Source organism: Streptomyces sp. NPDC060232 (assembly GCF_042726555.1).
Classification (GTDB): Bacteria; Actinomycetota; Actinomycetes; order Streptomycetales; family Streptomycetaceae; genus Streptomyces.
The window spans coordinates 231505-289175 of sequence record NZ_JBHXAG010000004.1; the positions used below are offsets into that span (position 1 = coordinate 231505).

The following is a 57671-nucleotide window of genomic DNA, read 5'->3' on the forward strand; positions in this document are numbered from 1 at the left end:
GTGAAGGTGTCGGCGTGCTGGAGCCGCGTGCCGTGGAAGCAGTGCAGGCACTCGAAGTTGCAGCGGTACAGCAGCTGCAGGTACAGCATCCGGATCCTGCGGATCCCGGTGACTTCCCCGATCACGTGTGGGCCCCCTTCGGCCAGTCGCCTCGTTGGAGACCTGATCGTGGCCGAGGGGGCTGGGACCGCATCACCGCGTATACGGACGCTCCCGAGGACGTCCCGGGACGTTTTCAGTGCCCCGCGAAGCCCTCCAGGAGCGCGATGACCCGTTCCGTGTCCGACAGGTCTGGCAGTACAACGAACGCACCGGCAGCAGCCAGCTCGTCGGCGCTGTGGATACCGGAGGCGACGGCGATGATCTCCGAGCCGGTGGCGAGGGCGGCCTCGACGTCCCGGGGGGTATCCCCGATCAGCACGACCGGGACGTCTTCACCTACGCCCCGTAGGCGCTGGGCCCGCTCCCGCGCGACCGCGACGAGGTCGGGCCGCTGCTCGGCATCGGCCCCGTAGGCCCCAACAGGCAGATCCAGCAGCGGATCGAGATCGAAGGCGGACAGCTTCACCCGGGCATTGGCCGCGATGTTCCCGGTCAGCACCGACGACACCCAGCCGGGATGCGCCGCTGCCACCAGAAGTACGTCGCGCACTCCTGGCAGCGCCATCCCCCGACGGCGCAGATCCTCCCGGCGCCTCTGGCCAGCCTCGGTGAGAGCTGTCTCGACCAGGTGCCACTCAGGCTCGTCCAGCCCGTGCTCCTGGAACATCCCGCGCATGATGAGCCGATCCGTCCTGCCCTCCGTCCGGGCCGACCCCACAGGGGCGTGACCGACGAGGGCTGAGAAGGCGGCGGCATAGATCTCCTTGCTGACGCCTGCGTTCTCGATGAGGGTGTGGTCGATGTCCCATAGGACGATGAGCTGCATGGCGTCAGCGTAAGGACAGTCGTCTTTCCCCATGCCGCAGGAACGTCCCGAAACGTCCTTGCCCGATCACTCCCGGCTCCGCTTGCATGACACCTGTGAACGAGCGACTGCACTCCGTACTCGCCCAGCGTGGCGTCTCCCCCGAGTCGCTCGCCGAGCTCTGCGAGGTGGACCCCAAGACCGTTGGCCGCTGGCTCGGCGGTCGCGTGCCGCACCCACGTCACCGGTTCCGGGCCGCCCAACACCTGCGGGTGGAGGAGTCCTTCCTGTGGCCCGCCCCACAGCCACGGGCGACCAAGCCCACCGCCGCGTTAGGCAGCGAGCTGATCGGCACCTACGAGAACCGCGCCAGCGTCCCCCGGGACATGTGGTTGACCCTCCTCCAGGAGGCACGGGAGCAGATCGGAGTGCTGGTGTTCTCCGGCACGTTCTTTGCCCAGTCCAACCCCCAGGTCGCCGAGATGCTCGCCGAGCGGGCCGCCGACGGCGTCCGCGTACGCCTGTGCTTCGGATACCCGGGCGGACAGGCCGTCGCCATCCGAGGACGCGAGGAAGGCATCGGCGACACCCTCGCCGCCAAGATCCGCGCCTCCCTCACCTACTACCGCCCACTGCTGCCCGAGACCGGCTGCGAAGTGCGGCTCCACGACACCACGCTCTACACGTCCTTGTTCCGCTACGACGACCACCTGCTGGTCAACCCACATGTGTGGGGCCGACCCGCCAGCGCCAACCCCCTCCTGCACCTCAAGAGGGCTGACGGCGCAGGGTGGTTCGACAACTACGCTCAAAGCTTCGAAGCCGTCTGGGCCACCTCACGGCCCTGGACTCCCGACCAGGAGGGGACCGCCGCACATGGGCAGGACTGAGTACTACAACGACCCCGCCGCACCGAAGGCGAACACCCTCATCCCCGCGAGCAACCTGCTCGTCGTCGACGAGAGCGGCGCCATCCTGCTCCAGCGCCGCCGCGACACCGGACAGTGGGCCCTGCCCGGCGGAGCCCAGGACATCGGCGAAACCGCGGCCCAGTGCGCGGTACGCGAATGCCTGGAGGAGACCGGCATCGTCGCCGAGATCACCGGCTTCCTAGGCGTCTACACCAACCCGAAGCACATCGTCGCGTACGCCGACGGCGAGATCCGCCAGCAGTATGAGAACACCTACATCGGCCGCCCCATCGGCGGCGCGCCCACGATCAACGACGAGGCCGACGACGTCCGCTTCATCCAGCCCGCCGACCTCGACCAGTACGACATCCACGCCAGCATGCGCCAGCAGATCGGCGACTACCTCGCCGGCACGTACCCCTACCTCGGCTGAGCCACCAGCGCCGCCTCCACCCGTGCCACCGCCGCGAAGATCTCCGGTGACGCCCGACGGACGAAACGCCCAATGAGGCTGTCCGCCCCGTAGCGGCCTTCAATCTCCGCCACCCGCTGCTTGGCCGTGGTCGGTTGGCCGTCGGGCGTCGTCGTCATGTCGCAGTACACGAGCGCGTCCACCAGCAGCGGCTCGTCCAGCAACGGGAATTCGCGCTCCAGCGCCTCCCTCAGCCCGCGCTCCTCGCTCTCCAGCAGCGCAAATGAATGGTTCGCCACCAACCGCACCAGCCGCTCGTCCGCACCGTGCTCGTCACGCAGGAACCGGGCCCCGTCGAGGGGATGGAAACCCGTCTCCGCCAGCCGGGGCGCGTAGCCAACGTCGTGCAGCACCGCGGCCGCAGCCAAGAGTTCAGCATCCCCTCCCAGTACATGGCCCAGCCCGGTCGCACGAGCCGCCACCCCTTGCGAATGCGCCCACCGCTGGGGAAGCACGCCGCTGAGCTCCTTCTCGGCTACCTGCCTTGCCCAGGCCAGCATCGTTTCGTCCATGGCCCGTCGATGCCCAGCAAGGGTCAAGGTCAGTCCCATGTCGGCATTCCGGCACGCCTGCAGCAAGTCACCACGGAGGATGAGGGCGGAGGGAAGCCCAACCGAGGAGTGCCGTGAACCTGCTACCGACCACCACCAGCTCGGACATCCAGGAACAGCGGCCCTCGCTGGCTGTTCTCCCCATAGGCTCCTTCGAACAACACGGCCGCTACCTCCCACTGATCACCGACACGGCTATCGCCTGCATCATCAGCCAGGAGATAGCCAGCACTTACCCGGTGCACTTGCTGCCGCCCATCACCATGTCGTGCAGCCACGAACACGCCGGCTTCCCCGGCACCGTCAGCATCAGTGCCAAGACGCTCTACGCCGTGATCGACGACATCCGCGCTTCCCTCGCGCGCTCCGGCATCTACAAGCTGGTGATCGTCAACGGCCACGGTGGAAACTACGTCCTGTCCAACGTCGTACAGGAGGCGAACGTCGACGGGCCCGCGGTCTCCTTGTTTCCCCTCAGCTCCGACTGGGACCGAGCCCGCGACGAAGCCGGCCTCGTTTCCGACCGCCACGCCGACATGCACGCCGGCGAGATCGAGACCTCGATCCTTCTGGACGCCGCCCCCGAGCTGGTCCGAAACGGGTTCGCCGATGCCGACCACGACGGCGGCAGCCGTCCATTTCTGCTGGTCCAGGGCGTGAGCGCGTACACCGAATCTGGGGTGATCGGTTTCCCTTCTCTCGCCACACCGGAGAAGGGCAAGGCCGTAATGGACAGCTTGCGGATCAGTTTTGCGCGGCACCTGGATGCCCTGGGCGAAGCCAGCAGAGTGAGCGTTCCCTCAGTTCGCCCGTCGTAGGAAAAGACAACTGGTGCAACCGACCTGCCCGTGGAGCGGGGCGTACGGCGCAGCCTCGAAGTCGCCAGGACGCTGAGCTCCTGGAACGGCACCGACGAAGGCCTGGCGGTCCAGCTGGAACCGGAACAGGCCGCCCCGAGCAGGTGCACCACCACTACCTGAGCCCGGAACCGGTCATCGGCTGGATACGCGGCACCAGGGGCCGGCCTGCCCATCCCGTGGCAGACCTGGCCCGCAGACTGGGCATAGTCGCGGGCGGCTAGGGTCCGATCCGTGAGCGATAACGAGCACGAAGCGAAGATGGCCCGCCCCCGCATGGCGGCTGGCGCTCTCTTCTTCGACGAAGCCGATCGAGTCCTCCTCGTCGAGCCGTCCTACAAGGACTACCGCGACATCCCCGGGGGCTACGTCGAGGAGGGGGAGTCGCCCCGGCAAGCCTGTGTGCGTGAGGTCCAGGAGGAACTCGGCATCGCACCGCACGTCGGCCGCCTCCTCGTCGTCGACTGGGCGCCGAACCCCGGTGAGGGAGACAAGGTCCTCTACCTCTTCGACGGCGGCCGCCTGAGCGCCGACGACCGCCGGCAGATCGCCCTGCAAGCGGACGAGCTCCGCGGCTACGACTTTCACCGTCCCGAGCAGGTACCAGGGCTCACCATCCCCCGTCTCGCCCGCCGAATCGCGGCAGGCATCGAGGCCCGAACGAACGGCCTGACCGCCTACCTGGAACACGGCCAGTCGCCGGAAACAGGGAGCTGACCACGCGCTTGCATCGATGGGCACCTCAAGGCGGTCGGGGAAGCCGTTAGAGGATGAGTGATCTCCTGGTCCACCCGTCCGTGGACAAAGACGACCGGGAAAACCAACCCTTGTACTGTCGTAACCGTGGCCACTCTTTTCTCGCTCCCCGACGACGTGCATGACCTCCCGGATGTGCCCACGGAGGCGGTGGAGCACGGCGAGGTCTTCACGCGGCGGTGGGTGGTTGATCTCATTCTCGACCTCCTTGGCTACACGGCCGACAAGGATCTTTGCGACCTGAAGATCGTTGAGCCGGCCTGTGGCGGTGGCGCCTTCCTTGGTGCAATCGCTTCGCGGATCAGTGCCTCATGCCGTGCGCACAAGCGCCCGATCACGGACGCGCTCGATGCCGTGCACGCCTTTGACCTCCTGGACCGCAACGTGCGTGACAGCCGTGCGCTGGTCGTGAATGAGCTACTCGATGCAGGAGAGCTCCCGGAGGAGGCCCGGAAGGTAGCTGAAGCCTGGATCGGACAAGGCGACTACCTGCTGCAGCCGGACACGGACCTTCGCGCCGACTACGTCGTTGGCAATCCTCCGTACATCCGTCTCGAAGATGTACCGGACGGCCGCATGGCGGCCTATCGCAGCGCTTGCTCCACCATGGGCGGCCGCGCCGACATCTACGTCGGCTTTTACGAAGTCGCGCTCCGGAGCCTCAACCCCGGTGGACGCCTGGGCTTCATCTGTGCTGACCGTTGGATGCGAAACCAGTACGGCCGTAAGCTCCGGCAGTTGGTGACCAAGCAGTTCAGCATGGACCTGGCCCTCGTGATGCATGACGTCGACGCGTTCGATGATCAGGTTTCGGCCTATCCCGCGATCACCATCATCTCGAACAGTGCCCAGGGCGGAGCAGTCGCCGCGGACACCACACGATCCTTTGGGGCCAAGCAAGCCCAGGAGTTCGCCGCCTGGTATTCGTCCGCTGAGCCGGAGTCGATCGCTGGGGACTCGTTCCAAGCTGCCCGTATGCCCCATTGGTTCCCGGATGAGGACTCGTGGCCAGCAGCCTCCCCCGCGAGGCTGGCAATCCTCGAAGACCTCACCGAGCGCTTCCGGCTCCTGGAAGACGCGGAGACTGGCACCAAGGTAGGCATCGGCATCGCCACTGGTGCCGACAAGGTCTTCCTCACCAAGGACGCGGACCTGGTCGAGGATGATCGGCTGCTCCCCATGGCCATGGTCCGCGACACCACCAGTGGCAGGCTGAGCTGGGACGGCATGCGCTTGGTCAACCCCTGGACAGCCAGTGGTGACCTGGTCGACCTCGACGCGTACCCCCGCCTCGCCGCGTACTTCGAGGAACACAGTGAAGCCCTGCGCAAGCGGTACGTCGCGGTCAAGCAGCCCGAGCGCTGGTACAAGACCATCGACAAGGTCGATCACCGCCTCACGCGCAGGCAGAAGCTGCTGTTTCCGGACATGAAGCTGAGGATCCATCCGGTCCTCGATGAAGGCGGCCTGTACCCTCACCACAACCTGTACTTCATCGTCTCGGATGTCTGGGACATGCGCGTACTCGGTGGCCTGTTGTTGTCCAAGGTCGCGGAGGCATTCGTGGAGGCGTACGCGGTCAAGATGCGAGGGGGGACCCTTCGCTTCCAGGCGCAGTACCTCCGCAAGATCCGCGTGCCCAACCCGGAAGCGATCGACGAGAGCGATCGGGTTGCTCTGGCAGAAGCCTTCGACAAGCGCGACGTGCAGGCAGCCACCGAGGCTGCGCTGCGCGTCTACGGGCTTGCTGAGCTGCCTGACTAGGAGGAACGGATCTTGACGGTCACCCGCCAAGACTTCGAGGACGCCGTCGCGGCGTACTGGGGCGCCAAGCAGACACAGATCGATCAGTCTGCGATCAAGGCCGCAGTCGGGGCCGGTACGGCAGGCTCCGTGCGGGGCGGCAAGCACTTCGATCCCATCGCCGCGCTCCTGGCGAAGTTTTTCCTCGACGCCGGCTACCCGCCCGAGAGCATCAGGATCACGAAGCCGCAGGGCTTGGAGCTGCCCGGCTACTACAGGCCGCAGAAGCAGTGGGACGTAGTCGTGGCCTACGAGAATACCCTTGTTGCGGCCTTCGAGTTGAAGGCGCTCGGCGGACCGTCGTTCAGCAACAACTACAACAACCGAGTCGAAGAAGCGCTCGGAAGCGCCGTCGATCTACGTAGAGCGGCACTCGCCAATCTGTACCCGGGCGAGAAGCCTTGGCTCGGCTACTTCTTCATCATGCAGGACGAGGAAGGTTCACGTCGGCCGGTACGGACAGCCAAGGGCGCCCTGCCAGTTGAAGAGATCTGGCATGGCACCTCCTATCAGGACCGCTTCGGCATCTTCTGTGAACGCCTCATGGCCGAGCAGCTCTATGACTCGGTGTGCTACGTGACGTCGTCGGCCACTGACCCCAAGCCGACCGAGCCTGTCTCCAGCCTCGACTGGCGACACTTCTCGGCGGCCATAAACGCGCGTCTGACCTACCTGGAGGAGCTCGGCCTTCCGAAGCCGGAGGGGCCGCAAAGCACGCTCTTCAGCGGTCCAACGAGCTGAGTGAAGTCATGGGACGCAAAGCGAGAGAGCGTGCCACAGCTCTGGCCCTGCGCCGCAGGCTCACCGCCGAAGGTGTGGTTGTCCGCGCGGCCCGCCCAGGCGAAGGAGCGACCGTTCGGCAGCTGGTGCTTCCTGTGGATCCCGAGCATCCCGAGATGTTTGACAGCCTTGCAAGCATGATCGACTCTGGGATCCGGGTGCCCGCTGTAAAGGGCAAGTCCGTCCACCTGGTTGTCGAGAACGGTCGGGGAAAGCTCGTCGCGGCACTCTCAGCCATCTCGCCCTTCGACTGGCTGCAGGGCATAAGCGAGATCAAGCAGCCGATCAAGGACGCGCTGGCGCGGTCTGTCGTAACGGTCGAGGCATTGGCGGTAGCCCCTGCCGCCCGTGGAATGCAGTTGGGGCAGCAGCTCCTCAAGCGAGCTGAAGAGCTGCTCCGGGCAGAGGGATGCCGGCTGTTGATAGCAGACTTCGAACCGTCGCGCCCGCACCTCGCTGGCTACTATGCACGGGCGGGATTCAGCTTGCTGCCCGAGGGCCGAGCCATGCACGTTGGGCTGCCGGGCGGTGTGATCCTCCCTCGCGAGTCACACACCGACTGCCGAACGTCTTGGAAGGCCCTCGCCACTGGGATCACGGTGGAGCCTGGGCTCATGGTGCATGAGCCCAGCCAGCCGCCCGCGCCTGTGCCGGGAGGTGTCCTCGTCGGTGTACTGCCTTCCAACTGGGCGACTGTAGACGTGGAATCTTAGCCAGTTGGCGGCAGGGCCATGCTCTGGCAAATTACGAAGGGATTTGCCAGAGAGGATCACCGGTAAAGAATGCTTCGCGTGGGCGTTCCGGGCCACCAGGAAATTCGGGTCGCTGCTGCAGCGCGCCCGGTAGGGGCGTTGTTTCCGGAGGTGCCGACATCTATTTCTGGTTCAGCAGGCCCTCCATTGTCTTGAACCAGCCCACCGCTTCGTCGAGGACTCCCATATCCATCAAGTGCTTTGCGGTGATTCGGTCAGCGTGCGCGCAAAGGCGCGCTTTCACATTTGCAGGCCGGAGAGGCGTTACGCCGCTTGTGGCCTTGAGTATTTCTGAAATCTCCTTTGCGAAGTCGCTGGTAGCGCGACTTTTCGGCGTGAATGAAATGCCTGGAAAGATACCCTCAATGACGTCGGTTGGGAAATAGTTCTCGATTTCCCGAAAGTGGGTGTGGGTGGCTATTACGTTGCGTCGCTTGTTCAGTTCTTCGAGCTGCTTTTGATGGGCGATCTGGTCGGGTTCATCTGCTGTGTTGTCCCTGTCGAACAGGTAGAACTCAGGAACCCCGAGATCCTTCCAGCGGCTCACCCAATGGCCCAGATTATCCCCGCCCAGAGGGATAAACACCGCACTGCCGTCGCTGACCAGGTCATCAAGGTCGAGGTCGATGAAGCCGGCTTTGTGGAGTGAGGTGGCGACACCGGTAAGGAACTGGATGTCGTGTACGCCCTCTACGCCGATGAACAGCTTTACATCGTGATCAGGCAACACGCCGAGATCTCGGGCGAGCTCCTCTACGGCGAAAGGGTCCGGATTTAGGACGGACACTTTTCCATCCGACCTTTTGATTCGTCTCAAACTTTGGATGGGAATCATTCTCGCAAGGGTCGGCGAGTGCGTCGTCACGAATACCTGACTCCCTTCCAGTTTACTGAGGGTGAGCAGGCTGGAGAGCAGTTGCCGCTGCATGGTCGGGTGTAGTGCTGTCTCAGGCTCTTCGATCGCGTAGATAGTAGGCCCATTGCGATCGTGTTGATCGGTACTGGCTTGCGCTCGGAAGAAATTCATAAGGAGCAGTCGACGTGATCCGCTTCCCCACTTGTTGACAGGTACGGCTTCATCGTCGGTGAGGCTGATCTTGAAGACCGACTCCCACTTGGGTCGTGTGGAACGTGGCGCAAGACTGGACGCTAGCTCTGGATTGATCTCTGCCATTCCGCGAACTGTCTCGTCAAGGACAGGCTGAAGGGCGCCGTGGATCGCGGAGGCGATGTCATTTAGTGCTGTCTCGTGTTGTCTGATCGCGTTGGCTACAGCCGACTTGATCGGATCCTGGGCCTCACTATCCTGGTCGGTGCTGGCGCGATCGGCTCGAAACAGAGCGTAATGTGGCAGCTCCTTTCGGATGCTGTCCCAGATTTTTTTGTCGTCTTCCTTTGTGATGACCAGGTCTCGTTCATCTATAAGGAGATCGTCGCAGTGCGTCCAGATTGCCTGCCTGATCTCCACGTTGCTCGACTTGTTCACTCCCGATAGGTCGACGCCAAGAGAAATGGCCCGGCTCTTGAGCTCCGCATTCTTTAGAGACAGCAGATCCTCGTAGCCTTCCGCACTTGGGTGGCGGCAGAGGATGGTGGCCTTTGATTCCTTCGGAGTAGCAAGTCGGCAGTTGTAACTCTTGCGAACAACCAGATACCCGGCATCGTCGAGTAGGTATTCCTGTGCGAGAGTTGTTGTGGCCTGGGCGTCGATAACCAACTCTGAGCCGGTATCTGAAAAGGTGCATTCGATCTCGATGTCCTGATCTTCTGCCCCCTTGCAGAGGTCATCTTTATCCGGGGCTCGACCCGAAAAATAGATATCGAGGGCCTCAAGCAGAGTGGACTTGCCGGAGCTGTTCATTCCGGCCAATGCCGTGAAATCCGCTAGCGAAACGGAGACTTCATCGTTGAAGCCGCGGAAGTTGCGCACCGCCATCCCGACAAGTTTCATCAGGTCCTGCCCGTTCTCTCGCGCGCTCCTGTGTTGCTAACAGGATTCAGATGATGCCGATGAGTCGGGTGTGTCGCAACCGGTTTGGCCGCGAGAGCCCGTTTTGAGGTCTATTTTCGTAGTTTCCCGATAATTCCGGAAACGAGCAAAATGTCTCACGTGTGGCTCATTGTGACCTCGATGACCGTGGAGTATCTCGCGCTTTGACCGGCTGAGGGTGCCGCCGCATCCCGGAGGTGTCTCTTATGGCAACGATGGCGGCGGCCGGTGCCTACTTTTGTAGGGTCGGAACGTGGCTTCTTGTGGCCCCCGCACGACCTGCAGCGCCGCCCCAGCCTGGAGTTCCGTGCGGCAACGCGGACGCGTGCCGACGTGGCGCGATGTCGTAGGGCTTGTGAAGCCGGACACGTGCAACATTGAAAGGTGAGGCGAGTTGGTGCTCTGCACTTGTGGTCAGCAGATCGATGAGAATGACACTTTTTGCCGTATCTGCGGAATACGCGTGTCTATGGTCGGTTCGCTGTGCGGAACCCTCAGCCGCCGCGCCGAACTGACCTTTCAGGCACTGGCCGCTGAACACCGGAAAGGTTGGCCGTCGAGCGAAGTGACGCATACCGAGGAGAACCTGCGGGCCATCGACCAGGCCCATGGGGACCGGGTAGCGATCCGGCCGTTCACGAGTGACGAGGAGCGCTTGAACGGTGCGGACTGGGAGTGGTGGTTTCACGCTGGCGACACGGGATTCGGCATGCGCATCCAAGCGAAACGTGCCAACCGAAACGGCGGCTACGACCTGAGGTACCGGCCAGATGGCGAAAAGTACCAGAATGATCTGCTGATTGAGGATGCTGTAGCGACAGGCTGCCTTCCCGCCTATGTCTTCTATAACCACCTCAACTGGCCGCAGTTCCGATCTGGAAAGCCGTGGGTGGGTTGTGAGCATGGCCCCTTCAACGAGGGGCAGTTGGGTTGCACCATAGTGTCAGCCCTGGTTGTCAAGCGGACCTTGCGCGGCGCGCGTGCAAGTTCGCGATATGTGAAGGATCGCAGTCGCCCTTGGAACCGCATCCTGTGCGACGGGAGCGCGTCGGAGGTGCCGAGCCTGGACACCTCCTACATGCGGGCGCAGCTCCTGCACCAGGCAGCTCTTGCGGAGCTTGAGAAGGATCCGGGGCGCGCGGGCACCTCTACATCAATAGCCAGACTTCCGACCCGGTCGGCTTTGCCGACGGAGCCGGGCCCAGAGGGTCGCCGTCAGCGCATCAGTAAGGACGGCCTGAGGCGAGACGACGGTGAGATGAGCACGCCTGATGCTGCAAGGCCCAGCCCGGCGGAACGTGCTTTGAACCGACAGCTGAGAGAAATGGCGGAGCGTCCGGTGAGTAGGCTTCCGAAACGTGTGCGGGCCATGGTTCGTGGTGCCGAGGTGCCACCGCCTGACGATCGGGCCGCAGGAGCAGTTCTGGTGGATCTTGGCCCTGTCGGGGAGCGAGACCTACACATGTGAACCAAGAAGCCCGAACCCCGACTCTCCCGGCGAGAGCACAGCGAGCGGCCTGAGCCCGTCCCTGGCGGCAGTGAAGGGGCCGGCCGTGCGTGAGCGCTGCGTGAGCGGACGGGGTGGCACAGCGTGGATTGGGTGGTACGCGGGGGCCGGGCTACACCTTGCTGACCTGGGGAAACGGGATTCGGTGGTACGGCCCGGCACCAGCTGGGATGATCTTGTGGGGCCTCGTAATGCGTAGGTCTCGGGTTCGAATCCCGAAGGCGGCTCGGATCAGCCCCAGGACTCACTCGCCGTGACCTGGGGCTTTTTCATGCCCTTTACCCGAGCGGACCTGCGCCAGCGGGGGTCCGGAAGCTTGTGTCGTGAGCATGCGTGGGCGACGGGGCTGCCAACCCGGGGAACACGGGTCTCGCCCGCCGGTGGTCTCCGGTCGGCGGCCCGTCGCGACAAGGCGGAGGTAGCGGCGCAGGCCGAAGGCGCGGCGGTGCTCCGTGCTCGCGGTGGCGAGCTGGGTGACCATCAGGTCGTGGGTCGTGGGTTGTGGCGGTGTCGGCGAGTTGGGCCTGGCGCTGGAGCAGCACTGTGCGCTGACGTCGCGTGGCCGTCTGGTGCTGTTGCTTCTCTTTGTTGATCTGCTGCTGGCGCGTGGTGATGCGTTGCTGGAGCTGCTCGCGTTCCGGACAGGCGGCACCCTCGGCCTGAGCGATCTCCGCTTCGTGGCGCTTCTTCTGGGCGGCGACCTGCTGACGGATCGTGGTCCGCCCGGAGGCGGCTCAGGGAAACCCCAGGTCGCGTTGGTTCGTGACCTGGGGTTTTCTGTTGCCGGAGTGGGCGGGATGCCGTCCGGAGGCCCCAGGTCGGATGGAGCGACCTGGGGCCTCTGGGGTGCCGTGCGCCGACCGGTTCGGTCAGGCCTCGTCTGCGGCGAGGAGTGCCTTGGCGGCCAGCTGGACGCCGGGGGCGCGCAGGAAGGTGTAGTGGTCGCCGGGGACGCGGACGGTTCGGGTGTCCGTGCCGAGGAGGGCGGTCCACAGGGCCGACAGGTCCGGGGACTGTTCGGCCGAGACCACCACGACGGGGGCCGCGACGGGCTCCGGGCGGTGTCCGCCGATCAGGGTGATGTGGGCCTTGAACACCTGGAACCTGCGGTTGATGTCCTCCTGGACCTCCTCGGTGTCGCCCGAGCCGCCGGTCAGCTTCTCCCCGAACCAGCGCAGCTGCTCGGCCACGGGCGTGGTCTGCGGGTCGGGCAGTTCGCCCGCGTCGGGGCCGAGGGCCCGGGCGCCGTCCAGGACGAACTGGGCCGCGAAGGCCTGCTCGCCGACCCCGGAGACGTCCTCCGCGGAGAAGGGGGTGTCCAGCAGGCCGACCAGGGCCACCTCGGCGCCCGACGCCTCCAGGCGGCGGGCGACCTGGAGGGCGAGCAGGCCGCCCATCGACCAGCCGGCCAGGCGGTACGGGCCCGACGGCTGGGCCTCGCGGATGGCCTCGGTGTACGCGTCGGCCATCTCCTTCAGGTCCTGCCGCGGCTCGCTGCCGGCCCGCAGGCCCGCGGCCTGCACGCCGAGCACCCGGTAGCGGTCCTGGAGTTCCTGCATCAGCCCGAAGTACGGGTACACGGTGCCGCCGACGGCGTGGATCAGGAACAGCGGGTCGCCGTCGGTGCGCTCCGACAGGGGCACGATGGTGTCCGAACCGGGGGCGACGGCGCCGGTGTTCGGGGCGGCCGGGGCGGCCGCCTCGTCCAGGGCTTCGAGGTCGTCCAGCTCGTCCAGCGGGGCGTCCTCCAGGCCGTGCTTGGCGACCAGGGCCGCGGCGAGCCGGGCGGGCGTGGGCGCGAGGAAGATCGCGGTCACGTCCGTGTCGACGCCGAGGTCCTTGCGCAGACGGGTGATCACCTGCATCGCCTGGAGGGAGTTGCCGCCCATCTCGAAGAAGTTGTCCTCGATACCCACCCGCGGGAGCTTGAGCACGTCGGAGACCATGTCGGCCAGGACCGTCTCCAGGATGGTGCGCGGCGCGACGTAGTCGCCCGAGTCCCCGGGTCCGTCGGGGGCGGGCAGGGCGGTGCGGTCGACCTTGCCGTTGGCGTTGAGCGGGAAGGTGTCGAGGATGACCAGGTGGGCGGGGACCATGAACGCGGGCAGCTGCTCGCCCAGGTGCCCCCGCAGGTCGCCGACGGTGACGGCCGGCGCGTCGGGGTTGGTCCGGGCGTAGCCGATGAGGTTCTTCTGGCCGGCCTGGTCCTCGCCGACGATGATGATGGCCTGGGCGACGGAGGGGTGGGCGGCGAGCACGGCCTCGATCTCGCCGAGCTCCACCCGCAGGCCGCGGATCTTGACCTGGTGGTCGAGGCGGCCGAGGTACTGCAGGTTGCCGTCCGGCAGGCGGCGGGCCAGGTCGCCGGTCTTGTACATGCGCGCGTCGGGGGCCTCGCTGAACGGGTCCGTGACGAAGCGCTCGGCGGTCAGCTCCGGCCGGCCCAGGTAGCCGCGGGTGACGCTGGCGCCGCCGATGTGGAGTTCGCCCGCGACGCCGACCGGTACGGGGTTGAGGTGCTTGTCCAGCACGTAGGCCGTGTAGTTCGTCAGCGGCAGGCCGATCGGCGGCGGGTCGATGCCGTCGTCCTGGCACCGGGCCATGGTCGAGCCGACCGTGGTCTCGGTGGGGCCGTAGCCGTTGATGAAGCGCATGCCGGGGCGCGCCCAGTTGCGGACCAGCTCGGAGGAGAAGGCCTCGCCGCCGGCGATGACGACGCGCAGGCTCGGGAACTGCTCCTCGGCCAGCAGGTTCAGCACGGCCGGGGGCAGGCACATGAAGGTGATGCCCTCGCCGCGGATCAGGTCGGCCAGCCGCGGCGGGGAGAGCAGGGTCTGCGTGCTGCCGAGGACCAGGGTGGAGCCGGACAGCAGCGCGCCGAAGATGTCCAGGACGGACACGTCGAAGTTGAGCGAGGCGAACTGCAGGATCCGGTCGCCCGGGCCCAGCGGCCAGAACTCGATCTCGGCGTAGCAGAAGTTGACGGCGTTGCGGTGCTCGACGACCACGCCCTTGGGGCGGCCGGTGGAGCCCGAGGTGTAGATGACGTAGGCGACGTTCGACGGGCTCGCGAGGGCCTCGACGGGGCTGTCGTCCAGCGCGGTGAGTTCGTTCCAGGACCGGTCCAGGTCCAGCACCGTGACGTCGTCGGTCGGCACCGCGGAGGCGCTGGCCTCGTCGGTGAGGACCACGGTCATCTTCGCGTCCTCGACCATGAAGGCGAGGCGGTCGGCCGGGTACTCCGGGTCCAGCGGCACGTAGCCGCCGCCGGCCTTGAGGATGCCCATCAGGCCGACGATACGGCGCACCGTGCGCTGCATGCTGACGCCGACGAGGGACTCGGGGCCGACGCCGAGCTCGCGCAGGCGCCGGGCGACCTGGTTGGCGTGGGCGTCGAGCTGGGCGTAGGTCAGGCCCTCACCGTTGAGTTCGACGGCCATGACGTCGGGGTGGGCCGCGACCTTGGCCTCGAAGGCCTGGTGCAGGTTCCAGTCGGGGAAGTCGGCCGTGTCGCTGTTCCAGGCGACGAGCTCCTGGTGCAGCTCCGCCTCGGTCATGATCGGGAGCTGCGAGATGCGGGCGTCGGGGTCGGCCAGGAGGCCGTCGAGCAGCGTCTCGAAGTGGCCGAGCAGGCGCTGCGCGGTGGCCGCGTCGTACAGGGCGGTGGCGTAGCTGAGGTTCAGCCCGAGCCGGCCGCCGCTCTCGACGGCGGAGACCAGCAGGTCGAACTTGGCCGCCTCGGCCGGAAGTTCCTCGGAGGCCCAGGTCATGCCCGCCGGACGCAGGTCCCGCTTCTGGTCGTCGGAGAGCATGAAGCCGACCTGGAACACGGGGGAGCGCGAGGGGTCGCGGGGGGCCTTGGCCGCCTCCACGATCTTGGCGAAGGGCAGGTCCTGGTGCCCGAAGGCGCCCAGCGTGGCGGTCTTGGTGCGCTCCAGGACCTCGCGGAAGGTCGGGTCGCCGGACAGGTCGACCCGGACCGGCAGGGTATTGATCAGGTAGCCGATCACCGGCTGCAGCTCGGGGCGGCTGCGGTTGGCGCTGACGGTGCCGACCACGATGTCGTCCTGGCCGCTGTAGCGGTGGAGCAGGACGTGGTAGGCGGCCATCAGGGTCATGAACAGGGTGGCGCCCTCGTCGCGGCCCAGCGCGGTGAGCCGGGTCAGGACCTTGTCGCCGAGGTCCCTGGACTCCGTGGTTCCCCGGTACGTCTGGACCAGCGGGCGGGGGCGGTCGGTCGGCAGCTGGAGTACGGGCGCGCCCTTGAGGTTCTCGCTCCAGTACTCGGTCAGCTCCTGCAGCGTCTCGCCCTGCAGCCGGTCGCGCTCCCAGACGGCGAAGTCGGCGAACTGGATGGGCAGCTCGCCCAGCTGCGCGGCCGTCCCGGCGACGGCGGCGGAGTACGACTCGGACAGCTCCGCCAGCAGCACGGGGAAGGAGGAGCCGTCGAAGACGGTGTGGTGCACGGTTATCAGCAGGACGTGGTGCTCTTCGTCGAGCTGCTGCAGCAGCGCGCGGAACAGGGGTCCGCGCTCCAGCTCGAACGGGCGGGCCGTCTCCTTCCCGGCCGTCGCGCGCCAGGCCTCCTCGACCTCGTCCGCGGCGACGTGCCGCTGGTCGACGAAGGCCAGCTCGACCGGCGCGGCCGGGTCGATCACCTGGACGGGCGCGCCGTCCACGGTGACCAGGCGGGTGCGCAGGGCCTCGTGGCGGGCGACGAGGGCGTCCAGCGCCGCACCGAGGGCGGCGCGGTCGAGGGCGCCGGTCATCCGTAGGGCGCCGGCGATGGTGTAGGTGGATTCCCCGGGAGCCAGCTGGTCGATGAACCAGAGCTGCTCCTGTCCGTACGAGAGCGGCAGGTCCTGCAGCGCGGGCGAGCGGCGGGGGATCGAGGAGATCGGGGGGGCCGTGCGACGCAGCCTGGCGGTCAGCGCGGCCCGCTGGGAATCGGTCAACATGACTGGGTAGTCCTTCTTTCAGGCAGTGGATGGTGCGGCGTGCGGGGCGCGGTCACGACTCGGCCGCGCGTGACTACGCGACGCTTGTGGGCTGGTCGGTGTCGACGGGGCCCTGTGGCATCTCCCGCAGCCGGTAGACGGGCGAGAAGGTGATCCACACGGCCGGCAGCAGGATGCCGGCGACGCCGACGGCCAGGGCGGTGCGCAGCCCGAACACGGAGGCCAGCGAGCCGGCCAGCAGTGCGCCGAGCGGGATCGTGCCGTAGAGGATGAGCCGGTAGCTGGCGTTCATCCGCCCCAGCAGGCGGGCCGGTGTGACGGTCTGGCGCAGGGTGAGCGAGTTGACGTTGAAGACGGCCAGGTTGAATCCGTGCACGGCGAGCGTCGCGCCGAGGACCACCAGGGAGAACAGGCCGGTGCCGCCGGGCACGAGCAGCAGTACGGGTGACAGGCAGGCCAGCAGCGTGACCAGGCGCAGCGCCGGGCCGAAGCCGAGGCGTTTGCTGATCCGTCCGGAGAACGTCGCGCCCAGCAGCGCGCCGACCGACCCGGCGCCGACGACCAGGCCGAGCTGGAACGGGCTCAGCTCCAGTGTCCTGACCGCGTAGACCAGGAAGACCGTCGTCATGACGTTCTCGAACAGGTTGAACACGGCCGACTGGGTCGCCAGGTGCCGCAGGATGCGGCTGCCGACGACCGTGCGCAGGCCTTCGACGATGTCGGCGCGTACCGATTTCGCCTCGGCGGGCTGTTCCGGTTCGGCCTCCGGCCTGCGGATCCACCACAGGGCGACGGCCGAGGCCAGGTAGGTGGCGGCTCCGACGGTCAGCGCGACGGGCGCGGTCAGCGCGCCGACCAGGAAGCCGGCCAGCCCGGGGCCGGCGATGCCGGCCACCGAGTAGCTGGCCGTCATCTTGCTGTTCGCGTCCGCCAGGTCGTCCTTGTCGACGAGTCCCGGGATGTAGGAGAGGATCCCCACATCGAACAGGACCGTCGCCACGCCGGCCATGAACCCGACGACGTAGAGCCAGGGGAGCGAGAGCACGCCGAGCAGGTGGGCCACCGGCAGGGCGCCGATCAGCAGCACCCGGACCGCGTCCGCCGCGATCAGGGTCGGCTTCCTGCGCCGCCGGTCGAACCAGACTCCGGCCAGCAGGGTCACCAGTACGTACGGTGCGAACCTGGCGACGTTGAGCAGGCCGATCTGGAACGCGCTGGCGTTCAGGGTGATGACCGCCGCCAGCGGCAGCGCGATGTCGGTCACCTGCGAGCCGACGAGGGAGACCGTCTGCCCGCTCCAGAGTTTGACGAAGTCCCGGTTGGCGAGGACGCCGCGTCGGCCCGCGGTGTCCTCACGCCCCTGCGTGGTGGTCAATGCTCTCGCCCCCTCAGCCCGCTCGTCCCGCGCCGACGGGCTGCGGGGCCGCAGCGTCGGTGTGCAGGCCGAAGGCGCTGTGCAGGATCCGGGCGGCCTCGTCGACCGCGCCGGAGGCGACGTGGCAGGAGACCCGGCTGGGGGTGCTGGTGACCAGCACCGGCCTGATCCCCGTGCGCTCCAGGGACTCCAGGATCCGCAGGGTGACCTCGGACCGGTTGCCGCAGGCGTCCCCGGCCACGCTCACACTGCCCAGCTCCTCGTCGTGGACCGCGACGGCGGCGCCGACGTCCCCGAGGGCGGCGATGACCGCCTGCGGTTCGGCTCCCGGCGAGGTGAACCGGAGTTCGCCCGGGCTGCCGATGATGGATCCGACCGGCAGGCCGTGCCCCGCGAGGGCCGCCGACACCTGTGCGGGCGTCAGGCCGTCGACCTGGTAGAGCGGGTCGTGCCGGCGGTGGGCGACGCCGATGATCCGGGCTGTCTCGAACATGTCGTTCTCCTCCCTGACTTCTGTGATCCACGTGCCGGGTTCGCCGGTGAACGAGGACCGGACGTGGATGGCGACACCGTGCGCCGCCGCGAGCTCCACGGCTCGCGGCTGCATCACCTGGGCTCCCGCCTCGGCCAGTTGGAGCATCGCCTCGTGGCTGAGCCGGTCCAGGCGCCGCGCGTCGGGGACCACCCGGGGGTCGGCGGTGAAGACCCCAGGGACGTCGGTCCAGATGTCGCATTCGGGCAGTCCCAGTGCGGCCGCCACGGCGATGGCCGAGGCGTCCGAGCCGCCGCGGCCCAGTGTGGTGACGTCACCGTCGTCGGTGACGCCCTGGTAGCCGGTGACCAGGACGATCAGGCCCTGTTCCAGGGCCGCCACGATCCGGGCCGGGTCGATCGACTGCATACGGGCGTTGCCGTGCGCGGTGTCGGTCAGCACTCCGGCCTGGCGGCCGTTCAGGGAGACGGCGCGCTCGCCCAGCTCGTGCACGGCGATGGCGGCGAGCGCGCACGACATGGATTCCCCGACCGCCAGGAGCGCGTCCAGCTCCCGGGCGTCGGGCTGCGCCGTGAGGACGTTCGCCATCTCCAGCAGGTCGTCGGTGGTGTCCGACATCGCGGACAGGACCGCGACGACGTCCGCCCCGGCACGCCTGGCTTCCACCAGCCGCTGGGCGACCCGGCGCAGCCGGTCCATGTCGCCGACCGAGGAGCCGCCGAACTTCCACACCACCGGGCGCAGCGGGCGGCCGGACGGGCCTGCCTCGGACACGGGTGACACGGGTGACACGGGTGGTGCGGGTGGCACGGCTGACGTGGGTGACACAGGTGACACTGGCCCTCCCCGTCCTCTAGCGCGCGGCCGACTGGTCGCCGACCAGCCGGACCCAGCTCGCGAAGAACGCCAGGCTGTGGCTGCGCCACAGCCGCAGCGGCTGGTCCAGGTCGACGCCGACCGGTGCCCGTACGCCGGCCACCTGCTGGTTGACGTCCCTGTGGTACTCCTCCGCCAGCCGCGAGCCGTAGTACTCGGGGTGGCCGGTGTGCATGAGGACGGAGTGGTCGTAGGACTCGGCGATCACCGTGCCGGCGCCCTCGGCCCGGGCCAGGGCGCGGACGGTGGTGCTGGCGTCCAGCGCCTTGTCGTCGAAGCCGGCGAAGCGGCTGTGCGTCGACCAGAAGCGGTCGTCGAGGGACGAGGCGATGGGGCCGTCCTGCGCCAGCAGCTCGGTCTCGTACATGCCGGAGATCTTGGCGCTGTAGATGTCCTTGGGCAGCCCGTAGACCAGGTGGCCCACGCCCATCGCGCCCCAGCACAGGCCGAGCAGCGGCGATCCTTGCGCGTGGACGTCCTGCACCATGTCGTTCAGCTCGTCCATGAACCGCACCTCCTCGAAGGGGAGGTGCTCCACCGCGGCGCCGCTGACGATCAGGCCGTCCAGGGGCGCGTCGGCGGTGGCTTCCTTGTAGGTGCGGTACGTCGCGGCGATGCGGGCCGGGTCGTCCAGGTGGTAGCGGCGGGAGGAGATCCGGATCCACTGCAGTTCGAACGGCCCCGACAGGGACAGCTGCGGCATCAGCCAGTTCTCGTACTGTTCCGCGTTCGGCATCAGGTTGACGATGCCGATCCGCGGCAGCCGGCCGGCCCGTCCCGACACGATCGTGCTCATCGGCCGGCCTCCGCGGCGAGTTCCGCCTCCAGCGTGGAGAGGGCGTCGCGCAGGATCGCCACGGCCTCGTCGGCGACGTCGACGGTGATGTTCAGCGGCGGCAGCAGCCGGACGACGCTGTCGCCCCGGCCGCCGAGCTCGACGATCAGGCCCCGGCGCAGCGCCTCCTGCTGGAACCTGGCCGCGACCTCGGTCGCGTCGGCCGTCTGTGCGGCGGCCATCTCCATGCCGAGCATCAGGCCCATGCCGCGTACGTCGGATACCAGCGGGCTGTCGCCGAGGAGGTTCAGCTCGCCGAGCAGGTGGTCACCGATCTTGCGGACGTGGGCGAGCAGGTCCTCGCGCTCGACGATGTCGAGGAAGGCGTTGGCGCTCGCGAAGGCGAGGTTGTTGCCGCGGAAGGTGCCGATGTGGCTGCCCGGCGTCCAGGTGTCCAGGTGCCCCCGGTAGAGGATGGCGGCCACGGGCAGCCCCATCCCGGACAGGCCCTTGGAGGCGACGACGACGTCGGGGGTGATGCCGTACTGCTCGAAGGCGAACCAGGTGCCGGTGCGGCCGCAGCCGGTCTGGACCTCGTCCACGATCAGCGGGATGCCGAGCTCACGGGCGGTGTCGGCGACCCGGTGGACGAACTCGCGGCGGGCCGGGATGGCGCCGCCCTCGCCCTGGACCAGCTCCATGATGATCGCGGCCGGCAGCTGCACCCCGCCGTGGGTGTCGGTGAGCGTGTTCACCAGCACCTCGGCGCAGTTGGTGCTGCAGCTCTGGGGGGCGAGGCCGATCGGGCAGCGGTGGCAGTAGGAGTACGGGGTGAAGTGGATGCCCGGCAGCAGGTTGTGCAGGCCGGTCTTGGGCGCGTGTTCCGAGGTGAGGGACATGGCCCCCTGGGTGGAGCCGTGGTAGGCGCCCTGGAAGACGACGACCTGGCCGCGGCCGGTCGCTTTCTTGCACAGTTTGATCGCGGCCTCGACGGCGTCGGAGCCGGTGGGCCCGCAGAAGTGCATTTTGTAGTCGTCCCGGATGTGCTCCGGGAGCATCCCGATCTGGCGGCGTTTGAACTCGTCGCGCACCGGGGTCGGGAAGTCGAGGCCGTGCGTCAGTTTCGGCAGCTGCGCGGTCACGGCCGCGACCAGCTCGGGGTGGTTGTGGCCCAGGGCGAGGACGCCCGCGCCGGAGAGGAAGTCGATGTAGCGGCGGCCGTCGACGTCGGTGATGGTGGATCCGGACGCCTCGGCGATCGCGACCGGGATCCGGCGCGGGTAGGTGCGGGCGTTGGACTCGGTGGCTGCCTGGCTGTCGAGCAGCACGCGTCCGTTGGGTCCGGGCTGGGTGAGGTCGACCGCCGGTCTCGGTGAGGTCGCTTCGAGCGTCTGCATGATCGCCTCTCTCAGATGTCGGAACCGGGCGCCTGGGCGGCGACCAGATCGGCAGCGCCCTGCTCGGCGACCAGGCGCCGCTCAAGGCTTTCGACGATGGCCTGGGAGCGCAGCGCCAGCAGGCTGAACGAGCCCGCGTCGCCGAGCCCGTGCGTGGACTCGCACAGCCCGTTGACGAAGATCGGCGGCACCTCGCGCTCGAAGGCCGGGTGCGGGACCACGCCGTAGTCGTAGCCGACGGACAGCGGCCGGCCGTCCGTCACGCCGAGCACCTGCGTGAGGTCCTTCAGCAGCGGCGGCAGCTGCTCGGTCCGGCCGGTGATCCCCAGGTCCAGGTAGCCGGTGGCGAGGACGACGCGGTCGGCGTGGATGCGCTCGCGCTCACCGGTGATGTGCTCGGTGAGGTCCAGCGCCACGCCCTCGGGGGTGCGCTCCACGGCCTCGACACGGCGGTTGGTGCACAGGCGTATGCGCTCGCGGCCGTCGAGCTCGTCCTCGTACATGCGCATGTACAGGGCGCTGACCACGTCCGCGTCGGCGGCCGAGTAGTTGGTGGGGCGCAGCTGGTCGCGCAGCCGCTTCTTGCCCTCCTCCGACGCGTGGAAGTAGTACTCGACGAACGCCGGGAAGTAGACCTCCTCGGAGAAGGGGCTGGTGTCCTTGAGCCGGTAGCCGAAGCCGGTCATCACGTTGACGATCCGGGCGGCGGGGAAGCGCGCGATGAGGTCGAGGACCACCTCGACCGCGCTCTGGCTGGCGCCGACGACGGCGAGCGTGCCGTCGAAGTCCCGGTCCAGGCCCGCGATGTTGGGGAGGAACTGGGAGGTGTGGAACAGGTGCGGGGCCGGTACGCCGGAGAAGACCTCGGGGACGTTCGGCGTACGGCCGGGGGCCACCACCACGGAGCGTCCGCGGTAGGTCGTGCCGTCGGCGGTGCTGACCTCGACGAGCGGGCCGTCGTCGGTCGCGGTCACGTCGATGCCGGTGACCTCACGGCCGTAGTCCACGTCCGCCCGGACGGTCTGGGCGACCCACTGGACGTAGCGCGCGTACTCCTTGCGCAGCGGGTAGTGGGAGGGGAGGTTGAGGTGTTTGAAGAGGCGGCCCTGCTCGTGCAGGAAGTTGGTGAAGGTGTAGCGGCTGCGCGGGTTGCGCGGGGTCACCAGGTCACGCAGCGGGTTGTTCTGGATGTCGGAGCCGTCCAGGAGCATGGCGCGCTGCCAGTAGGGGCCGGGCTCCCGCTCGATGAACTTCACCCGGGCCTGCGGCCACAGCTCCTCGAACGCGACGGCGACGGCGACGTTCGCTGGTCCGTATCCGACGCAGAGAACGTCATAGGCATCGTGCACGCTGATCCTCCAAAGTTGAATGGAACGGGCATGCCGACGGCATGCCGGCTTTAGTCACGGACGGGAGACCGCCTGCACGTCCGCGCAAGCGCCGTCGGAGTACGGCCCGGCCGCGTGGCGGCCGGCGAAGAACGCGCCGTCGCTGAGGGCCCCCGCTGCGTGCGGGGCCGCCCACTCCGCGGCTTCCGGGCCGGTGAGGTCGCTTGCCGGCGCCAGGCCGGCGGTGTCCGCAGCCGCACTTTCGGTGTCCGCATTTCTGGTCATTTGAACTGCAGCTTCCGTCGGCGTCCGAGATGTAATGAGCTTTTCACTCACCGCTACCGGTTGGCTTCCGCCGGGCTTCCGACCGTGCGGTATCGTCCACAAGCGCAGGTCATCAGGTGGGGGGCGGTGCCCCGTTACCGCCCAAGGCGGACGGGGCCGGAAGGGATCTGAGTGACATTCGAGTTCCGTGTTCTCGGGCCGATCACGGCATGGCGTGACGGACTCGCAGTCAGACTCAACGGGCGCAAGACCAGATCGGTGCTCGCAGCGTTGCTGCTCCGCTCCGAACACGTCGTCCCGGTGGAACGACTCGTCGCGATCCTGTGGGGGGAATCGCCGCCGCCGACCGCCGTGGCCCAGATCCAGAAGTGCGTGTCCCAACTGCGCGGTGAGCTGGGCCCGGAGCTGATCGTCCGATCGGGCAACGGTTACCGCCTGCAGCTCGGCGAGCACCGGTTCGACCTGCGGACCTTCGACCGCGCCGTCGCCGACGCGAGGGCCGCGCTCGCCCAGGACCGTCAGCTCGACGCCCTGGAGGCGTACTGCGCCGGGCTCGCCCAGTGGCGGGGTGAGCCGCTGGCCGACGGCACGGAGGAGCTGATACGGACGGAGTCGCCGGCGCTGGAGGAGCGCCGGATCGGTGTGCTCATGGAGCGCATCGAGGCGGAGCTGGCCCTGGGCCGCCACGGCGAACTCGTCAGCGAGCTCAAGGCGCTGGTCGGGGAGCAGCCGCTGCGCGAGCGGCTGCGCGGCCAGCTGATGCTGGCGCTCCACCGCTGCGGCCGGGTGGCCGACGCACTCGCGGTCTACCAGGCCGGGCGCACCCTCCTCGCCGAGGAACTCGGCCTGGAACCGGGGGGCGAGCTGCAACGCCTCCACGAGGCGATCCTGGTCGGCGCCCCCGGTCTCGACCTGCCCCGCAAGGCCCCCGACGAGACGCCCGAGCGCGTCTGGTCGCCCATCGCCTCGGTCGTACCGGCCCAGCTCCCGCCCTCGATAGCCGACTTCACCGGACGTGCCGACCAGGTCGGCCGCATCCGCGAGACGCTGACGACGGGGGACAAGGAGTCACTGGCCCTCGTCGCCCTCTCGGGCAAGGGCGGGGTCGGCAAGTCCACCCTCGCGGTGCAGGCCGCGCGCCGCGTCGCCCCGCAATTCCCCGACGGGCAGCTGTACATACGCCTGCGGACGGCCGACACCCGGCCGCTCGACCCCCTGGTGGCGCTCAAACGCTTCCTGCGCGCGCTCGGCGTCGGCGAGGAGGGCATACCGGACGACCTGGAGGAGTGCAGCGAGCTCTTCCGCAGCCGGACCGCCTCCTCCCGCATGCTCATCCTGCTCGACGACGCCGTCAGCGAGGCGCAGGTCAGACCGCTGCTCCCCGGCTCACCCGGCTGCGTCGTCCTCATCACCAGCCGGCCGCGGCTCACGGGCCTGGAATCCGCCACCCATGTCGACCTCGACGTCTTCAACGCGGAGGAGTCCGGGGCGCTCATCGAACGGATCGCGGGACGCCACCGCGTCGCCGGCGACGAGGCGACCACGGCGGAGATCGCCCGGCTGTGCGGCTACCTGCCCCTCGCCGTACGGATCGCGGCCGCGCGGCTCGCCCAGCACTCCCAGGGCGGCATCACCCGGTTCGCCCGCCGCCTCGCCGACGAGCGGCGGCGGCTGGACGTACTGGTCTCCGGCGACCTGGAGGTGCGGGCCACGCTGGCGACCGGCTACCAGGAGCTGGGGACGCGCGAGCGCGAGGCGTTCTGCCTGCTGGGTCTGATCGACGCGCCGGACTTCGCCTCGTGGTTACTGGCGCCGCTGCTGCGCATCACCATCGACGAGGCCGAGGACCTGATCGAGGAACTCGTCAGCACGCAGCTCCTCGACGTCGTCGGATGCGATGTCGCCGGGCAGACCCGGTACCGGTACCACAACCTGGTCCGCCTGTACGCCAAGGAGCGGGCCGAGGCCGAGTACTCGCAGGCGCAGTGCCGAGCAGCGCTCGCCAGGGTGCTCGACGGGTGGCTCACCCTGTCCACGACCGCGGCGCAGCGCGTCACCGGTGAGCGCTCCCAGGAGTGGCCGGCCGCGCCGCAGGGCACGACGGAACGCTACGACGGCTTCGACCGCTCCGACGTCGACTACATCGTCGAGGACCCCTACCTCTGGTTCGAGGCCGAGCGCCCGGCGCTGGCGTCCGCGGTCGCGATGGCCTGCTCGAACGGATTCGGCCGGATCGCGTGGGAGCTGGCCGACAGCACGACCGGCTTCCTGGAGCTGCGACACCTCTACGACGACTGGGAGGCCGGCCACCGGCTCGCCCTGGCGGCGGCCGACGCCGACGGCGACACCCTCGGTGTCGGCGTCATGTCCCTGCGGCTCGCCAACCTGCGGTGCATCCGCAGGGACCCCGAGGCCGGCCTGGAACTCGTCGACCGGGCGGGCGCGATCTTCGAGGGCCTGGGCATCGGCGCCCTGCGGAGCGAGTGCCTGGTGATCCGCGCCGGGGCGCTGCGGGCGCTGGGCCGGCTGGGACCGGCCCTCACCGAGGCGACGCGGGCCGCCGGGCTGGCACAGGAATCCCCCAGCCTGCTCGCGCAGGCGCTCGCCGCCCGCGAACTGGGCACGATCCGTTACGAGCAGGGGCGCTGGGAGCTGTCGTCGGCCGCCTTCCAGGAAGCGGTCCGGCTCGGCCGCCTGGCCGGCAACCGGCGTGAGGAAGCCCTGGCGCTGCGCCACTGGGCCGTGGTGCTGCGCCACCGCGGTGAGCTCCAGGAGGCGAGGGAGAAGGCGGAGACCGCCCTCGCCGCCTTCCACGAGCTGGGGGACCGCCCCTACGAGGCGTTCAGCGGCCTCACCCTCGGCCTGAGCCTGCTGGAGCTGCGCGACCCGGCCGCCCGGCGGTTCATCGAGGAGGGGCACGCCGTCCTGCGGGACATGAACCTGGAGTTCGGGATGGGCGAGCTCTTCTACGTGCTGGCCTCACTGGAGTTCGCCGACGGCCACATCGACCGGGCCGTCGACCGGCTGGCCCAGTCCATCCGGCTGCTGGGCGCGGAGCCCGTCCACCACGTACTGCTCTCCGCCGTCGAGCTGCTCTGCCGGGCGCTGGACACCGAGGACCGGGCGGCGGGCCAGGTGCTGCGGCTGGAGCTCACCGAACTGGGCGCCTGCATCGGAACTCTCGCACCGGCCCGCCGAATCGACGCGATCCTCGCCCTGGTTGCACGCAGAGTGACCGGAAGGAATCCGGTAGTGACACTGTCTAGAGTTCCGGTTCTGCAACCGCTCCACTGACCACGGAAACGGACGGCGATCCATCGTGAAGAAGACCACCATCGTCAGCGACCCACGCGCGATGGCTGCGGGCAAGAGATCCGGCACGGACGTCATCGGCGTCCGCAGGACCCTTGCGGCGGAAGGACTCTGAGAAAGGCCGGAGGGCTGCTCCGCACATGCGTGTGACTCTGGTGAACATGCCGTGGGCTTCCTTGGACACACCGTCCCTCGCGCTGGGGATCCTGCATTCCGTCGGCCGCTCCCACCGGGCGGACGTGGAGACGGTGAACGCCAACCTGGACTTCTACGACTGGGCGGCGGAAGCGATCGGACTGAGTGTCGAGGACTACGAGTTCTTCGCCAGCCACGCGTACTTCGAAGGCTACGGGGACTGGGTGTTCTCCAGCGCCCTCCACGGCGTTCCGGCGTGGCGGGTGCGCGCATTCGAAGAGCGGATGGCACAGGGGCTCAGCCCGCACCTGCGGGCCGTGACCCTGGCCCTGCACGAGGCGTCCGCGCGGTTCGTCGAGGAACTGGCCGCGCGGATCGCCGACACCCGACCGGACGTGGTCGGCTTCACCACCACGTTCCAGCAGAACACCGCCGCCCTGGCCACGGCCGCGGCGGTCAAGAGGCTGTCGCCGGGCACCGTCACGGTGCTCGGCGGCGCCAACTGCGACGGCCCGCAGGGCGCGGCACTGCACCGCAACTTCCCCGCCGTCGACTACGTGGTCCGCGGCGAGGGCGAGCGGGCCTTCCCCGCGCTGCTCGGCGTGGTCCGCGGCGAGGTGGAGCCCGCGACGGTCCCCGGGCTGTGCTGGCGCCGGGCCGACGGTGCGCACCGGGCGAACGCGATGTCCCGGCTCCCGCTCCCGCCGGGCGAGTTGAAGCAGCCGGACTACGGGCCCTACTTCACCCGGGTGCAGTCGTCGGCGGCCCGCTCCAGGATCGAGCCGAAGCTGGTGCTGGAGGGCTCGCGCGGATGCTGGTGGGGCGAGAAGCACCACTGCACCTTCTGCGGGCTCAACGGATCGTCGATGGCCTTCCGCAGCAAGGCCCCCGAGACGTTCCTGGGCGAGATCCTGGAACAGACCCGGCGCCACCAGGTGCTCGACGTCCTCGTCGTGGACAACATCCTCGACATGGGATACCTGCGCAGTGTGATGCCCGCGCTGATCGAGCGGGGCCACGACCTGCGGTTCCACTACGAGATCAAGTCCAACCTGCGCTACCGCCATCTGCAGACGCTCGCCGACGCCGGGCTCGTCCAGGTGCAGCCGGGCATCGAGAGCCTGAGCAGCCGGGTCCTGCGCCTGATGGACAAGGGCGTCACCGGCTGCCAGAACGTGCGCCACCTGCGGGACGCCCAGTCCGCCGGGCTCTGGGCCACATGGAACTACCTCTACGGCTTCCCCGGCGAGCGGGAGCGCGACTACACGCAGGTGATCCGGCAGTTGCCCGCCCTCGCCCACCTCACCCCGCCGGACGGCGTCACCCGTATCGAGATCGAGAGGTTCAGCCCCTACTTCGACCGGCCGGAGCTGGGCTTCGCCCCGCTGCGGCCGGCGCCCCACTACGCGGTCGTGTACGACCTGCCGGAGGCGGAGCTGTACGACCTGGCCTACCTCTTCGAGGCCCCGCACGCCGGTATCGGAGAAACCGTCGCCAAGCAGCTCGCCGGCGCCGTCGAGCGGTGGCGCGACCTGCACCTCCACAGCAGCCTCACCCGTTACGACATCGGATCGAGAATCGTGCTGACCAACCGGCGGGAGGACTTCGACTGGACGACGCGGAGCATCACCGACCCCGTCGAGGTGGCCGCGTTCCGTCTCCTGGAGGACCCGCGGAGTTCCCAGTCGCTGACCCACCGGCTCAGCGCCAGGTTCAACGCCAGCGTCTCCCCGGCCCGGGTCGCCGAACTGCTCGCGGAGTGGGGCGAGGCCGGGCTGCTCTACGAGGACGCCGACCGGTACGTCCACGTCGTGCCCCTGGGCACCAACGCGGAGCTGACCCGCCTCGGCGGCTCCGCCCCGGACCTGACCCGGGACTTCACCCGGGCCCCCGGCCCCGCGTACGAGGAGGCCTCGTGATTGCCGTCCGCAAGCCGGTGATCGACCTGTGGCGGGACTACCGGGACCACGCGCGGACGCTTCCGGGCATGCACCTCGGCAGCGTCTCCGTCGCCGGCGCCTGCGCGGACGCGGCGTACACCGCCCGCGAGCTGTACCGCACGGGCGTGCGCAGGGCGGAGTTCAGCACCCTGGTGGACCTGTCTCCCGCGGCCGAGCCGATCTGCGCCGTACGGGTCCTGGACCTGGTCCGGGAGCTGACCGCCTGGGGCGTCGTCGTCGACTGGCGCGTGCGGCTGCCCGACGCGGGGTCCTGCCGGTCCGGCCCGTCGGCGTTCACGCTCAGCCATCTCTACCCGCCGTCCGGGATCGTGGGACCGGCCGACGCGGCGGAACTCCGCTCGGCCTGGGCCGAGGGCTTCTTCCTCGGCAAGTGCCTCGTCCGCAACGGCCCCGGCTTCCTGGAGATCCGCGACCACCGGTCCGGTGTGCTGAACCGGATCGTGATCGACGAACCGGCCTACCTCGCCGGGGTGGAGGCGGTCCGGGCGGCCCCGACGGCCGACGGCGTCGACCCCCGTGTGCGGGCCGATCTCGCGGCGGAGTCCCTCCTGGTCGGTGTCGGCGACCTCTGGTGGTGGGCGCCGCACCGCCCGCACCGCTGGCCGCAGCCGCCCTTCCGGGTCTGACGGCGGACCACCGCGCGGCGCCCGGCGGCTCGGAAGCGGCCCGGAGGCGGCTCAGAACACGGGCAGGGCGGTGAGCGTCGTGCCGTCGAGGAGGAACACGCGGTTCGCGTCACCCGTGATCCAGTACCGGTCGGGGTTCTTGATGACGCGGAAGACCCACGCCGTCCGGCCCTCGGGCGACAGGTCGACGACGTTGATGCCGCCCTCCGTCCTGTTGACGGTGACGGACCACAGCCCGTGGCCCTGTACGACGAGCGGGCTGGGCGGGTCGCATTCGAACAGGCCCTGGAAGCCCCAGTCCGTTCCCCGGCCGGTGCGCAGGTCCAAGCGCAGGGGGACGGTCAGCACGCTCGCGTACACGTGGTCGCCGTGGATGGTCGGCGGGCCCCAGAAGACCGGCGTCCCGTTCGACGGCTTGGGGTTCTCGGCCGACCAGAGCTCCTTGCCGTCGACGACGTCGACAGCGGAGAGGTTCTTCCCGGTCACGCACAGGGTGCGGCCCGACACGGCGACCATGGCCCGGCCGTCGGCGGACTGCTGGCGGCGGTCCCACACCGTGCGGCCGTCGGCCGTGTCGAGGGCGACGACGCTGCCGTCCGCCGCCGTGACGACGAGCCGGCCCTGGGCCGCCAGGCCGCGCGAGGCGGCGTCGCGGCCGAGCTCCGCGCCGACGCCGACCGTCCAGCGGATCCTGGCATCGGAGCGGCCGACGCTGCGTACGCGCCGGTCCTTGGTCACCAGGTAGACGGCCTCGTCGTCCGCGGCGAGGAGCCATGCGGCATCGGCGGGAGCCGTCCACTTGGGCTGCCCGGTCGAGGCGACGAACGTCACGAGGGTGCCGTCGCCGTCGGTGGCGGCCACCAGCCGGTCGGAGAGGGACAGGTAGCGGTTGGTCGCCACAGCCTCCTTCGCCGTCCACCGCAGTGAGCCGTCGACGACGCTGCGCGCGGCGATCCCGCCCTGCGGCGCCGCGACGACGACCACGTCCCGCACGGGGAGGGGCGCGGGCGTGTCGGCCGCGACGGCCGAGGCGATGCTCCACAGCGGTGCGGGAGTCTCCCCCAGGACGTAGTCGCCCTTCTTGGTGTCGAAGATCCTGCCCTCCGGCGTCCGCGCGGCCGGAGGGATGTCGAAGGGGCCGCCGCCGGAACGGTTCGCCAGGCCCCACCAGGCCGCGGCGCCCCCGCCGGCCGCCAGCACGGATCCGCCGACCGCGAGACCCGTCAGCAGGCGGCGTCGGGAGAGGGGGCGCGGTGCGACCCCGCCGGGCACGGCGGTCAGCCGGTGGAGGCTGTGCTCCCGGGAGGTGATGTCCCGCGCGACAGCTCCGTGCCGCCAGGCGCGTTCGGCTCCGCGGGGCGGTGCGGACGCTCGGGCGATCTGGTCGGGCAGCGGCCGTGACGCAGGGTCCTTGGCGAGGCACGGGCCGATCAACGGCCTCAGTGCGGGCGGTAGGCGGTCCAGGCGCGGCTCGCCGTGCACGACCTCGTACTGCACGGCGGCGACGTGCGAACCCTCGTAGGCGTGCCCCCCGCTCGCCGCGTACACCAGGACCGCGCCCAGGGAGAAGACGTCGGCCGACGCTCCGACGCGCTGCCCGAGGACCTGCTCGGGCGCGCCGTACCCCGGGGTGACCGGGACCTGGCCGGTGGCGGTCAGGGTGAGGCCGTGTTCGGGGCGGGCGATGCCGAAGTCGATGACGCGGGGGCCCGTCGCGGTGAGCACGATGTTGGCGGGCTTGAGGTCCCGGTGGACGAGGCCGGCGGCGTGGATGTCGCGCAGCGCCCCGGCGAGCGCCGCCGCCAGGGCCCGTACGGCCGGCTCGTCGAGCGGTCCGTGGGAGCGTACGGCGTCCGCGAGAGTCGGCCCGGTCAGGAACTCGGTGGCGATCCACGGCCGCCCGCCTTCGGTCTGGGCGTCCAGGACGCGGGCCACGGACCCGCCGCCGACCGCCTGGGCCATCCGGGCCTCGCGGACGAACCGCTGGGTGAGGTTCGGGTCGTGCGCCAGGTGGGGGTGCAGCACCTTCACCGCGGCGGCCCGCCCCTCGCCGTCCTGGCCGACGTAGACCTTGCCCATGCCTCCTTCGCCGAGGACGGCGAGGATGCGGTAGGGGCCCAGTCGGATCGGGTCTCCGGATTCCAGGGGCTTCATGGGGTGTGAGGCTTTCTGTGAGCTGGTGCTGTGGCCGGAAAGGTTTGCCGGGCGCCGCGACCCGGTGGACCTTTGCGGCCACCGCACTAGGCGAGGGGGTACGCGGCGACGTATTCGCCGCCGATGGCGATGAGCCGCTTGGCGGCCGGGTCGGCGAAGTACCGCGCCCTGGCGGCCTTGAAGGGCCGGCTGAGGGCGCCGGTGCGGATGTCGGCGGCCACCAGCGCGGAGGAGGCCCCGTCGTAGGCGTACACGTACGAGGTCCCGACCGCGGGCGGGACGGCGAGGTCCTCGGCCGTGACCGTGCGGGTCTTCTCCGCCCACCGCAGGGTGCCGTTCGCGGCGTCGAGCGCGATCAGGCCGCGGTTCTCCTCGATCGCGTACACCACGCCGTCCTTGACGGCCGGGGGGCCGAACCGCGCCGTCGGGGTCTGTCCCGCGAAACGCCAGGCCGCCTTGCCGTCGGCGAGCCCGAGCGCGACGAGCTCACCCGCCGACGGGTACACGTGCCGGTCGTCGACGGCCAGGTGGGCCCGGTTGAGGACCGGCTGCGGGCTCTGCAGCGGCTTGTCCCACAGGACCCTGCCCGTCAGGGCGTCGTGGACGACGAGGCGCGGCTCCCGATCGGCGGGCTGCTGGACGAGGACGAGGTGCCGGCCGACGGCCCGCGCGGACAGGTAGTGCAGGTGCGGGGACCCGTCGGGCCGGGCGGGCAGCGGCACCTCCCAGAGCTTGCCGCCGGAACGGGTGTCGACCTTCAGCAGGAACCACCTCTGGTCCTTGCCGAAGCCGTCGCGGTGGTGGGTGCCGCGGCCTCCCACCAGGTAGACGGCGTCGCCGGTCGCGCAGAGCAGCTGGGTGCCGTAGAGGATCGCCCGCAGGTCCCCCAGCACGCTGAAGGGGGCGTTGAGCTTGCCGGTGGCCGGGTCGACCGTGCAGACGCGGAGCGGGTCGGCCTCGTCGAGGGTGTGGTCGGCGGCGTAGATCTTCGTGCCGTCGGTGGTGGTGCGGCGCATGAAGTAGACGGAAGAGTCGGCCCACTTGGCCGCTCCCGTCGCCGGGTCCAGGCCCTTGACGCCGTACTCGCCGACGAGGAGGAGACCGTCCAGGGTGAGCGGGGCGGGCGGGATGAGCGGGTCGGCGTAGCTGACGGGCTCCTGCCACAGGAGGTCCCAGGCGGGTTCCCCGGACACGGGGGCGGGCGGTTTCGGCTCGGTGCCGTCCTGACGGCCGAGCCAGGCCCAGGCGCCGGCTCCGGCCGCCGCCGCCCCCAGTACGGAACCCCCGCCGAGGGCGAGGAGCCGGCGGCGGGACAGACCGGAGGGCGGGGGTGACTGAGCGCCGCTCGGGAGGGTCGCGGCGAGGGCGTGCTCCGGTGGGGCCGGGAGGCGCTGGGGCGCTGTGTTCCAGACACCGCCGACGCGGCGGGCGATCTCCATGAGGAGGGGCTCGGGGAGGTGGCCGGCGAAGCCGTGCTGCCCGGGGTGCAGCAGGGCGGCGAGTTCGCCGGTGGTGGGCCGGCCGGCGGGGTCCTTGTGGAGGCAGCGGGTCAGGATCGGCAGCAGGGCCGGCGGGAGCCCGGTGAGGTCGGGGTCGGCGTGCCGGACGCGGTACATGAGGTCGGCGTGGCCGCCGCTGCCGAAGGGGCCGTGGCCGGTGGCCGCGTAGGTGAGGACGCCGGCGAGGGCGAAGACGTCGCCCGCGGGGGTGTGTTCCAGGCCGGTCGCCTGCTCGGGGGACATGAAGGCGGGCGTGCCGGCGGCGGTGCCGGTGCGGGTGAGGCGGTCGTCGCCGAGGGCGCGGGCGATCCCGAAGTCGATGACCTTGGGACCCTCGGCGGTGATCATGACGTTGGAGGGCTTGAGGTCGCGGTGGACGACGTCCGAGGCGTGCAACTGGGCCAGCGCCGCGCACAGCAGGGCCCCCAGGGCGCGTACCGCGGGCTCGGGGAGCGGTCCCGCGAGGGAGACGGCCTCGTCGAGGGGCGGGCCGAGCACGTACTCGGTGGCCAGCCAGGGGGTTTCGGCGAGCGGGTCGGCGTCGAAGACGCGGGCGCCGTGGACGGGGCCGATGACGCGGGCCGCGTCGACTTCGAGGCGGAAGCGGGTGCGGACGGCGGGATCGGCGGCGATGCGGGCGTGCATCGTCTTGAGCGCCGCCGTCCGGCCGGTGGCCGAGCGGGCGAGGTAGACGGTGCCCATGCCGCCGCTGCCCAGGCGGGCGAGGAGGCGGTAGCCGCCGAGCACGTGCGGGTCGTCGTGCGTGAGCGGGGCGAGCAGCGGGCTGCGCGGCGGGGTGAGCGGAGAGGCGAGGGGAGGGGTGAGGGGAGGGGTGAGCGGAGAGGCGAGGGGAGGGGTGAGCATCAGTGGTGGGTCCGGGGCATGGGAACGGGCGGCTCGGCGGCGAGGACCCCCGCCGACTGGCGTGCGAGGGCGACGACGACGGGCGCGGGCAGGGGCATCGGGCCGGCGGCCGGCTCCGGGTGGGTGAGGAGCTGGTGTGCCTGCGGGCGCCGGGCGGGGTCGCGGGAGAGGCAGGCCGTGACCGGCTCGCGCAGGAAGGCGGGGAGCTCGTCGCGTTCGGGGACGGTGTGGCCGGTCGCGGCGTAGGCGAGAACGGCGCCCAGCGCGTACACGTCGCCCGGCGGCTGCGGCCGGCCGCCGGCGGCCTGCTCCGGGGCGAGACTGCCGGAGTCGAGCCCCGGCAGGCCGCTGCGCGGCTCGCCGTCGGGAGCCGCGACCCGTACGGCGCCGAAGCAGCTCAGGCGGGGGCCGTCGGTGGTGAGCAGCACGGCGGCGGGGGACAGGCCGGCGTGCGCGACGCCCTGCGCGTGGGCGGTGGCCAGCGTCCGGGCGAGGGCCGCGCCCAGGGCCCGTACGACCGGGTCGGGCAGCGGCCCGCCGTGCGCCCGCAGGGCGGCGGGCAGCGAGAGGGCGGGCACGTAGGGCGCCGTGCACCAGGGCAACTCGGCGCCGCCGCCGCCGACCTCGCCGACCGGCTGGAACCCCGGTACGGAGAGCCGCCGAGCCCCCTCGGCCTCGATGGCCCAGCGGGTCGGGTCGGTGTCGGGGCGCGGGAGCCGGGCGAGGAGGGTACGGCCGTCGCCGCTTCGGACGACGAACGCCCGCTCGGGAAAGCTGAGTTCAGGCTCGGTGGCGAGCCGCGCGAGTGCGGTGTACGCCCCGACCCGCACGGGGTCGTCAGGCCGCAGCGCTTCCATACGCGATATCCCCCGTGTGTCTTGATCTCGCCCACCCTACTCAAGCCCCGGGCCGGGGCTACGCGTCGAACTCGCCGCGCCAGGCGAAGTCGAGGAGCGCCTGCGGGAGATAGTCGGTCTCGACCTCGACCGGGAGGCCGTTGGCTTTGGCCTTGGCCAGGCAGGCCATGGCCAGCGGGCCGAGGGCCACGACGCCGTGGATGTTCTGCCTGCGGTCCTCGTCGGCGGGGTCCTTGCGCAGGAAGCGGTAGAGCATCGTGATCGGCGGATACCGGAGCTTGCTGCGCGACCCAGCGACTCGACGCCCTCCCCATTCCCGGCTGACCAGCAGCAACGACCCACCCCTACGGCAGCAGCACCCGGACCGGAACTGTGGAACCCGGCACCCACCCGACACAACAGCCGGGACATCGGCATGCCCACGGCCCGCCGAACAAACCGAAACGGCCCACCGCTGAACTGGCGGACCGTCACGAAAGATCGAGGCCAGAAGCACCGCGGATCGGGCTCCGCTGCCCGTCCGGGCTTCCTGGCTCTGGTTACGTCGGGAACTCGCCCACCCAGTCGCGGGTGAGGAGATGGTGGGGAAGGTATCCCGATTCCACATTGATGGGAATTCCACCATCGTGTGCGTGACAGGCGAGGGCCAGAGGGGCCAGAGCGAGGTGTCCGTCGGGCTTCTCTGCGCGTTTTTCGTCGACGGTCCAGTACGCCTTGTGGAGTTCGAGTGACTGCACGAGGAACTCATTGAAGCCATCAGGGTTGTTGGTGATCAGCAAGTAGAAGAGGTTGATGGGCGGTGCCAGCAAAGTCTGGAGCAGGCCGTGCGGGGTGATGGTGGCGGCGTCGGGCTGTGACATCTCGACGGCGAGGGTGAGTTTCTCCACCAAGTCGGGGCCCTGAAGCCAGTAGGTCTGGAGAGCGTCCACCCAATGCCAGACGAAGATGTCGTAGCCGCTGGATGCGATGCGGTTGAGCGGAACCTCCGCGAGTGCGTTCAGCCGTTCCCGATCGCGGCACACCATGGCCAACCAGAAGGTGGTCAGCCACGTGCCCAGGTCGGCGAAGCTTGCCGGGCCCTGGGCCGGCAGGGTGCGCATCTCACGGTTGATCCGACACTCCACGGTGCCTTCATCCGCGCACACGGTGGCGAACACGGCCGACCCGAGCTGCAGCGTGTTGACCACGGCCTCCCATGTCTCCAGCCGCTCCGCGGTCGGATCCACGGTGCAGCGCGCCCCGAGGTGCAGGAGGGCGTCGTTGAACACCATGGGGAGTGAATTCGGGTACTCCTCCAGCTCGTCGATGTCCCGAGCGAGACTCACCCAGAGACGCTCGGCCCACTCCTCTTCCGTGGCACCCGGGGTGAAATGCCGAGTCACGGTGACGGTCACGGAAGGCTCCTCTTGCTGAGGTCGAATCGCTGGTAGTGGTGGCCATTGTACGCAGGCGCGTTGGTGTCACCCTTGACGACTACATAGTCCAGCTTCCCGTGCTTGAGGGCTGTCTTCAGGGCCTCTGCGAGATCATCCTCGCTCTTGATCGTCTTTCCTCGGTCCTTCATTTCCCTGATGATGTCGAAGAAATATTCCTGCGACCCCTGAGAAACCCTGCGTCCCGTGGGTAGATTTCGGCCCCCGAGTCTTGTTTTGATGCTGCTCTTTGCCTCGATGACGACATACCTGCCCCCGGGCGTGAGCCACACCTGGTCGAACTGATCGTTGCCGTTCTTCGGCCCATGCAAGGTCTGTTTCACGGAACCGGGGTGGTTCTCGGCGATGTAGTGGTGCTCCGCCACGAACTCGCCGTAGCGCTCGGTTTCCCTATTGATCAGAAACTCATGGGGTTCACTCGTCGAGGACGTAGCGGACGTGCCGGCCGCCGAAGTATCCCCGCACGATGTGGGGCTGGCGTTGTCGGCGGTGGAAGAACCTGCGGGTTTCGGCGGCGAGTTCGGCCTGGTTCCTGGCCCGGTGGGCGTGGGGCAGGCTGCGTTTGAGGTCGGCGTTGACCAGCTCGTCGGGGTTCAGCTCGGGTGAGTACGACGGCAGGAAGTGCAGCTCGATCACCTCCTTGTGGTCGGCGAGCCAGGACCGGACGCTCTTCGAGCGGTGGGCCGAGTGCTGGTCGACGATCAGGTGGACCTTGCGGTCGAAGTGCCCGACAAGCGGTCCAGGAAGCGGCACATGACCGTCGCGTCGAACGACTCGGTGAAGACCATGAAATGCATCCGGCCCTTCGTGCTGATCGCGGACATCGCGTTCACGGAGAACCGGTTCCCGGTGCGGCGGACGACCGGCGTCGTGTCTTTGGCGCCCCAGGTGCGGCCGGTGACCTGATCCGAGCGGACCCCGACCTGATCGGCGAAGAGGACTTCACCGTTCTCCGCCTTCGCTCTGGCCCGGATCGCCGGCCAGGTCTCCTCGTGCCAGACACGGACCGCTTCCGCATCCTGCTCGACGGCCCGCTTGTCCGGACGCTTGAACGTCAGTCCCCAGGGTTTGAGGTACTTGCCCACCCCGGGTTCGGTGAAGCGGATCCGGTACAGCTTGAAGATCAGCTCGCCTATCAGCCCGCGTGTCCACAGCTGACCGGAAAGTCCCAGGCCGGAGGGGGTGTGATCGAGGACGGCCTGTCGGACGGCGGCCTGCTCGGCCTCGGACAGAACTTGATGCTCGCCCACCCTGCGGCCGCGCGGACGGGACAGCAGCGCGTCCTTGCCACCGGTCTGCCACCTCGTCCACCAGTTGTCCACGGCCCTGACCGACACCTTGAACAGGGCCGCAACCTCTGCCCGGTCCCGCCCCTTCACCAGCGCGGACACCGCCAGCAACCGCACAGCCTCCTGCGCGTCCGGCGACCAGGTCCGCGCATCCCCCACCGGATCACTCACACACCGTCAACGAGCGTGAACCCAAAGCGTTTCGGATCAATATGTGGGGAACTCGCCCAGCCAGCTCCGGTTCAGGAGCTGGAGCGGGAGGTACTCCGACACCACTTCGATGGGGAAGTCGCCGTCGTAGGCGAAACAGGCGATGGCCAGAGGGCCGATGGCCCAGAGGCCGGTGACATCGAAGTCGCGTTCCTCCTGGCTCCAGTATGTCTTGTGCAGTTCGAGCGCTTCGGCCAGGGCGGCGTTGAACCCGTCGTGGTCACGCTTGACGAACCGGTAGAAGAGATTGATCGGGGGATACGAGATCTGCTGCACCCAGTCCCGCGGGGCGATGCGGACGACGTCAGGGTGAGATTGCTGAAATGCCTGGGTCAGCTCCGCCACCATGTCGTTCTGCCGACGTGACCAGTACGCCTGAAGGGCCGCCACCCAGTGGTAGAGGTACTCGTCGTGAACCGCACCGGACGCGCGCAGGGTATCAACCGGCACTTCACACAATTCGGTCATGCGCTTCTGGTCGCGGCAAATAACGGCAAACCAGAAGGCGTCGAGCCAGTTCGGTGCGGTGGCGAAAGACCTGGGACCCATTGCGGGGAGCCGCCGGATCTCGTGGTGGATACGGCATTCCACGGTCCCTTCCGAAGTGCCCGTCACGCGGAACAGAGCCGAACCCACCTGCATCGCATTGACCACTGCTTCCCAGGTGTCGATTCCGGACCCGTCGGAATCCACAGCGGAACGGGCGGAAACGCTGAGGCGCACGGAATTCCACACGGCATCGATCATTCGAGGAGAACGCTCCAGGGATTCGATACCCTCGATCGCTGAAGCTGTCCTCCGCTCCGCGTAGCTCTCGTCTTCAGGCCCTACTGCACCGTGACGCGGAACAGTTACGGTCACTCGATCTCCCGAATGTCATACTTCTGTTTGGTGTAGCCAGTGTACGTCCCTGCGTTGTCCTGGCCCCTGACCACCACGTAGTCGACGCGCCCCTCGTCAAGCGCTGTACGGAGAGCCGAAGCGAGTGTTTCGTCGCTTTTGAATTCCGGCTTTCGACCCCTCTTCTCCATTTGATCCAGGATGTCGAGGAAATAGGTGCGGGAGCCTTGGGAATAGCGGGCGCCGTTGACGGTCCGCTCGCCCAGGGGGGTGTCGATATGACTCTTCGCCTCGATGACGATGTACCGGTCGCCCTGCTGCCATACCTGGTCGAATTGATCGCGCCCGTTCGCAGGTCCGTGCAGCGTGTGCTCGGTTGCATTGGGATAGGACTCGGGAATCATGTGCTCGCGTGCGATGGCCTCGCCGTACAGCTCGCTCGCCTTGGTTGCCTTGGCATGCGGATCCTTGTGCGCGGCCGCGGCCTTGTCGTGCGCAGCCTGCAGCTCCGGGTTGGTCGGGTCGTGCTTCAGATCTGCCCGAGCCTTGCCGTGGGCGTCATGGAACGGCTTGTCGGCGGCAATGGCGGCGTGACGTTCCTCGGCGAGGTCGTCGAGCTTGGCCTTGGCTTCCGGGGTGGCCTCTTTCGCGGCGCTCGCGATGGGTTCCGCATCAAGATAGTCGGGCTTCAACGGGGGCGCGAGAGCGGACTTCGCCACAAAGGTGCCATCGGGAAGTTTCACGAGCTGTGGAGGCACCAGCCTGGACTCGTCCGCGATGGTGGTGCGCAGGCGGTATCCATTGTCGCGGTAATAGGCGAGGCGGTATCCGGGCTCGTTGTTCACCCGCCAGACCTGGTGTTCCATGATGGCCTGGCGCTCGGCATCAGTGTATTTGCGCGGGTCGTCCTTGTACGGAGGTGTCTGGCTGGGGTCCGTGCTTCGCCCGGCCCCGTTCCCCTGCGTGGAAGCGCCGTCGGCCGGACCTGCCCCGTTGGCTGCTTCGTCACTCGCCCGAGCGGCGGCGTCGAGGTCGTCCAGGCCGGGAGTTCCAGGGAGGATGCCGTTGTCGGTCGAGGAGCTGCCGGGCAGGTCACGGCCGCCGCCGGTACCGGTTCCGTCGGTGTGGCCGCCTGTACCGCCGGTACCGGTTCCGTCGGTGTGGTGCGACGACGGGGTGTCCGGGCTGTTGCCGTTGCCGCCGCGCGGAGTGTTGTCCAGATTGTTCGTGGGCATGTGGTCGCCCGCGTGGCCGCCGGAGGTGGTGTCGGTGTTGCGGGGGCCGTTGTCCAGCGTGTGGAGCGGGTCGGAGATGTCGGAGCTGAGGTTGATGCCGTTGTCGCCGCCGCGGGCGCCGACGCCGGCGAGTTCGCGTTCCGGGACCCTGGCAGCGGCCGGGGTGTCGGTCTTCGGTGCTTCGGTGCGCGGCACGTCCGCGCCCGCGTCCGGTTGGCCCTTCGGGGCGTCCTTGACGGACTGGTCGAGGGTGCCGTCGGCCTTGAAGATGTTGCCGTCGGGGTCCATGAACTTCGGCGGGCCGTCGACGGGGAGTTTGACCGTGCCCGGAGGGAAGGTCGTGGTGCCCTCGGGGAGCTTGATGTTGCCGTCGGAGAGCTTGATCGCGCCGTCGGGGACGGCCGACCCCGGCGGGAGGTGGATCGCGCCGTCGGGGAGGTGGACGGCTCCCTCGGGCAGCGCCAGCGCGCCGTCCAGGTTGATGTCCGGGACCTCGAACTTGCCCATGCCCTTCAGGCCGGCCATGACGTCGCCGATCTTCGAGAAGCCCGCGCCCGCGCCCTTGAAGATGTACGTCATCGGGTCGATCGCGTGCCCGGCCTTGCCCGCGAAGGAGAGGGTCTTCGCGACCGCGCCCGCCTTGCCGGCGCCCGCGGCGGCGCCGCCCGCGCCGCCCGTGAAGATCGTGGTCACGACGTTGAAGGTGACCGCGCCCGCCGCGCGGGACGGGTTCGAGCCCCACTGGTCCCACGCCAGCAGCGCCTTGCCCGTCTCCTTCATCGCCGTACGCGAGTCCCGCAGCCACGACGGCAGCTTGTCGTCCGGCGCGGACAGGAACAACGCCCCGGCCCCGGGGATCGACATGATCGCCAGACCGGTACCCAGCTTGGCCAGACCCGTCCAGGACTGCTTGAAGACGTCCCAGCCCTGGAGCCCGACGAGGCCGCCGAGGCCCTTGAGGGTGCCCCAGACGCCGTCGACGATGACGCCCTTGCCGAACTCCCAGGCGTGCTCCCACACCTGCCACGCCGGGATGGACTCCTCCACCGCGTCGCCCCACGGCAGGGACTTGGACTGCTTCAGCGCTTCCGCGTCGTAGCCGTACATGTCCGGGGCGTTGGAGCCGTCGTTCACGCGCAGGGGCTTGCCGCCGACCAGTGCGACGATCTTCGCGTGGGCGGCCCGCTCCACTTCGTGGAACTCTTCCCACACCTCGGCGACCTTGTTGCGGCGCGCGAGGTTCTCGTCGATCAGATCGCCGTCCTCACGCCACTTGTCGTCCTTGTCCGTCTTCTCGCGGAACGCTTCCGCTTCCGCCCGCAGGCTCTCCAGCTTCTTGATGACGGGCGCGGCGTCGCGTGAGTACGTGCCCAGGGCGCCGGCGATGGTGCACATGTCGGAGCTGAGCTTCAGGCCGAGGTCCGAGACGGGTTTCGTCGTCGCGAAGAGCTGGTCGGCCTCCGGCGCCTGGTAGAAGGCCTGCAGGCCGCCGAAGCTGGTGTGGACGTCCGAGGCCTTCGTCGAGACCGTGGCCCCGCCGGACGAGATCAGCTTGACCTTTTCGTCCAGTACAGCCAGGTTGCCGGTGAAAACCGGTATCTCGGCAGGGTCGACCGGTGCGTTCCCGCTCACTTCTTGCCCCCGGGCTTCTCACGCAGGATGTCGAGGTTCACGGACTTCGCCGCGTCCTGGGCGGCCTTGGCCTGGTCCAGGTCGCCTTCCAGGTACTCGTTCGTGGCCTTGACCGCGCCGAGGATGCACGCCTCGATCCGCTCGGCCATCGACTTGAACTCCGGCTTGCGGGCCGTCAGGTACTCGCCGAGGGCGGCCGCGACCGGACCCAGCGCCTTCTGCGGCGCCACAAAAGCCGAACCCGGAGCCGGCCCCGCACCCGGAGCCAGCGGACCCTGCGCAGTCATCCCCGACTGCGAACCCGGAACAGCCGTCCCCGCGGCCTGGGCCGCCTCCGACATGGCTGTGAGCAGCGCGTTCAAGGCCTTCTCCAGCTCGCCGGCGTTCCCGCCGACGGTCTTCAACTGGCCCTGCACACCCTGCGGCTTGATGTCCCATGACGTCATGGACGATCCACCCCCGTGAACCCGGCTTCCCTACCGACCCGCTGACTTGCTGATCTGCTGAAACGATCCTGCTCAGCCGATGTTGTCGACCGCGGCCTTCGCGCGCTGCAGCGTCTGGCGCGCCGTCGCGTCGTTCTTCTCCAGCGTCGTGTTCAGCAGCTGGATGATGTTCTTGACCTCCTGCGAGGCGTTCTTCCAGCGCAGTTCCTTGGCGTGGTAGTCGTCCGCCACACCGTCCGCCGCGAAGTCCGACATCGCCGCCGCCACCTGCGCCTCACGCGCGGCGATCACCTGCTCCAGCTGCCCGATCACCGCCTTGATACCGCCCTGCACCTCCGTCGAGGCACCCACGTCGTACGCACGACGGTCCGTCCCACCTGCACCCATGACAGCCACACTCCCCGTTGAAGTCGAAGTCGAAGTTGGAGAAAGAAGAAGGCCCGGAGCCCGCCGGCCTAGCGGCCGCGGAAGCGGGCCGCGTCGAAGTTCGCCGAACCCTGCGTCTGCCGCGCGTTCTCGCCCTGCTCCTGGTCACCCGACCCGAACGCCTGCTCCATGCCCGACTGGCCGCCCAGGATCGCCGCCAGCGAGGCGTTCAGCTCCTTCGCGATACCGTCCGCACGCAGCTTGAACGAGTCGAACGCGACCTTGCCCTGCCCCTGGAACTTGCCCTCCAGCGGCTGCGCCGCGGCGACCAGCTGCTTGATCAGCGACCCCAGGTCGGTATTCGAGTTACGCGACCCCGACATCAGGTTCGTCAGAACCTGCGTCCCCATGTCGAACTTCATCCCACACTCCCCCGCACTCTCGAACGATCAGCAATCAGCCATCAGTGTGACCAGTTCTATCAACATACATCGCACCTGCAACCGGCAACGAGCCAGTTGTGACTCACCCATGACAAACCGCCAGGCATCTTCACGGTCCCTTCAGATGCCGCGTCAGCCGCTCGAACTCCGCCCACCCCGCCAGGTCCGACGGATCGCCCGGGAGCGGGTAGTAGTAGCCCGGGCGGGACTTGGGCCCCAGCCGCACCGGCGCCTCGGCCAGCGGCGTGTGCCGGGCCCGGTCGTCCGGCATGGCACGCACCTCCTCCGCACCCAGTACGAAGGCCAGCGGGACCCCCGGCCCCTCGAAGCGCGGCGGCACCAGCAGATCGCGCCGGGCTTTGCGGAGCTGTACGAGCATCGACTGGAGGCGGTGGCGGGTGACGAGGGCCTCCGCGACGCGCGGAAGGGCGTCCAGCGGCGGCTCCTCGCCGTCGCCGTAGCCGAGCGCCATCGTCACGGTCTCCTCGACACCCGCCTTCGTACGGCTGATCCGCACCGTGGCCAGTCCGGGCCGCTCCGGGCTGCCGACGACCACGAACCACGTCGGCTCGGGGGCCCGCGCGAACGCCACGTCCGTCAGCCGGCCGGGGGACCAGGGCAGGTTGGCGGGCTCGGCCGTGCCCCACCCGGCCGGAGGGGCGCCCGTCAGCTCCCGCCACACCGTCTCCAGAGCCCCGCCCAGGACCAGCCGTTCGTCCGCGGGGTGGATGGTGCGGAAGGTGAGGGCCAGCTGCCGCTGCGCCGTCTCCGCGACCTCCTGGTATGCCGCGGCGACCGGGGTGCGCGGGTCGTCCTCGGTGGCGTCCGGCGACACGAGCGTGGCGAACATACCCTCCTGCCAGCGCAGCACCGCGCCCGAGAGGCCGTCGTAGTAGCCGTCCCGCTGGTCCTGCACGACCCACCGCGAGGGCCAGTCCGGCATGTTCGCCAGTACCGCCGGGGACAGCACCGTCCCGGGCGGGGTGACGATCTGCAGGCCCCGCTCGGCCGCGGCCGCGGCCCGGAAGGCGTCGGAGAGCCATGCCGTCATCGCGACGACCGGGCGGTCCATGATGACCACGGCGACGTTGCGGGTCAGGACGTCGACGGCGGGCTGAGCCGCGGCGGGCGTCGGCGCCACGCTGATCCCGTCGCTCTCCACCACCGCCACCGACCGCGCTGCCTCGGCAGGCCATGCGCTCCCGGCGGCCAGCGAGGCCAGGCGGGCCGCGAAGGTGCCCGCGAGGCGTTCGGCCTCGGGTACGCCGGTGGTGGCGCGGGCCTCGGTCCACCAGTACGGGACCCGCGGCGGGGTGGCGCCGAGCAGCCGCTCCGCCTCCCCCTCCACCTGCACGAGCAGCGGGGCCTCGACCGAGACGAGCGGCCGCCCCTGCTCGTCGCAGAGCTGGATGACCGCCCCCTCGCCGGCGGTCTCCACCAGCTTGTCGGGGCCGCCGGAGAGCAGGCCCGCGAGCACCGTCCAGGGGGCGGGCATCTGCTGGGTCAGGGCGACGACGTCCTTGGTCATGTGGTCCTGCGGTCCTTCACTCGGGTGCGTACACGGTCTGGATCAGCCGGTTGGACTGGCCCCTGCGGACGAGGACGCCACGGCCGGCCGGCTGCTGGGAGGCGTACACCCCCGGGAACAGCTGGCCCTCGCTCCGGTCGCCCGCCATGACGACCGCCGAGGCCCCCGACTCGCGCAGGCCCTGCACGAGCGGCTCGTACATCCCGCGCGAAGCGCCCGCGACGCGGCGGGTCAGGACGAAGTGCAGGCCGATGTCCGCCGCCGACGGGATGTAGGGGACGAACGGGGCCAGCGGCGACTGCCCTGCGGTGGTCAGCACGTCGTAGTCGTCGACGAGGACCACGATCCGCGGCCCGCCGCCCCAGCTGCCGGGCTCCAGGTCCTCCAGCGGGGCGCTGTCGTCGGGCATCCGCCGCTCCAGCTCGGTGGCGATGCCCGCGGCCAGTCCGGCGCACATCTTGGCGTTGTAGGCATAGCCGCCGTTGAACTCCTCGGGGACCACGCCGCGCAGGCTGCGCCGCGGGTCCATGATCGCGAAGACCAGCTCGTCCTCGCCGTAGCGCTCGATCAGACCGCCGGCGACGGTCTTCAGCAGGTTCGTCTTGCCGCATTCGCTGTCGCCCATGACCAGCAGGTGCTGGTCGTGGTGGAACAGGTCGAGGAGTACGGGCGCCAGCGCGCTCTGGTCGAGACCGATCGGTACCCGCTTCGGCTCGGCGACCGGGCCCGGCAGCAGGTGCGGCTCCAGCACGTGCGGCAGTACCCGCACCGGCTGGGCGGCGTCGCCGCTCCAGGTGGCGCGGACGGTACGGGCCGTGCGCTCCAGGACGGAGCCCAGCTCCGAGGTGTCGGTGAGGCCGTCCGTGCGGGGCAGCGCCACCTGCGCGAACAGCTTGCCGTCGGTCAGGACGCGGCCCGGCTCGTCGGGTGCGAGGGTCTCGGCGAGCTTGCGCTCGATGCTGGACTCGCTGGGGTCGTTGAGGCGCAGCTCGACGCGGGTGCCGAAGTTCGACTGGACGGCGATGCGGACGTCGTTCCAGCGGAGCATGCCCGCGACGACGTGGATGCCGTAGCCGCCGCCGCGCTTGAGGATGTCGACGACGGCGTCGTCGAGCTCCTCGAAGTCGTCGCGCAGCGCGCCGAACCCGTCGATGACGAGGACGATCTCGGCGGAGGCCAGCTGCGGCAGCCGGCCGGCCGCGTGCAGGGTGCGCAGCTGCTCGACGGAGTCGATGCCGTGCTCGCGGAAGAGGTCCTCGCGCAGGGCGAGCATGGTGCGCACCTCTTCGACGGTGCGGGCCGCGCGCTCGCGGTCTGCGCGGCCCGCGATCCCGCCCACGTGCGGCAGACCGGACAGGGCCTGCAGACCCCCGCCGACCAGGTCGAGGCCGTAGACGCCGACCTCCTGCGGGGTGTGGGTCAGTGCGAGCGAGAGGACCAGGGTCCGCAGCAGGGTGGTCTTGCCGGACTGCGGGCCGCCGATGACGGCGGCGTGGCCGCCCGCGACCGTGAGGTCGAGGTACCAGCGGCCCTGCCACTGCTTCGTCGGGTCGTCGAGCAGGCCGAGCGGCACCACGAGCCGGTCGCGGCGCTTGGAGAGCTGCATTCCGCGCACGCCCACGTCGAGGGGGCCGGCGACGGAGTCCAGGGAGATCGCGTCGGGCAGCGGGGGCAGCCAGATGCGGCGCACCGGGCCGGCGGCGTGCTGCAGCTGCTCGACGATGACGCCCATCTCGGTGGGACCGGTCTCGCGCCGGCGCGCCGAGGGCTCCTGACCGCCCGTGCCCTCCGGCTCGGACAGGGAGTTGAAGGCCCCGTACTCCAGGGCGAGCGGGCCGCTGTCCTCGTCCTCGGCGCGCTGGACGGGGCCGCGGTAGGCGCCGGATACGTAGCTCGCCTTGAAGCGTTCGTAGTGGCTGGTGTCGACCTTGAGGTAGCCGAAACCGGGCAGCGGAGGCAGGTGGAAGGCGTCGGTGGTGTCCAGGACGGTGCGGGACTCGTCGGCGGAGAAGGTACGCAGGCCCAGCCGGTAGGAGAGGTAGGTGTCCAGGCCCTTGAGCTTGCCGCCCTCGATGCGCTGGCTGGACAGCAGCAGGTGGACGCCGATGGACCGGCCGATACGGCCGATGGACAGGAACAGGTCGATGAAGTCTGGCTTGGCGGTGAGGAGTTCGCCGAACTCGTCGATGACGACGAACAGGTGCGGGAGCGGGTCCAGGTCGGGCCGGCGGTCGGCGCGCAGCGCGGCGTAGTCACCGATGTCGGCGACGTTGCCGGCGTCCTTGAGGACCTGCTGGCGGCGCTTGACCTCGCCGGCCAGGGAGGCGTGGACGCGCTCGACGAGGCCGGCCTGGTTCTCCAGGTTGGTGATGACGCCGGCGACGTGCGGGAGGTCGGCGAACGGCGCGAAGGTCGCACCGCCCTTGTAGTCGACGAGGACCAGGGCGAGGTCCTCCGGCGGGTGCGTGGCCACCAGGGCGAGGACGAGGGTGCGCAGCAGCTCGGACTTACCCGAACCGGTCGCGCCGACGCACAGGCCGTGCGGGCCCATGCCCAGCTCGGAGGACTCCTTGAGGTCAAGCAGTACGGGCTCGCGGGCGTCGCTGACGCCGATGGGCACGCGCAGGAAGGCGCGTTCGCCGCGCGGGGCCCACAGGGTCGCCAGGTCCAGGCGGGCCACGTCGTCGATGCCGAGCAGGTCGGCGAAGTCGACGGGTCCGGACAGCGGGGCGTCGATGAGGGACTCGGCGGACAGGCGCAGCGGGGCGAGCATCCGGGCCAGGCCCTCGGCGAAGGGGATGCCGACCTCGTCGACGGTGCCGTGGGCGCTGATGGATTCGTCCTGGCGCAGGTCCTCGATGAGGACCTGGTCGCCGTCGACGGTGATGCGTACGCCGACGTGCCCGGGCTCCTGGATGCGCTGCTGAAGCAGGTGGAGGACGGTGACGCCCATCTCGCGCAGGCCGACCGCGTCGTCGGGGCGCGGCAGTTCGACCGCGTCCTCGCCGTGTCCGTCGGTCACGACGAGCAGCCGGGACGTCATGGACAGGGCGTCCTTGCCGGACAGTCCGCGGCGCACCTCGGCGGCGTAGGAGGCCCGGCGGCGCAGCTCGGGGCCGATCTGCCGGGCGAGCTGGTCCGCGGAGGGCGCGATGCGGCGGGCGGCGACGGGACCGTCGAGCTGCTCGGTGTCGAGGAGGTGCGGCATCCACTTGGCCCACTCCCAGTCGGGGAGCCGGTCGCCGGGCACGGCCAGCGCGATCGCCACGTCGTCGGGGGCGTGCAGGGCGGCGGCCTGGACGAGCAGGGCGCGGGCGACGCGCAGGCAGTCCTCGCGGGGGCCGATGACGCTGACGTTGCCGACGCGGTCGAGCGGCACGGTGAGCGGGAGTTCGGTGCCGTTGCGGAAGCGGGCGGTGAGCGCCGAGGCCTCGTTGAGCATGAAGCGGTCGGGCGGGGTGAGGACGGAGGAGCCCTGCTGGCCGATCTGGAGGTCGCGTACGGGCATCTCGCCGGTGCCGACGCGCACGCGCAGGAAGTCCCCGTCGGTGCGCCGGCGCTCCCACAGCCGGGCCGGGTCGCGGACGATGTCGTACAGGGCGTGCGGCGGCGGGTTGAGCACGTCGGCGTGCTCGCCGCGCTCGCGTTCCTCGGCGGAGAGCTCCTCGCGCAGGTCCTCCAGGTAGGCCAGGTAGGCCTCGCGCTGGGTACGGCGGGTGCGCTGGGCCTTGCCGCGCTGCGAGAAGACGAGCGCGACCGAGCCGACGATGGTGACGACGAGGATCAGCGCGCCGAGTGCGGCGAACTGGCTGTTGCGGACCACCGTCATCATCACGACGGACGACATGACGCCGGCCACGGGCAGCAGCGACATCGCGATGCTGCCCGCCTTCCCCTCGGGGAGGTTGGGCGGGGCCTCGATGGTGCGCGCCTCGGGGGGCGCCGGCGGCCTGACGGTCCGCGCCGGGCGGTGGATCAGTCGGGTACTCATCGTCAGTGGCGCTTCTGGGAGAGCTGGAAGACGTCCGCGGCGAGCCGGGCGGCGGTCTGCCGGGTCGAGTGGGCGAGCAGTTCGGTGCGGATGTGGCCGCCGTCCGCGAGGTGGCGGTCGTACGGCAGGACGTGGACGCTCGGCCCGGCCGCCTCCAGGGTGCGGACCGCGTCGGCGAGGTCGACCCCGGAGTGCGGCGCCTGCTCGGTGATCACGACGGAGGTGCTGGCCAGCATGTGCGGGGGCAGGCCCTGCATCCACTGGAGGACCGCGTAGGTGCTGCTGACGCCGTCCAGGGTGGCGGGGGTGGCCAGGACGCGGGCCTGGGAGGCGGAGAGGGCGACGCGGGCGACCTCGGCGGGGAGCGTCTCGCAGTCGACGACGGTCACGCCGAAGTAGCGGCGCAGGGCGACCATGGCCCGCTCGTAGGCGCGGGTGTCGAGCATCGCGCCGATCTGGCCCTGGCTGCCGGGCAGCAGCCAGGCGTTGTCGCGGAGCTGGACGAGGTAGCCGGTGATGTCGAGCAGCGACATCTGGGGCTCGACGATGTCGGCGACGTCGCCGGTGGTCCAGCGCAGGCTCTCGGCGCCGAGCCGGATCGGCAGCGAGCCGAGGGCCGGGTCGGCCTCGACGAAGAGGACGGGGTCCTGCCGGTAGTGCGCGTACGTGGTGCCGAGCAGGGCGGCGACCGTGGACTTGCCCGCGCCGCCGCGGATGGAGGTGACGGCGATCTGGCGGCCGGTGGTGACGGGCTGCTGGAGCACTTCGGCGGCGCGGGTGGCTTCGGCGACCTCGCGGGCCGCCGACGAGGAAACGGTTCTCCGCACGGCGCGCAGGGCGCGTGCGGTGAAGGGCTCGCCGTGCCGGGGCTTGCGGCCGGCCCCGGAGAGCTGCCGGTCCACGGCGGGCTTGGAGTCGGGGGTACGGGCCCGCTGCCCGTGGCCCGCGGCGGCGTACGCGGCCTGCGGGTGCGGCTGCTGGGGCTGCTGGGGCGGCGCCTGGGGGTGCGCGTACGGCTGGGCCTGCGGCGGGATGCCGCCCTGAGGGCCGGCCGCCGCCGGACCCTGCTGCGGGTATCCGTACGCGGGAGCCTGGGCGGGAGCGTGCCCACCGGGGCCGGCCGCCGGGGGCTGCTGCGGCGCGCCGGTGGCCTGCGGCCCGGTGGCCTGCGGCCCGGCGCCGTGGGGTCCGGCGGCCTGCGGCCCGGCGGCCTGGGGCCCGGTGCCGTGCTGCCCGGCGGCCTGGGGTCCGGTGCCGGAGACCTGGCGCGCTTGCGGATGCCCGTGCGCGGGGGCCGCGGCGCCCGGGGCGGGGGCCTGCGCGGCGGGACCCGCGGCCGGCTGCTGCTGTTGCCCCGCCTGGCCCTGGGCCGGAGGCTGCGCTGCGCCCTTGAGGTCGCGCAGGACGTCGCCCTGCCAGTTCTCTGCGTTCGGCATGTCTGCCCCTGCCCCTCTTCCTCAGAACTTGTTGAGCAGTTGCCCGTACACGCCGAACACCCCGACGGCGAGCGGGAAGAGCCCCACCATGCCCACCGATTCGACGAGGTCGGCCGTGCGCCGCAGTCGGACCTGCACGTGGTCCGGCGGCTGCACCGCGAGGACGAGCAGCGGCAGCAGCGCGGCCACGACCAGCACGGCGAGCGGGCCGGCGCCCCCGTCGTGCCCGGTCCACAGCACCACCAGGCGTACGACGAGCACGGCCGCGGCGGCGATCAGCGCGACGACCTCGGCCATCAGCGGGAAGGCGCGCGCCCTGGACAGCAGCACGACGGCGACGAGCGACGGCAGCGCGACCGTCCACACGGAGGGCTTCTCGGCGAGCGTCAGCAGCCAGCCGGCGGCCGCCGCGGAGATCGCGGTGACGATCGTGGCGAGGGCGAGCCCGCGGTGCGTGGCGGCGAGGGCGTTTCCCACCTCGTGGCGGCTGACGGAGGCGCCGCCGGAGCGGCGGTCGTCGAGGGCCGTGAGCCCGGAGGCCATCAGGGCGAGCCGCGGCAGCAGGCCGAGCAGCACCACGGAGACGAGGGCCATGACCGCGCCGAGCCGGGCCGGGTCGTCCTGGACGGCGGCGACGGCCTCCCACAGGGCGGTGATCACGGCGGTGGCCACGGCCCCGAAGAGCCCGCCTCGGCCGAGCGGCGAGAAGTAGCCGAGCAGCGCCAGGGTCAGGACGAGCGCGCCGGCGACGGCGGCGAGCCGCGCGGTGCCCGGCCAGTCGTGGGCGTCCGCGGCGGTCCAGGCGGTGAGGACGCCCAGCCCGCCGGAGGCGAGCAGGAGCGCCGTCGCGAGGCCCCGGTTGCCCTGGCCGATCCGCGAGACGAGGGCGCCGGCCGCCATCAGGACGAGCGTGACGGCGGCCAGGCCGCCGGCGAGTGCTCCGAGGGCGAACTCGTGGCGGGCGAGCAGCGCGGCGGTCACCGTGAAGGCGACGGTCGCCACGCCCGCGCTGCCCCGCCGGGCGGCGGGACGCCAGCGCCAGGCCTGGAGGTCGAGGTCGTCCGAGACCAGGTCGGTGACATCGTGGACCACCGGGGCGGGCGGTGCGGAGTGGCTCCTGACCAGGCGCAGGACGGCGCCGTCGGCTATGCCGGCCGTCGCGAGCGTGCTGTCGTGCGGCAGCGCGGAACCGTCCGGTGCGATCAGCTGACGGGTCAGCGGCCGGGACGCGGCCCGGTCGTCGAGCAGCTGGAGTATGTCCGGGAGCAGTTGGCCGATCGGGGTGTCGGACGGCAGGACCATGTCGGCACGGCGCCGCTCGCCGATCAGGGTCACCCGGCTGAGTTGCGCCCGGGAAGTCGTTGCTGTGCTCACCACTTGCGGGAACCTATCATCGCGGGTTTGCGACCTTTCGGGGCCAAGGGGGACATGGCGCCGCCGCCGGACCGTGAACTCTCCCGGATCTGCACGCCTGATGCTTCTTCCTCTACGACTGCGCCGGCTCGGGCGACCCGGCCGGGTGCGAGGGCGTCGGCTGTGACGTCTTCTTCGGTGGCTTCGGGGACTTCGACGCGGACGGGCTCGCCGCAGCGGACGGCGGCTGCGATGTCGCGGGCTGCCCGTACGGCTGCAGCCGGCCCTGCTGCTGTTGCTGCTTCTGCTGCTCGGCCTTCTGCTTCGCGAGGGTGTGCTGGACGAAGGACCAGCCGACGCAACCCGCGCACAGGACGGCCGCGATGGCGATGCCCGCGAACAGCTTGCCGAGCCGCTCGTCCGCCGTGCGCCGCGCCCGCTGGGCACCGAAGAGCAGGGCGTCCCTCATCCTGCGGCGGCGTACCGCCACCGACTCCAGAAGCTGGCTGTCGTAGTCACGTGCCATCTGTCGTCCGTCGCCCCAGTCCCGGTTCGTCGAGCGCTTCCACCGCTCCAGGGCGCGGCTCCTGAGTGTGCGCCATGCCGAGCCCCCGTGTTTTGCCTCTGCAACATAGAGCATGTGTGCGGTTCGAGCACATCCGGACCACGCCCCTTTCGCGGCCTGTCCGGTGTGGCTTCGGCCGAAGTGAAACATTCCCGCAGGGCTGTCGCGTCAATGGAGTGAGACGGACGCGAGGGGGAGTGGATGCGACAGGGTCGCAGGGACGGGTTCCGTGAATTCGCGGCGGGCCGGTCGGGGCACCTGTACCGATCGGCCTGTCTGCTGGCGAGCGGGGACACCCATCTCGCGGAGGACCTGGTGCAGGAGACCCTGGGCCGGATGTACCTGCACTGGGGCCGGATCGCCCGCGTGGACAATCCGGCGGCGTACGCGCAGACGGTGCTGGTACGGGCCTACCTGACGCACCGGCGCCGCCGGTCGGCGGGGGAGCGCCCGGCGGGGCGCTTCCCCGACACCGGAGCGGTGGCGGCGGGCGGCGGCGATCCGGCGCTGCGGATGACCCTGCTGGAGGCGCTGGGGCGGCTGGCGCCCAAGGACCGGGCGGTGCTGGTGCTGCGCTACTGGGAGGACCGCAGCGTCGAGGAGACCGCCGACGCCATGAACGTCAGCTCGGCGGCGGTGCGTACGCGCACCTCCCGGGCGCTGGCCCGGCTGCGGGCGGAGCTGGGCGGCAGCCTCGGCGCCTTCGCGGAGCTCTGAAGGACCCGAAAGGCGCCGGACCCCTGCACCTCCCGGCATCGCCCACCCCCACCCTTTGAACGGAAGGTCTAGTTCCTCATGCCCTTTGAAGATGATCTCGGTGCGGCCCTCCGGCAGGCGGGGGACGGCTTCACGGTCGACCGGCATGCCCTGGTGAACGCCGGCGAGGAGCGCGGCCGGCGCCTGGTGGCGCGCCGCCGGGCCGCTGTGGTCGGCGGATCCGTGCTGGCCCTGGCCCTGATCGCGACGGCCGGCGCCTACACCAGCGGCCTCCTCGACGGCGCGGGCGGCGCGGACGGCGTCACCGTCGCCGCGGCGCCGACGCCGACGCCGGGCGGCGGTTCGGGCACCGACGGCGCGCCCGACTCCGGGGCCGCGAGCCCGCGGGTGGGCAGCGGCGCGGTCAGTGCGGAGCGGATGACGGACGCTCTGGAGAAGGCTCTGGCCCGGGAGGGCGGGAAGCTGACCGCCACGTCGGCGCGCGGCACCGAGAGCGAGGGCGGAGCGGCGGCCTCCGGCGTGTACGACGACGGGAAGGGGAAGGCGGCCGTCAGCGTCAGCCTCTCCCGCGTGGACCCCCAAGGCAGTCAGGCCCGCCAGCTCACCGAGTGCGGGGACAAGAACCTCCAGGGCTACGACGACTGCCGGACCGAGCAACTGCCGGACGGGTCGAAGCTGCTGATCCACAAGGGGTACGAGTACCCCGACCGCCGGGTGGACACCAAGTGCTGGCGGGCCGTGCTCGTGACCCCTGCGGGCTTCCTGGTCGAGGCTTCCGAATGGAATGCCCCCGCGGAGAAGGACGCGGCCGTCACGCGCCCCGAACCACCTTTGGGCAGTGCACAGTTGAAGACCCTGGTCACCTCCCCGGTCTGGTTCCCCGCGCTGAACGACCTGCCGGCCGCCGCGCCGGAGCCGGGGTCGCGGGACGCCGGGTCGGGTGTGGTGTTGAAGGACCGGAGCGCCGCCGACGCCCTGGAGTCGCTGCTGGCCCCCCTCGGGATCCCGATCGCCTCCCGGGGCGGGGAAGGCTCGTACGGATACGCCGTGCTCGACGACGGCAAGGGCCTGTCCCTGGTCCAGCTCAACGTCTCCAAGGGCGAGAGCACCTCGGGCTTCACGGGCCCCGACGTCACCACCGAGTCCGACGGTACGAAGGTCAGGATCACGCAGGGTCCCGCTGAGAAGGGCAAGGGTGTGGTCCAGTGGACCGTGGACACCCTGCGCAAGAACGGCCTGCGGGTGACGGTCTCCGGCTTCAACACCGCCAACCAGAACGGCGCCGCCACCCGCCGGACGCCCGCGGTCACGCTGGAGCAGCTGAAGGAGATCGCGCTTGTGCCGGGCTGGAACCGGGACCGGAACTAGGCCCTGTCTGGAGTTCCCCCGCGGCGTTGCGGCGGAACTCCAGACAGGACCTGAGCGGTTCTGGGGAAGCAGGGTGCGTTTCCGCGTCGTTCGGTGCGTGCTCTCGGCGTGCCGGCGCAAGGCCCTCGTACGATGCACGGCACCGGACGCCGCGAGCTGATCCGCCCTGATCCACAAGACACGACCTGGGCTCGTACGAGCCCTACTTGGCGTCGGCGTAGCACTCGACGACCGCCGTCGTGAACGGGAACCGGACCGGGGTGTCGCCGAAGGCGATCCGGCCGGCCCGGTCGCCGGCGGCGCGGATCGCCTCCACGACGGCCTCGGCCTCCTCGGCCGGGCAGTGCACCATCACCTCGTCGTGCTGGAAGAACACCAGTTCCGCGCGCATCCCGGCGGTCGCCTGCCGCAGCGCCGCGAGCATCAGCAGGGCCCAGTCGGCGGCGCTGCCCTGGACGACGAAGTTGCGGGTGAACCGGCCGCGGGCCCGGGTGTTGGCGGAGGCGTAGCTCGGGGTCCAGCCGTCCTCCCGGTCCCGGGTGGTCCCGGCCTCGCCCTCGGGCTCGCCCGCGCCGGGATCCACGCCCCCGTCGCCGGCCTCGTAGCCCTCGCCGGAGCCGGCGGGCGGCGGGCAGGTGCGGCCGAGCCAGGTGCGTACGAGCCGGCCCTCCTCCCCGGCCTTCGCCGCGTCGTCCACGTACGCCACGGCCCGGGGGAAGCGGCGGCGCAGCGCGGCCAGGTTCTTCAGGCCGTCCCCGGAGGTCTGCCCGTAGACGGCGCCGAGGACGGCGATCTTGGCCTTGTCGCGGTCGCCGGAGAAGCCCTGGCGGGAGACGGCGGTGTAGAGGTCCTCGGGCCGGCCGGCCACCTCCATGAAGGCGGGGTCGCGGGAGATCGCGGCGAGCACGCGCGGTTCCATCTGGTCGGCGTCGGCGACGACGAGCCGCCAGCCCGGGTCGGCGACGACGGCCCGGCGGATCACCTTCGGGATCTGCAGGGCTCCGCCGCCGTTGGTGACCCAGCGGCCGGTGAGCGTGCCGCCGGGGATGAACTCCGGGCGGAAGCGGCCTGCGTGGACCCAGTCGCCGAGCCAGCTCCAGCCGTGGGCGGTGTAGATGCGGTACAGCTTCTTGTACTCGACCAACGGCTCGACGGCGGGGTGGTCCAGCTCCTGGATCTCCCAGCGGCGGGTGGACTTCAGCTTGATCCCGTCCTTGGCGAAGGCTCTGATCACCTCCGCGGGCAGGTCGGGGCGTACGCGCCGGCCGAAGGCCGCCGAGACCCGGTCCGCCAGCTCGGCGAGGCGCCGGGGCTCCCCGCCGCCCGCGTACCGCTCGCCGAGCAGCTCGGTCAGCAGGGCGCGGTGCACGTCGGCCCGCCAGGGCAGGCCGGCCCGGTTCATCTCGGCCGCGACGAGGAAGGCCGCGGACTCGGCGGCGACGAGCAGCCGCATCCGGTCGGGGTGCGCGGTCGTGCCGAGCCGCCCCACCTGGTCGGCGTGGACGGCGAGCAGGGCGTCCAGGGAGAGCGGGGCGGGCCGCGGGTCGAAGAGGGAGTCCTGGGCGCGCGGGTCGGCCGCGCGCTGCCGCGGGTCGGGCGGTACGGGGGCGTTGTTCAGCCGCGCCCAGGCGGCGGCGGCCGAGCGGGGCTCGCCGGAGCGGCCCTCGTGGCCGAGGAGCAGCAGCTCGGCGTCCTCGATGTCGTGGCACCGCTCGACGCGGACGCCGGCCGCGAGCAGGCGCGGGTACACGGCGGCGGTGGACCGCCAGACCCAGCGGGTGCCGGGCGGGGCGCAGCGGATCGCCTCGGCGGGATCGCGGACACGGAGCGGGGCCGCGTCCGCCCGGACTCCGTCGGCGGGGGGTACGGGTGCGGCGTGCCACCACCCGTCGCCGTCCTCGGCGAGGGCCCACCGGGGAGTGCGGTCGCTCATGGGTGCGAGTGTCCCACCGGGGTCCGACAGCGGCCGGTCGGCCGCCGTCGCCCGGGCGCGGCGCCCTGCGCTGCGAGCGCCGGCGGGGCGGAGCCCGCCCCCCCGCCCCCCGCGCTCCGCGGCGGTCGCGGCGTCGAGGCCGCCCGCGGGGAGGGGGAGGCGAAGGCGGGCATGCCAAGCTGAGAGGTGTGAGAGACCTTGCCGAGACCGTCGACCGAGCCTTCGCCGCAGCCCTCTACGCCCAGGACGACGCCGGGCTGGACACCGGGGCCTCGCTGCTCGCCGCCGATTCCGGGCGCTGGTCAGGGGTGGGCAGGGAGCTGCTGGCGCGCGGGGAGGCGTGCGTACGGCAGGGCTGGGAGCGGGGCTGGCAGCCGGCCGACGTGCTGCGGCTGGTCCGCCGCGACCTCGACGAGCGGCACCTGCGGATCACCGGGGACCTGATCGCCGCCGAAGGGCGCCGCTACGCCCGGCTCCCGGAGCGCTGGACCACCGCCGAGGTGTGGTGGAAGAGCGACGAGGAGTACGCCGACGGGCTCGCGCAGCGGGAGCGGGCCGACCGGTTCACGCTGGCCACCGCCTTCCTGGAGGTGCTGCGGCTGCTGATCCGGCTGCCCTCCGTAGAGCCCGTGGGTCCGCTGCCCGGAGACCCGGTCGACGCCCTCGCGGAGCACGCCCACATCGAGCCGCGCATGCTGGGCCGCATCCGGGCCCTGCTCGCCAAGGCCGAGGCGACCACCTACCCGGAGGAGGCCGAGGCGCTGAGTGCCAAGGCCCAGGAGCTGATGGCCCGGCACACCGTGGACGAGGCCCTGCTGGCCGCGCGCGGGGTCGGCCCTGCGCAGGTGCCGGCGGCCTGCCGGATCGGTGTCGAGCCCCCGTACGAGGAGGCGAAGGCGGTCCTGCTCGACGCGGTGGCCACCGCCAACCGCTGCCGGGCGGTGTGGAACAGCGCCTTCGAGTTCTCCACGGTGGTCGGCTTCGAGAGCGACCTTGAGGCGGTGGAGCTGCTCCACACCTCGCTCCTCGTACAGGGGACGGCCGCGATGACCCGCGCGGAGGCCGCCCAGCGGTCGGGCGGACGCAAGCGGACCAAAGCCTTCCGTCAGTCGTTCCTGCTGGCCTACGCCAGCCGGCTCGGCCACCGGCTCGCCGAGACCGCCGAGCACGCGGCGACGGAGGCCCCGGACAACCTGCCCGCCCTGGTGGCGCGCGACGTGGCGGTCACCTCCCGGGCCGAGGAGATGTTCCCCCGGACCACCACCACCCGGCTGCGCGGCGCCACCGACCACGCGGGCTGGGAGGACGGCACGGCGGCCGCCGACCGGGCCCACATGGGCGGCCGCCGCCCGAGGCTCCCCAAGTCCTAGGTAGGAGCAGCTGCCAGGTCCTGTCGGGCTGGACGGCGTTGCGGAACAAGGGCGTTCCCCCTCCGGCCCCGGGGCGGACCTGTCTGTGATCACCGGAACACCCCGCGTGCACGTGCATCTGCGCATGCAGCAGCCCATGAACACAGCTATGATCCGGTGGAGTTGACATCTGCACTATCGGGGGCTTCCTGTGGACCACGCGTACAACGGGATGGCAGCTGCAGAACTCGCTTCCTTGTTTGAGCTGACGTGGCAGAAGAGCAGACACAGCAACTCTCAGGGTTCCTGTGTGGAATTCGCGAAGCTGCCCGGAGGCGAGGTCGCCATGCGCAACTCGCGCTTCCCGGACGGTCCGGCGCTCGTCTACACGCCGGCCGAGATAGAAGCCCTGCTCCTGGGCGTCAAGGACGGCGAGTTCGATCACTTGATCGGCTGACGGAACGGCGCACTCATCACGCCATGCACGTGCACTGGCCGGGACTGATCGCAGTGATCGGTCCCGGCCAGTCGTCGTGTACGGGTGGCTCAGTCGTGGAGCAGGAACAGCGCCCAGACCACCTTGCCGGTCAGCCGCCCCGCGAGCGGGTGCCAGCCCCAGCTGTCGCTGTACGAGTCCACCAGGAACAGCCCGCGCCCGGACTCCAGGTCGAAGTTCTCCTCGGTCCGCTCCGGCGAGAAGGCCCCGCCGGGCCGGTCCTCGCTGGGGTCGCGCACCGCGCACACCAGCCGGGTGCTCCACCGCATCAGGTGCAGCCGTACCGGCGGCTCCGGCTCGGCGTCCGGCCCCCGCGAATCCTCCGGCAGGGCATGCCGCAGCGCGTTGGTGACGAGCTCGGAGACGACCAGGCAGACATCGTCGAAGCGGTCGTCGAGGCCCCACTGGGACAGCGTCGAGCGGGTGAAGGTGCGGGCGCCCCGCACCGCGTCGAAGCGTGCGGGAAGGGCGCATGAGGCGGACCCGGAGACAGCCGTGGGGTCGACCGGGGGAAGCCCCTGCCGTAACGGCTCGAGCATGGTCGATCCATTCGTCCCCATGCGAGGCACTCCCGGGATTCGCGGGCGGAGCGGTCAACTCCGTCCAGAAAGAACTGCGGGGTGGGTCCCGCGCCGGCGCGAAGAGCACGCAGGTGCGCGGGGACCATGGTTCCGAATGCCCGGGCCGGATGCAAGGGCAGATGCACGTGCACGCGCCGGACCTGTCCGCTCACGTCATGGTTCTTGCTCATTTCTTCCTACGCAGACTTACGGACTTCTTCTCCCGCAGGCGGGATTCCGTTACAGAACGAGTACGGCCCGATGCGTTTTGGTGGCAGACTGCGGCCTCTGGGGTACGGG

At 70.3% G+C, this 57671-nt stretch carries 46 protein-coding genes (1 of these 46 running past the window's edge); 15 read left to right on the forward strand and 31 right to left on the reverse strand.

The features are described from left to right. Window positions 1-125, reverse strand: partial view of a radical SAM protein gene (locus ACFWFZ_RS09480; protein WP_387118990.1) — the 5' end (the start) only. It extends 778 nt beyond the left edge of the window; only the first 125 of its 903 coding nucleotides appear in the window; its start codon is at window positions 123-125; the stop codon falls past the left edge of the window. Between the two features lie 110 nt (window positions 126-235). Next, the gene (locus tag ACFWFZ_RS09485) at window positions 236-928 is read right to left on the reverse strand and encodes an HAD family hydrolase (RefSeq protein ID WP_387118993.1); all 693 of its coding nucleotides are present in this window, start codon (window positions 926-928) and stop codon (window positions 236-238) included. A 95-nt stretch (window positions 929-1023) separates the two neighbouring features. On the opposite strand from ACFWFZ_RS09485, the gene ACFWFZ_RS09490 reads away from it, so the two are divergent. Both ACFWFZ_RS09490 and ACFWFZ_RS09495 read left to right on the forward strand, forming a co-directional pair. Further along, complete coding sequence (locus ACFWFZ_RS09490; RefSeq protein WP_387118996.1) at window positions 1024-1797, forward strand: XRE family transcriptional regulator; 774 nt, start codon at window positions 1024-1026, stop codon at window positions 1795-1797. After that, window positions 1784-2251: an NUDIX hydrolase gene (locus tag ACFWFZ_RS09495; protein ID WP_387118999.1), complete on the forward strand. Its 468-nt coding sequence runs from the start codon at window positions 1784-1786 to the stop codon at window positions 2249-2251. The genes ACFWFZ_RS09490 and ACFWFZ_RS09495 overlap by 14 nt, the downstream gene beginning before the upstream one ends. Here the strand turns inward: ACFWFZ_RS09495 and ACFWFZ_RS09500 are convergent. Then, window positions 2239-2802 carry an HD domain-containing protein gene (locus tag ACFWFZ_RS09500; RefSeq protein WP_387119001.1) on the reverse strand — a complete coding sequence of 188 codons (564 nt, stop codon included), beginning with the start codon at window positions 2800-2802 and terminating at the stop codon, window positions 2239-2241. The two genes, ACFWFZ_RS09495 and ACFWFZ_RS09500, sit on opposite strands and share 13 nt — an antisense overlap. Window positions 2803-2915: 113 nt before the next feature. Here ACFWFZ_RS09500 and ACFWFZ_RS09505 point away from each other — a divergent pair, with 113 nt between their 5' ends. From ACFWFZ_RS09505 to ACFWFZ_RS09525, 5 genes are all read left to right on the forward strand, one after another. After that, complete coding sequence (locus ACFWFZ_RS09505; protein WP_387119004.1) at window positions 2916-3659, forward strand: creatininase family protein; 744 nt, start codon at window positions 2916-2918, stop codon at window positions 3657-3659. A 273-nt stretch (window positions 3660-3932) separates the two neighbouring features. Then, window positions 3933-4415 (forward strand): NUDIX domain-containing protein, encoded by a 483-nt coding sequence (locus ACFWFZ_RS09510; RefSeq protein WP_387119007.1) that lies wholly within the window; start codon window positions 3933-3935, stop codon window positions 4413-4415. A gap of 126 nt (window positions 4416-4541) precedes the next feature. Further along, the gene (locus ACFWFZ_RS09515) at window positions 4542-6218 is read left to right on the forward strand and encodes an Eco57I restriction-modification methylase domain-containing protein (protein ID WP_387119010.1); all 1677 of its coding nucleotides are present in this window, start codon (window positions 4542-4544) and stop codon (window positions 6216-6218) included. 12 nt (window positions 6219-6230) lie between these two features. Further along, window positions 6231-6998, forward strand: a complete 768-nt coding sequence (locus tag ACFWFZ_RS09520; protein WP_387119013.1) for a PaeR7I family type II restriction endonuclease — start codon at window positions 6231-6233, stop codon at window positions 6996-6998. Between the two features lie 155 nt (window positions 6999-7153). Next, window positions 7154-7750: a GNAT family N-acetyltransferase gene (locus ACFWFZ_RS09525; RefSeq protein WP_387119016.1), complete on the forward strand. Its 597-nt coding sequence runs from the start codon at window positions 7154-7156 to the stop codon at window positions 7748-7750. A 160-nt stretch (window positions 7751-7910) separates the two neighbouring features. On the opposite strand, the gene ACFWFZ_RS09530 is transcribed toward ACFWFZ_RS09525, so the two are convergent. Then, window positions 7911-9740: an ATP-binding protein gene (locus ACFWFZ_RS09530; RefSeq protein ID WP_387119019.1), complete on the reverse strand. Its 1830-nt coding sequence runs from the start codon at window positions 9738-9740 to the stop codon at window positions 7911-7913. A gap of 436 nt (window positions 9741-10176) precedes the next feature. On the opposite strand from ACFWFZ_RS09530, the gene ACFWFZ_RS09535 reads away from it, so the two are divergent. After that, a complete protein-coding gene (locus ACFWFZ_RS09535) occupies window positions 10177-11247 on the forward strand; it encodes a DUF6615 family protein (protein ID WP_387119230.1) in 1071 nt (356 codons plus the stop codon). 908 nt (window positions 11248-12155) lie between these two features. Here ACFWFZ_RS09535 and ACFWFZ_RS09540 read toward each other — a convergent pair. The 7 genes from ACFWFZ_RS09540 to ACFWFZ_RS09570 all read right to left on the reverse strand — a co-directional run bounded on the left by ACFWFZ_RS09540 (window position 12156) and on the right by ACFWFZ_RS09570 (window position 22773). Next, entirely contained in the window at window positions 12156-16244 is a 4089-nt protein-coding gene (locus ACFWFZ_RS09540) for an amino acid adenylation domain-containing protein (protein ID WP_387119022.1), read from the reverse strand. 73 nt (window positions 16245-16317) lie between these two features. Beyond that, a complete protein-coding gene (locus ACFWFZ_RS09545) occupies window positions 16318-17619 on the reverse strand; it encodes an MFS transporter (RefSeq protein WP_387119026.1) in 1302 nt (433 codons plus the stop codon). Window positions 17620-17632: 13 nt separating this feature from the next. Next, window positions 17633-18886, reverse strand: coding sequence for an aspartate kinase (locus tag ACFWFZ_RS09550; RefSeq protein ID WP_387119029.1), 1254 nt, complete (start codon window positions 18884-18886; stop codon window positions 17633-17635). Between the two features lie 79 nt (window positions 18887-18965). After that, window positions 18966-19784 (reverse strand): homoserine O-succinyltransferase, encoded by an 819-nt coding sequence (locus tag ACFWFZ_RS09555; RefSeq protein ID WP_387119032.1) that lies wholly within the window; start codon window positions 19782-19784, stop codon window positions 18966-18968. Continuing rightward, window positions 19781-21160: an aspartate aminotransferase family protein gene (locus ACFWFZ_RS09560; RefSeq protein WP_387119035.1), complete on the reverse strand. Its 1380-nt coding sequence runs from the start codon at window positions 21158-21160 to the stop codon at window positions 19781-19783. Before ACFWFZ_RS09560 ends, ACFWFZ_RS09555 begins: the two co-directional genes overlap by 4 nt. Window positions 21161-21171: 11 nt before the next feature. Continuing rightward, complete coding sequence (locus ACFWFZ_RS09565) at window positions 21172-22509, reverse strand: SidA/IucD/PvdA family monooxygenase (RefSeq protein WP_387119037.1); 1338 nt, start codon at window positions 22507-22509, stop codon at window positions 21172-21174. Between the two features lie 54 nt (window positions 22510-22563). Further along, window positions 22564-22773, reverse strand: coding sequence for a hypothetical protein (locus tag ACFWFZ_RS09570; RefSeq protein WP_387119040.1), 210 nt, complete (start codon window positions 22771-22773; stop codon window positions 22564-22566). Window positions 22774-23031: 258 nt separating this feature from the next. On the opposite strand from ACFWFZ_RS09570, the gene ACFWFZ_RS09575 reads away from it, so the two are divergent. The 3 genes from ACFWFZ_RS09575 (at window position 23032) to ACFWFZ_RS09585 (ending at window position 28807) form a co-directional block, all read left to right on the forward strand. Then, entirely contained in the window at window positions 23032-26067 is a 3036-nt protein-coding gene (locus tag ACFWFZ_RS09575; RefSeq protein WP_387119043.1) for a BTAD domain-containing putative transcriptional regulator, read from the forward strand. 158 nt (window positions 26068-26225) lie between these two features. Then, the gene (locus ACFWFZ_RS09580) at window positions 26226-28139 is read left to right on the forward strand and encodes a RiPP maturation radical SAM C-methyltransferase (protein WP_387119046.1); all 1914 of its coding nucleotides are present in this window, start codon (window positions 26226-26228) and stop codon (window positions 28137-28139) included. After that, window positions 28136-28807 carry a DUF5825 family protein gene (locus ACFWFZ_RS09585; protein WP_387119049.1) on the forward strand — a complete coding sequence of 224 codons (672 nt, stop codon included), beginning with the start codon at window positions 28136-28138 and terminating at the stop codon, window positions 28805-28807. Before ACFWFZ_RS09580 ends, ACFWFZ_RS09585 begins: the two co-directional genes overlap by 4 nt. Window positions 28808-28858: 51 nt before the next feature. Here the strand turns inward: ACFWFZ_RS09585 and ACFWFZ_RS09590 are convergent, their stop codons facing one another. The 18 genes from ACFWFZ_RS09590 to ACFWFZ_RS09675 form a co-directional block, all read right to left on the reverse strand. Continuing rightward, complete coding sequence (locus ACFWFZ_RS09590) at window positions 28859-30961, reverse strand: protein kinase (protein WP_387119052.1); 2103 nt, start codon at window positions 30959-30961, stop codon at window positions 28859-28861. Between the two features lie 86 nt (window positions 30962-31047). Further along, entirely contained in the window at window positions 31048-33324 is a 2277-nt protein-coding gene (locus tag ACFWFZ_RS09595) for a PQQ-binding-like beta-propeller repeat protein (protein WP_387119055.1), read from the reverse strand. Then, the gene (locus tag ACFWFZ_RS09600) at window positions 33324-34181 is read right to left on the reverse strand and encodes a serine/threonine protein kinase (RefSeq protein WP_387119058.1); all 858 of its coding nucleotides are present in this window, start codon (window positions 34179-34181) and stop codon (window positions 33324-33326) included. The genes ACFWFZ_RS09595 and ACFWFZ_RS09600 overlap by 1 nt, the downstream gene beginning before the upstream one ends. Before the next feature lie 58 nt (window positions 34182-34239). Next, complete coding sequence (locus ACFWFZ_RS09605) at window positions 34240-34437, reverse strand: Imm49 family immunity protein (protein WP_387119061.1); 198 nt, start codon at window positions 34435-34437, stop codon at window positions 34240-34242. A 283-nt stretch (window positions 34438-34720) separates the two neighbouring features. Then, complete coding sequence (locus ACFWFZ_RS09610; RefSeq protein WP_387119065.1) at window positions 34721-35575, reverse strand: immunity 49 family protein; 855 nt, start codon at window positions 35573-35575, stop codon at window positions 34721-34723. Continuing rightward, a complete protein-coding gene (locus ACFWFZ_RS09615) occupies window positions 35572-35979 on the reverse strand; it encodes a hypothetical protein (RefSeq protein WP_387119067.1) in 408 nt (135 codons plus the stop codon). Before ACFWFZ_RS09615 ends, ACFWFZ_RS09610 begins: the two co-directional genes overlap by 4 nt. Window positions 35980-36028: 49 nt before the next feature. After that, a complete protein-coding gene (locus tag ACFWFZ_RS09620) occupies window positions 36029-36367 on the reverse strand; it encodes a transposase (RefSeq protein WP_387119070.1) in 339 nt (112 codons plus the stop codon). Further along, complete coding sequence (locus ACFWFZ_RS09625) at window positions 36316-37074, reverse strand: IS630 family transposase (RefSeq protein WP_387119073.1); 759 nt, start codon at window positions 37072-37074, stop codon at window positions 36316-36318. The genes ACFWFZ_RS09620 and ACFWFZ_RS09625 overlap by 52 nt, the downstream gene beginning before the upstream one ends. 36 nt (window positions 37075-37110) lie before the next feature. Beyond that, window positions 37111-37860: an immunity 49 family protein gene (locus ACFWFZ_RS09630; RefSeq protein WP_387119076.1), complete on the reverse strand. Its 750-nt coding sequence runs from the start codon at window positions 37858-37860 to the stop codon at window positions 37111-37113. Between the two features lie 110 nt (window positions 37861-37970). Further along, window positions 37971-40820 carry a hypothetical protein gene (locus ACFWFZ_RS09635; RefSeq protein ID WP_387119079.1) on the reverse strand — a complete coding sequence of 950 codons (2850 nt, stop codon included), beginning with the start codon at window positions 40818-40820 and terminating at the stop codon, window positions 37971-37973. After that, window positions 40817-41266: a DUF6507 family protein gene (locus ACFWFZ_RS09640; protein ID WP_387119082.1), complete on the reverse strand. Its 450-nt coding sequence runs from the start codon at window positions 41264-41266 to the stop codon at window positions 40817-40819. The genes ACFWFZ_RS09635 and ACFWFZ_RS09640 overlap by 4 nt, the downstream gene beginning before the upstream one ends. A 72-nt stretch (window positions 41267-41338) precedes the next feature. Further along, on the reverse strand, window positions 41339-41653 hold the full coding sequence (locus tag ACFWFZ_RS09645; protein WP_356812858.1) for a pore-forming ESAT-6 family protein: 315 nt from the start codon (window positions 41651-41653) through the stop codon (window positions 41339-41341). Window positions 41654-41721: 68 nt separating this feature from the next. After that, window positions 41722-42054: a hypothetical protein gene (locus ACFWFZ_RS09650; RefSeq protein WP_030763942.1), complete on the reverse strand. Its 333-nt coding sequence runs from the start codon at window positions 42052-42054 to the stop codon at window positions 41722-41724. A 130-nt stretch (window positions 42055-42184) separates the two neighbouring features. Then, the gene (locus tag ACFWFZ_RS09655; protein WP_387119086.1) at window positions 42185-43603 is read right to left on the reverse strand and encodes a DUF6177 family protein; all 1419 of its coding nucleotides are present in this window, start codon (window positions 43601-43603) and stop codon (window positions 42185-42187) included. A gap of 16 nt (window positions 43604-43619) precedes the next feature. Then, window positions 43620-47594 (reverse strand): type VII secretion protein EccCa, encoded by a 3975-nt coding sequence (gene eccCa, locus ACFWFZ_RS09660; protein ID WP_387119089.1) that lies wholly within the window; start codon window positions 47592-47594, stop codon window positions 43620-43622. A gap of 2 nt (window positions 47595-47596) precedes the next feature. Beyond that, window positions 47597-48496, reverse strand: coding sequence for a MinD/ParA family protein (locus ACFWFZ_RS09665; protein ID WP_387119233.1), 900 nt, complete (start codon window positions 48494-48496; stop codon window positions 47597-47599). 555 nt (window positions 48497-49051) lie between these two features. After that, entirely contained in the window at window positions 49052-50407 is a 1356-nt protein-coding gene (eccD, locus tag ACFWFZ_RS09670) for a type VII secretion integral membrane protein EccD (RefSeq protein ID WP_387119092.1), read from the reverse strand. A 109-nt stretch (window positions 50408-50516) separates the two neighbouring features. Beyond that, window positions 50517-50909: a hypothetical protein gene (locus ACFWFZ_RS09675; RefSeq protein ID WP_387119095.1), complete on the reverse strand. Its 393-nt coding sequence runs from the start codon at window positions 50907-50909 to the stop codon at window positions 50517-50519. A 240-nt stretch (window positions 50910-51149) separates the two neighbouring features. On the opposite strand from ACFWFZ_RS09675, the gene ACFWFZ_RS09680 reads away from it, so the two are divergent. Beyond that, window positions 51150-51665: a SigE family RNA polymerase sigma factor gene (locus ACFWFZ_RS09680; RefSeq protein WP_387119098.1), complete on the forward strand. Its 516-nt coding sequence runs from the start codon at window positions 51150-51152 to the stop codon at window positions 51663-51665. 78 nt (window positions 51666-51743) lie between these two features. Next, the gene (locus tag ACFWFZ_RS09685) at window positions 51744-53033 is read left to right on the forward strand and encodes a hypothetical protein (RefSeq protein WP_387119100.1); all 1290 of its coding nucleotides are present in this window, start codon (window positions 51744-51746) and stop codon (window positions 53031-53033) included. A gap of 202 nt (window positions 53034-53235) precedes the next feature. Here the strand turns inward: ACFWFZ_RS09685 and ACFWFZ_RS09690 are convergent, their stop codons facing one another. Next, the gene (locus ACFWFZ_RS09690) at window positions 53236-54966 is read right to left on the reverse strand and encodes a bifunctional 3'-5' exonuclease/DNA polymerase (RefSeq protein WP_387119103.1); all 1731 of its coding nucleotides are present in this window, start codon (window positions 54964-54966) and stop codon (window positions 53236-53238) included. Window positions 54967-55154: 188 nt separating this feature from the next. On the opposite strand from ACFWFZ_RS09690, the gene ACFWFZ_RS09695 reads away from it, so the two are divergent. Both ACFWFZ_RS09695 and ACFWFZ_RS09700 read left to right on the forward strand, forming a co-directional pair. Further along, a complete protein-coding gene (locus ACFWFZ_RS09695) occupies window positions 55155-56336 on the forward strand; it encodes a DUF2786 domain-containing protein (protein ID WP_387119105.1) in 1182 nt (393 codons plus the stop codon). 190 nt (window positions 56337-56526) lie between these two features. Next, a complete protein-coding gene (locus tag ACFWFZ_RS09700; protein ID WP_030029825.1) occupies window positions 56527-56772 on the forward strand; it encodes a DUF397 domain-containing protein in 246 nt (81 codons plus the stop codon). Between the two features lie 89 nt (window positions 56773-56861). On the opposite strand, the gene ACFWFZ_RS09705 is transcribed toward ACFWFZ_RS09700, so the two are convergent. Then, window positions 56862-57350 carry an ATP-binding protein gene (locus ACFWFZ_RS09705; RefSeq protein ID WP_387119109.1) on the reverse strand — a complete coding sequence of 163 codons (489 nt, stop codon included), beginning with the start codon at window positions 57348-57350 and terminating at the stop codon, window positions 56862-56864. Window positions 57351-57671 lie beyond the last annotated feature (321 nt).

Coding starts and splice junctions, on each gene's coding strand:
- ACFWFZ_RS09690 (WP_387119103.1), bottom strand. CDS start 54,966: ATGAGCGACCGCACTCCCCGGTGGGCCCTCGCCGAGGACGGCGACGGG.
- ACFWFZ_RS09530 (WP_387119019.1), bottom strand. CDS start 9,740: ATGAAACTTGTCGGGATGGCGGTGCGCAACTTCCGCGGCTTCAACGAT.
- ACFWFZ_RS09595 (WP_387119055.1), bottom strand. CDS start 33,324: ATGCTCACCCCTCCCCTCGCCTCTCCGCTCACCCCTCCCCTCACCCCT.
- ACFWFZ_RS09580 (WP_387119046.1), top strand. CDS start 26,226: ATGCGTGTGACTCTGGTGAACATGCCGTGGGCTTCCTTGGACACACCG.
- ACFWFZ_RS09540 (WP_387119022.1), bottom strand. CDS start 16,244: ATGTTGACCGATTCCCAGCGGGCCGCGCTGACCGCCAGGCTGCGTCGC.
- ACFWFZ_RS09680 (WP_387119098.1), top strand. CDS start 51,150: ATGCGACAGGGTCGCAGGGACGGGTTCCGTGAATTCGCGGCGGGCCGG.
- ACFWFZ_RS09630 (WP_387119076.1), bottom strand. CDS start 37,860: ATGATCGATGCCGTGTGGAATTCCGTGCGCCTCAGCGTTTCCGCCCGT.
- ACFWFZ_RS09560 (WP_387119035.1), bottom strand. CDS start 21,160: ATGCAGACGCTCGAAGCGACCTCACCGAGACCGGCGGTCGACCTCACC.
- ACFWFZ_RS09495 (WP_387118999.1), top strand. CDS start 1,784: ATGGGCAGGACTGAGTACTACAACGACCCCGCCGCACCGAAGGCGAAC.
- ACFWFZ_RS09705 (WP_387119109.1), bottom strand. CDS start 57,350: ATGCTCGAGCCGTTACGGCAGGGGCTTCCCCCGGTCGACCCCACGGCT.
- ACFWFZ_RS09555 (WP_387119032.1), bottom strand. CDS start 19,784: ATGAGCACGATCGTGTCGGGACGGGCCGGCCGGCTGCCGCGGATCGGC.
- ACFWFZ_RS09655 (WP_387119086.1), bottom strand. CDS start 43,603: ATGACCAAGGACGTCGTCGCCCTGACCCAGCAGATGCCCGCCCCCTGG.
- ACFWFZ_RS09600 (WP_387119058.1), bottom strand. CDS start 34,181: ATGGAAGCGCTGCGGCCTGACGACCCCGTGCGGGTCGGGGCGTACACC.
- ACFWFZ_RS09675 (WP_387119095.1), bottom strand. CDS start 50,909: ATGGCACGTGACTACGACAGCCAGCTTCTGGAGTCGGTGGCGGTACGC.
- ACFWFZ_RS09525 (WP_387119016.1), top strand. CDS start 7,154: ATGTTTGACAGCCTTGCAAGCATGATCGACTCTGGGATCCGGGTGCCC.
- eccCa (WP_387119089.1), bottom strand. CDS start 47,594: ATGAGTACCCGACTGATCCACCGCCCGGCGCGGACCGTCAGGCCGCCG.
- ACFWFZ_RS09650 (WP_030763942.1), bottom strand. CDS start 42,054: ATGAAGTTCGACATGGGGACGCAGGTTCTGACGAACCTGATGTCGGGG.
- ACFWFZ_RS09685 (WP_387119100.1), top strand. CDS start 51,744: ATGCCCTTTGAAGATGATCTCGGTGCGGCCCTCCGGCAGGCGGGGGAC.
- ACFWFZ_RS09500 (WP_387119001.1), bottom strand. CDS start 2,802: ATGGACGAAACGATGCTGGCCTGGGCAAGGCAGGTAGCCGAGAAGGAG.
- ACFWFZ_RS09485 (WP_387118993.1), bottom strand. CDS start 928: ATGCAGCTCATCGTCCTATGGGACATCGACCACACCCTCATCGAGAAC.
- ACFWFZ_RS09605 (WP_387119061.1), bottom strand. CDS start 34,437: ATGCTCTACCGCTTCCTGCGCAAGGACCCCGCCGACGAGGACCGCAGG.
- ACFWFZ_RS09590 (WP_387119052.1), bottom strand. CDS start 30,961: ATGAAGCCCCTGGAATCCGGAGACCCGATCCGACTGGGCCCCTACCGC.
- ACFWFZ_RS09570 (WP_387119040.1), bottom strand. CDS start 22,773: ATGACCAGAAATGCGGACACCGAAAGTGCGGCTGCGGACACCGCCGGC.
- ACFWFZ_RS09645 (WP_356812858.1), bottom strand. CDS start 41,653: ATGGGTGCAGGTGGGACGGACCGTCGTGCGTACGACGTGGGTGCCTCG.
- ACFWFZ_RS09640 (WP_387119082.1), bottom strand. CDS start 41,266: ATGACGTCATGGGACATCAAGCCGCAGGGTGTGCAGGGCCAGTTGAAG.